56 protein-coding genes, 3 pseudogenes and 1 riboswitch (2 of these 60 only partly in view) are annotated in these 57671 nt (G+C 41.5%); of the genes and pseudogenes, 25 read left to right on the plus strand and 34 right to left on the minus strand.

Annotation, left to right across the window (positions count from 1 at the left end; genetic code table 11):
• The 5 genes from V7K49_RS31695 to V7K49_RS31715 all read right to left on the minus strand — a co-directional run.
• Positions 1-7: the 5' portion of a DUF72 domain-containing protein gene (locus V7K49_RS31695; protein WP_335209169.1), read on the minus strand. It extends 845 nt beyond the left edge of the window; the window shows 7 of its 852 coding nt (coding positions 1-7); it begins with the start codon at positions 5-7; its stop codon lies beyond the left edge, outside the window.
• Between the two features lie 92 nt (positions 8-99).
• Positions 100-282, minus strand: coding sequence for a hypothetical protein (locus V7K49_RS31700; RefSeq protein ID WP_335209171.1), 183 nt, complete (start codon positions 280-282; stop codon positions 100-102).
• 131 nt (positions 283-413) lie between these two features.
• Positions 414-1046 carry a TetR/AcrR family transcriptional regulator gene (locus tag V7K49_RS31705; RefSeq protein WP_334865866.1) on the minus strand — a complete coding sequence of 211 codons (633 nt, stop codon included), beginning with the start codon at positions 1044-1046 and terminating at the stop codon, positions 414-416.
• Between the two features lie 255 nt (positions 1047-1301).
• A complete protein-coding gene (locus V7K49_RS31710) occupies positions 1302-1799 on the minus strand; it encodes a GNAT family N-acetyltransferase (RefSeq protein ID WP_334865864.1) in 498 nt (165 codons plus the stop codon).
• Positions 1800-1918: 119 nt separating this feature from the next.
• The gene (locus V7K49_RS31715; protein WP_335209173.1) at positions 1919-2632 is read right to left on the minus strand and encodes a DJ-1/PfpI family protein; all 714 of its coding nucleotides are present in this window, start codon (positions 2630-2632) and stop codon (positions 1919-1921) included.
• Positions 2633-3054: 422 nt separating this feature from the next.
• Between V7K49_RS31715 and V7K49_RS31720 the strand changes: the two genes are divergently transcribed.
• The 5 genes and pseudogenes from V7K49_RS31720 (at position 3055) to V7K49_RS31735 (ending at position 8891) form a co-directional block, all read left to right on the plus strand.
• Complete coding sequence (locus V7K49_RS31720; protein ID WP_335209174.1) at positions 3055-3534, plus strand: beta-lactamase hydrolase domain-containing protein; 480 nt, start codon at positions 3055-3057, stop codon at positions 3532-3534.
• 634 nt (positions 3535-4168) lie between these two features.
• Positions 4169-5752 carry a beta strand repeat-containing protein gene (locus V7K49_RS31725; RefSeq protein WP_335209175.1) on the plus strand — a complete coding sequence of 528 codons (1584 nt, stop codon included), beginning with the start codon at positions 4169-4171 and terminating at the stop codon, positions 5750-5752.
• Between the two features lie 447 nt (positions 5753-6199).
• Positions 6200-6352, plus strand: a pseudogene (locus tag V7K49_RS34840) (DUF6887 family protein); the annotation flags it as partial.
• A 119-nt stretch (positions 6353-6471) separates the two neighbouring features.
• Positions 6472-6564, plus strand: a riboswitch (TPP riboswitch).
• A gap of 8 nt (positions 6565-6572) precedes the next feature.
• Complete coding sequence (gene thiC / locus V7K49_RS31730; RefSeq protein ID WP_335209176.1) at positions 6573-7946, plus strand: phosphomethylpyrimidine synthase; 1374 nt, start codon at positions 6573-6575, stop codon at positions 7944-7946.
• Positions 7947-8222: 276 nt separating this feature from the next.
• Entirely contained in the window at positions 8223-8891 is a 669-nt protein-coding gene (locus tag V7K49_RS31735; RefSeq protein ID WP_335209177.1) for a CHAT domain-containing protein, read from the plus strand.
• 911 nt (positions 8892-9802) lie between these two features.
• Here the strand turns inward: V7K49_RS31735 and V7K49_RS31740 are convergent.
• Positions 9803-11791: a S8 family serine peptidase gene (locus V7K49_RS31740; RefSeq protein WP_335209178.1), complete on the minus strand. Its 1989-nt coding sequence runs from the start codon at positions 11789-11791 to the stop codon at positions 9803-9805.
• A 928-nt stretch (positions 11792-12719) separates the two neighbouring features.
• On the opposite strand from V7K49_RS31740, the gene V7K49_RS31745 reads away from it, so the two are divergent.
• On the plus strand, positions 12720-13283 hold the full coding sequence (locus V7K49_RS31745; RefSeq protein WP_335209179.1) for a hypothetical protein: 564 nt from the start codon (positions 12720-12722) through the stop codon (positions 13281-13283).
• A gap of 126 nt (positions 13284-13409) precedes the next feature.
• Here the strand turns inward: V7K49_RS31745 and V7K49_RS31750 are convergent, their stop codons facing one another.
• The 5 genes from V7K49_RS31750 to V7K49_RS31770 form a co-directional block, all read right to left on the minus strand.
• Positions 13410-14717 (minus strand): CO2 hydration protein, encoded by a 1308-nt coding sequence (locus V7K49_RS31750; RefSeq protein WP_335209180.1) that lies wholly within the window; start codon positions 14715-14717, stop codon positions 13410-13412.
• Between the two features lie 98 nt (positions 14718-14815).
• Positions 14816-16312, minus strand: a complete 1497-nt coding sequence (locus V7K49_RS31755) for an NADH-quinone oxidoreductase subunit M (protein ID WP_335209181.1) — start codon at positions 16310-16312, stop codon at positions 14816-14818.
• Positions 16313-16533: 221 nt separating this feature from the next.
• Positions 16534-17247: a carbonic anhydrase gene (locus V7K49_RS31760; RefSeq protein WP_334865841.1), complete on the minus strand. Its 714-nt coding sequence runs from the start codon at positions 17245-17247 to the stop codon at positions 16534-16536.
• Positions 17248-17298: 51 nt separating this feature from the next.
• Positions 17299-19176 (minus strand): NAD(P)H-quinone oxidoreductase subunit F, encoded by a 1878-nt coding sequence (locus V7K49_RS31765; RefSeq protein ID WP_335209183.1) that lies wholly within the window; start codon positions 19174-19176, stop codon positions 17299-17301.
• A gap of 348 nt (positions 19177-19524) precedes the next feature.
• Complete coding sequence (locus V7K49_RS31770; protein ID WP_335067903.1) at positions 19525-19710, minus strand: hypothetical protein; 186 nt, start codon at positions 19708-19710, stop codon at positions 19525-19527.
• A gap of 613 nt (positions 19711-20323) precedes the next feature.
• Here V7K49_RS31770 and V7K49_RS31775 point away from each other — a divergent pair.
• Both V7K49_RS31775 and V7K49_RS31780 read left to right on the plus strand, forming a co-directional pair.
• A complete protein-coding gene (locus tag V7K49_RS31775; protein WP_335209184.1) occupies positions 20324-21841 on the plus strand; it encodes a hypothetical protein in 1518 nt (505 codons plus the stop codon).
• 365 nt (positions 21842-22206) lie between these two features.
• Positions 22207-22467: a MoaD/ThiS family protein gene (locus tag V7K49_RS31780; RefSeq protein WP_229483813.1), complete on the plus strand. Its 261-nt coding sequence runs from the start codon at positions 22207-22209 to the stop codon at positions 22465-22467.
• Between the two features lie 533 nt (positions 22468-23000).
• Here V7K49_RS31780 and V7K49_RS31785 read toward each other — a convergent pair.
• The 3 genes from V7K49_RS31785 to V7K49_RS31795 form a co-directional block, all read right to left on the minus strand.
• Positions 23001-24437 carry a hypothetical protein gene (locus V7K49_RS31785; protein WP_335209185.1) on the minus strand — a complete coding sequence of 479 codons (1437 nt, stop codon included), beginning with the start codon at positions 24435-24437 and terminating at the stop codon, positions 23001-23003.
• 600 nt (positions 24438-25037) lie between these two features.
• Positions 25038-25889 (minus strand): lysophospholipid acyltransferase family protein, encoded by an 852-nt coding sequence (locus V7K49_RS31790; protein ID WP_335209186.1) that lies wholly within the window; start codon positions 25887-25889, stop codon positions 25038-25040.
• 58 nt (positions 25890-25947) lie between these two features.
• Complete coding sequence (locus V7K49_RS31795; RefSeq protein ID WP_335209187.1) at positions 25948-27138, minus strand: MFS transporter; 1191 nt, start codon at positions 27136-27138, stop codon at positions 25948-25950.
• Positions 27139-27422: 284 nt separating this feature from the next.
• On the opposite strand from V7K49_RS31795, the gene V7K49_RS31800 reads away from it, so the two are divergent.
• The 4 genes from V7K49_RS31800 to V7K49_RS31815 all read left to right on the plus strand — a co-directional run bounded on the left by V7K49_RS31800 (position 27423) and on the right by V7K49_RS31815 (position 29768).
• Positions 27423-27653 carry a hypothetical protein gene (locus V7K49_RS31800; protein WP_335209188.1) on the plus strand — a complete coding sequence of 77 codons (231 nt, stop codon included), beginning with the start codon at positions 27423-27425 and terminating at the stop codon, positions 27651-27653.
• A 24-nt stretch (positions 27654-27677) separates the two neighbouring features.
• The gene (locus V7K49_RS31805) at positions 27678-27959 is read left to right on the plus strand and encodes a hypothetical protein (protein ID WP_335209189.1); all 282 of its coding nucleotides are present in this window, start codon (positions 27678-27680) and stop codon (positions 27957-27959) included.
• A 75-nt stretch (positions 27960-28034) separates the two neighbouring features.
• Positions 28035-28319 (plus strand): helix-turn-helix transcriptional regulator, encoded by a 285-nt coding sequence (locus tag V7K49_RS31810; protein ID WP_335209234.1) that lies wholly within the window; start codon positions 28035-28037, stop codon positions 28317-28319.
• A 108-nt stretch (positions 28320-28427) separates the two neighbouring features.
• Positions 28428-29768, plus strand: coding sequence for a cytochrome P450 (locus tag V7K49_RS31815; RefSeq protein ID WP_335209190.1), 1341 nt, complete (start codon positions 28428-28430; stop codon positions 29766-29768).
• A 495-nt stretch (positions 29769-30263) separates the two neighbouring features.
• Here V7K49_RS31815 and V7K49_RS31820 read toward each other — a convergent pair whose 3' ends face one another.
• The 10 genes from V7K49_RS31820 to trxA form a co-directional block, all read right to left on the minus strand.
• Complete coding sequence (locus V7K49_RS31820) at positions 30264-30812, minus strand: GNAT family N-acetyltransferase (RefSeq protein ID WP_335209191.1); 549 nt, start codon at positions 30810-30812, stop codon at positions 30264-30266.
• A gap of 70 nt (positions 30813-30882) precedes the next feature.
• Positions 30883-31581, minus strand: coding sequence for a glutathione binding-like protein (locus V7K49_RS31825; protein WP_335209192.1), 699 nt, complete (start codon positions 31579-31581; stop codon positions 30883-30885).
• An 82-nt stretch (positions 31582-31663) separates the two neighbouring features.
• Entirely contained in the window at positions 31664-32434 is a 771-nt protein-coding gene (locus V7K49_RS31830; protein WP_335209193.1) for a class I SAM-dependent methyltransferase, read from the minus strand.
• 34 nt (positions 32435-32468) lie between these two features.
• Positions 32469-33158, minus strand: a complete 690-nt coding sequence (locus V7K49_RS31835; protein ID WP_335209195.1) for an SDR family NAD(P)-dependent oxidoreductase — start codon at positions 33156-33158, stop codon at positions 32469-32471.
• Positions 33159-33175: 17 nt separating this feature from the next.
• On the minus strand, positions 33176-33757 hold the full coding sequence (locus V7K49_RS31840; protein ID WP_334865814.1) for an NAD(P)H-dependent oxidoreductase: 582 nt from the start codon (positions 33755-33757) through the stop codon (positions 33176-33178).
• An 8-nt stretch (positions 33758-33765) separates the two neighbouring features.
• On the minus strand, positions 33766-35064 hold the full coding sequence (locus V7K49_RS31845; protein ID WP_334865812.1) for an MFS transporter: 1299 nt from the start codon (positions 35062-35064) through the stop codon (positions 33766-33768).
• A 603-nt stretch (positions 35065-35667) separates the two neighbouring features.
• Positions 35668-36333 carry a nitroreductase family protein gene (locus tag V7K49_RS31850; protein ID WP_334865808.1) on the minus strand — a complete coding sequence of 222 codons (666 nt, stop codon included), beginning with the start codon at positions 36331-36333 and terminating at the stop codon, positions 35668-35670.
• A 260-nt stretch (positions 36334-36593) separates the two neighbouring features.
• Entirely contained in the window at positions 36594-37706 is a 1113-nt protein-coding gene (locus V7K49_RS31855; protein ID WP_334865804.1) for an alkene reductase, read from the minus strand.
• 170 nt (positions 37707-37876) lie between these two features.
• Positions 37877-38671 carry an SDR family NAD(P)-dependent oxidoreductase gene (locus V7K49_RS31860; RefSeq protein WP_334865802.1) on the minus strand — a complete coding sequence of 265 codons (795 nt, stop codon included), beginning with the start codon at positions 38669-38671 and terminating at the stop codon, positions 37877-37879.
• Between the two features lie 143 nt (positions 38672-38814).
• Entirely contained in the window at positions 38815-39138 is a 324-nt protein-coding gene (trxA, locus tag V7K49_RS31865; protein WP_273767795.1) for a thioredoxin, read from the minus strand.
• 80 nt (positions 39139-39218) lie between these two features.
• Here trxA and V7K49_RS31870 point away from each other — a divergent pair, with 80 nt between their 5' ends.
• Entirely contained in the window at positions 39219-39569 is a 351-nt protein-coding gene (locus V7K49_RS31870; RefSeq protein ID WP_334865799.1) for an ArsR/SmtB family transcription factor, read from the plus strand.
• Between the two features lie 24 nt (positions 39570-39593).
• Here the strand turns inward: V7K49_RS31870 and V7K49_RS31875 are convergent, their stop codons facing one another.
• The 5 genes from V7K49_RS31875 to V7K49_RS31895 all read right to left on the minus strand — a co-directional run bounded on the left by V7K49_RS31875 (position 39594) and on the right by V7K49_RS31895 (position 43581).
• Positions 39594-40445 (minus strand): nucleotidyl transferase AbiEii/AbiGii toxin family protein, encoded by an 852-nt coding sequence (locus V7K49_RS31875; protein WP_335209196.1) that lies wholly within the window; start codon positions 40443-40445, stop codon positions 39594-39596.
• A complete protein-coding gene (locus V7K49_RS31880) occupies positions 40442-40678 on the minus strand; it encodes a hypothetical protein (protein ID WP_334865795.1) in 237 nt (78 codons plus the stop codon). The genes V7K49_RS31875 and V7K49_RS31880 overlap by 4 nt, the downstream gene beginning before the upstream one ends.
• A 382-nt stretch (positions 40679-41060) precedes the next feature.
• Complete coding sequence (locus V7K49_RS31885) at positions 41061-41771, minus strand: TonB family protein (RefSeq protein ID WP_334865793.1); 711 nt, start codon at positions 41769-41771, stop codon at positions 41061-41063.
• Between the two features lie 227 nt (positions 41772-41998).
• Complete coding sequence (locus tag V7K49_RS31890) at positions 41999-42196, minus strand: hypothetical protein (protein ID WP_334865791.1); 198 nt, start codon at positions 42194-42196, stop codon at positions 41999-42001.
• 176 nt (positions 42197-42372) lie between these two features.
• On the minus strand, positions 42373-43581 hold the full coding sequence (locus tag V7K49_RS31895; protein WP_334865789.1) for a glycosyltransferase: 1209 nt from the start codon (positions 43579-43581) through the stop codon (positions 42373-42375).
• A gap of 124 nt (positions 43582-43705) precedes the next feature.
• On the opposite strand from V7K49_RS31895, the gene shc reads away from it, so the two are divergent.
• The 4 genes from shc (at position 43706) to V7K49_RS31915 (ending at position 47685) form a co-directional block, all read left to right on the plus strand.
• Complete coding sequence (shc, locus tag V7K49_RS31900) at positions 43706-45622, plus strand: squalene--hopene cyclase (RefSeq protein WP_335209197.1); 1917 nt, start codon at positions 43706-43708, stop codon at positions 45620-45622.
• 83 nt (positions 45623-45705) lie between these two features.
• Positions 45706-45882, plus strand: a complete 177-nt coding sequence (locus tag V7K49_RS31905; protein ID WP_335209198.1) for a hypothetical protein — start codon at positions 45706-45708, stop codon at positions 45880-45882.
• Positions 45883-46164: 282 nt separating this feature from the next.
• Positions 46165-47211: a phthiocerol/phthiodiolone dimycocerosyl transferase family protein gene (locus V7K49_RS31910; protein WP_335209200.1), complete on the plus strand. Its 1047-nt coding sequence runs from the start codon at positions 46165-46167 to the stop codon at positions 47209-47211.
• Positions 47212-47430: 219 nt separating this feature from the next.
• Entirely contained in the window at positions 47431-47685 is a 255-nt protein-coding gene (locus tag V7K49_RS31915) for a hypothetical protein (protein WP_335209201.1), read from the plus strand.
• Positions 47686-47699: 14 nt separating this feature from the next.
• Here the strand turns inward: V7K49_RS31915 and V7K49_RS31920 are convergent.
• The 4 genes and pseudogenes from V7K49_RS31920 to V7K49_RS34845 all read right to left on the minus strand — a co-directional run.
• Positions 47700-48060: pseudogene (locus V7K49_RS31920) on the minus strand (transposase); the annotation flags it as partial.
• Positions 48061-48226: 166 nt separating this feature from the next.
• Positions 48227-48718, minus strand: coding sequence for an orange carotenoid protein N-terminal domain-containing protein (locus V7K49_RS31925; protein ID WP_335209202.1), 492 nt, complete (start codon positions 48716-48718; stop codon positions 48227-48229).
• Positions 48719-49242: 524 nt separating this feature from the next.
• The gene (locus V7K49_RS31930; RefSeq protein ID WP_334977195.1) at positions 49243-49641 is read right to left on the minus strand and encodes a DUF6335 family protein; all 399 of its coding nucleotides are present in this window, start codon (positions 49639-49641) and stop codon (positions 49243-49245) included.
• A 356-nt stretch (positions 49642-49997) separates the two neighbouring features.
• Entirely contained in the window at positions 49998-50246 is a 249-nt protein-coding gene (locus tag V7K49_RS34845) for a hypothetical protein (protein ID WP_442948711.1), read from the minus strand.
• Positions 50247-50248: 2 nt separating this feature from the next.
• On the opposite strand from V7K49_RS34845, the gene V7K49_RS31940 reads away from it, so the two are divergent.
• The 8 genes and pseudogenes from V7K49_RS31940 (at position 50249) to V7K49_RS31980 (ending at position 57201) form a co-directional block, all read left to right on the plus strand.
• On the plus strand, positions 50249-51346 hold the full coding sequence (locus tag V7K49_RS31940) for a DJ-1/PfpI/YhbO family deglycase/protease (RefSeq protein ID WP_335209204.1): 1098 nt from the start codon (positions 50249-50251) through the stop codon (positions 51344-51346).
• A 180-nt stretch (positions 51347-51526) separates the two neighbouring features.
• Positions 51527-52222, plus strand: a complete 696-nt coding sequence (locus V7K49_RS31945; RefSeq protein ID WP_335209205.1) for an SRPBCC family protein — start codon at positions 51527-51529, stop codon at positions 52220-52222.
• Between the two features lie 21 nt (positions 52223-52243).
• Positions 52244-52790, plus strand: a pseudogene (locus V7K49_RS31950) (zinc-binding dehydrogenase); the annotation flags it as partial.
• Between the two features lie 134 nt (positions 52791-52924).
• The gene (locus V7K49_RS31955; protein ID WP_335209206.1) at positions 52925-53242 is read left to right on the plus strand and encodes a hypothetical protein; all 318 of its coding nucleotides are present in this window, start codon (positions 52925-52927) and stop codon (positions 53240-53242) included.
• A gap of 361 nt (positions 53243-53603) precedes the next feature.
• Positions 53604-53846: a hypothetical protein gene (locus tag V7K49_RS31965; protein WP_335209207.1), complete on the plus strand. Its 243-nt coding sequence runs from the start codon at positions 53604-53606 to the stop codon at positions 53844-53846.
• Between the two features lie 53 nt (positions 53847-53899).
• Positions 53900-54250, plus strand: a complete 351-nt coding sequence (locus V7K49_RS31970) for a cupin domain-containing protein (RefSeq protein WP_334865769.1) — start codon at positions 53900-53902, stop codon at positions 54248-54250.
• A gap of 845 nt (positions 54251-55095) precedes the next feature.
• Positions 55096-55884, plus strand: a complete 789-nt coding sequence (locus V7K49_RS31975) for a toll/interleukin-1 receptor domain-containing protein (RefSeq protein ID WP_335209208.1) — start codon at positions 55096-55098, stop codon at positions 55882-55884.
• 48 nt (positions 55885-55932) lie between these two features.
• Complete coding sequence (locus V7K49_RS31980) at positions 55933-57201, plus strand: tetratricopeptide repeat protein (RefSeq protein ID WP_335209209.1); 1269 nt, start codon at positions 55933-55935, stop codon at positions 57199-57201.
• Between the two features lie 128 nt (positions 57202-57329).
• Here the strand turns inward: V7K49_RS31980 and V7K49_RS31985 are convergent, their stop codons facing one another.
• Positions 57330-57671: the 3' end of a methionine gamma-lyase family protein gene (locus V7K49_RS31985; RefSeq protein WP_335209210.1), read on the minus strand. The gene runs 900 nt beyond the window's last position; 342 of the gene's 1242 nt are visible here — the last part of the coding sequence; its start codon lies beyond the right edge, outside the window; the stop codon is at positions 57330-57332.

Below are 57671 nucleotides of genomic sequence, written 5' to 3' on the forward strand. Positions count from 1 at the left end.
AGTTCACAGTGTCTAAAAGTCTTGATGTATTATATTCAATTTTACAAGCAGGTTGTAAGGATGGATGAAGTTAAGTCAGATTCCCGACTTCAAAATGCTTCATTGCTTTCTCAAAATGCTTGATTGCTTTCTCATTTCGGTAGATTCAGCAAGCAAAAAGGCATATTGCTTACTCAAAATGCTTGATTGCTTTCTCATTTCAGTAGATTCAGCAAGCAAAAAGGCAGATTGCTTTCTCATTTGAGTATATTGCGTATTCATTTTGGTGTTTTGGGCAAGCATATAGCGGTTCTCAATTGCCTGGAATACAGGCCACTTGTAGGAGTACAGCAATGCTTATTGGTGTCAACTTAAGCCAAAACACTTTTAAAACCTCGTTTCCAGGTTCTACCCACCCCTGAAAATAACTCACGTTAGCTTACAGCCGGATTGAAAACTGAGGGAGGAGTGGCAATGATACCGCGCACAAAAATATCTACACAGGTTTCGATATAGTCTTCACAGCTATAGCTGCGTTGATTGAATTTTGCACTGCGGCATAGCATTCCAGCTAACAGCATTCCTGTAAACATATCGACTGCTGGAAATGGATCGAGGTCTGCTCTGACGATGCCTCGTTTCTGACTCGATTGCAGGTAAGCTATCAGTTTTTCACCTAAAGGCTTGGCAGCTTCTTGAATCACTTGTTTGGCTGCCTCTGGATGACGTTTAGCTTCTCCAATGAAGGTACGAATTAAGTCCTCGTGTGCCTCTAGCATACTATTGTAAAGACGGGCATACTGTGTTATGTCAATTTTTAGATCCTGCGTCCACGCTTCGGAGTGTGCAAGGGCTTCTGTCTGGAGTACAAAGGCATTTTCGATTACTGCTCCCAGAAGTTGTTCTTTGCTAGCAAAGTGGCGAAATAAAGTCACCTCATTCACACCAGCAACACGAGCTATTTCACGGGTAGTCGCTCCTTGAACACCTAAACTGGCAAATACCTGCGAGGCGGCTTCAATCAAACGTCTACGGGTGAGAGTTGATGAACGGATGGTTTTATTCATTTATGCTGGCAAGTACTTACTTACATCGTAGGTTATGTAAAAAAAGTGGTCGCAATTTGGGATAAAAGAGTAATAATAAAAGTTGTCCTATTCAATATTAAAGTCTTATTAAGATTAACTATGAGTTTTTAAAATATATAATCATATAACTATTTTACAATCCCAAATTTCAGAAATACGAGATGTTTTTCTGAAAATAATGGAACTTTATCAAAAAAACAAGCTCACAATCGGCTCTAACTTCAATCAATTTCATCATATTGTGGTAGTAGCTAATGCTTTACTCATTTTAGTAGCTGGGACAACTACCCCACTTCTTAAATAATGAGGTGCTCTTTGGATGGCAGTAAATCCCAGTCGTAAATAAAACCCTTCAGCATAAAGACTAGCAGTTGTAATTACCTTATCTATACCTTGGTCAGTTGCTTGATCGCAAAAATGTTGAACTAAAGCACGCCCGATGCTTTTACCTTGATATTTAGGATGGACATACAGCCTGATGAGTTCATCAACAATAAAACTAGCGAAACCTATAACAACATCTCCCTCGATCGCAACCCAAAAAGTTTCCACTTTCATCCTCTTCAAGATATTTGAACCATCGGGCTTGTCGCAGTTATTACGCCAAGCTAAAAGTTCTTTTTTTGTGTAGAAAGTTGCAGGCAGAGCTTTGATAGCGGCAATATGAATTGCACTCAGCACCCACGCATCTGTTTCCTGGGCAGGTCTAAAAGATATTTCGTTAACGCTCATAGGTTCAGGGCTGACATTCAGATTACATGTCTGTTTGACTTTCTGATCCAAAGTTATCAACTTTGGTTATAAGAAATTTTAGTTGTCGCAGCTTTGCCCGTCCTAGACATCGCAAGACATCAACTAGCCAAATTCTCAAATGCTTTACTGATATTAGCAGTTTGCAATTGAGTTACAACTCGCTGGACAATCTGCCGTCTGATTTCCTGAACATTTTGACTTGCAGCTGTATGAGCAAGTACAGCCGCAGGGGCAGTTTGCGGAGAACCACTGTTAAAAGGGGGTTGGGGATTGTATTCAATCCCTAGTTGAATTGCTTGAGCGTAAGCGTAGCCCGTCGTAGACATCGCTTCCCCAAATAACTCAGCTGCTAAAGCCAGCCCAAAATCAATGCCAGCTGTCACACCGCCGCCTGTAATTCGATCACGATCAATGACAACTCTTTCTGAAACTGTCTCAACTCCCAACATCTCAAGCAAATCCAGCGATCGCCAGTGAGTAGTGGCGCGATAGCCCTGAAGCAAACCGGCTGCCGCCAGCAGCAGAGAACCAGTGCAGACAGATGTAATGTAGCGGGCTTGTTTGGCTTGGGTTTTGAGAAAGTCGAGAAACTTTGGATCTTCCATCTTGGCATTGATACCTGGGCCTCCTGGCACAAATAACACATCTAAGGCTGGGGCTTGAGCAAAGGTTGTGTCCGGTAAAAAGGTAAGGCCGCGATCGCTTTGAATTGGTTCGAGTGTTTGGGCTAGCAGATATAATTGCGCGTTTGGCAATTTGGCAAAGACTTCGTAGGGCCCCGTGAAATCTAACTGCGTCACATTTGGGAACAATACTATTCCAATAGATAGAGAAGAAACTTGTTCATTTACAGTCCAAATTTATATCCTCGTTAAAAATACTCAAGATGCTGATGCTTAGGCAAAATTATAATGTATCGAGTTATACTAATTACCGAAAATCTTCAGCCAATTGCTCACCCAAGCTCAATAGTATAACTCCTGAAATATAAACACCCATAATCCTATCGACAACACGTATAATTAGATTTAAAGTACGGTAAGTCTATCGACAATGCGTTTATTATGGATAAAGCAATAAAATAACCAACTTCAAAAGACAAATTTTGAAGTAATCAAGCAATATCGTTTGATATTTGGCTAGTTTTGCTGTGTTTACTTGAATATATTCTCAAAGCTTGCTTATCACAGTATTTACCAAGCTGGAAGACATTAGAAAGTCAAAAGGAGTGAATGTGATCAACGCCATACAGATTAACGAAAATTTGACAACCACAGGACAAGTCATACCAAAACAGCTTGAGCAAGCTATCCAAGAAGGTTTTAAGTCCGTTCTAAATCTGCGATCGCCTGATGAACTAGGATTTTCCAAAGATGAGCAAAAAGTAGCGGAAGCATTGGGGCTGCATTATACGAATGTTCCACTCAAGGTGGATTTAAAAAATTTGAATGAAGAGGCGATTACCAAAATCCTTATGATCCTAGAACAAATCCCTAAACCAGCAGTTGTGCATTGTGCAGCCGGGATGCGATCAACTGGAATCGCGCTATTGAGTATCGCTATCCACGAGGGATTAACACCAGAGGAAACCTTATTAAGAGCTAAGAATCTGGGTTTTGGATTCTTTGAACACGCTGGTGTTAGTCCCAGGCTGAAGCAATTATTTGTGGACTACGTTAATAAACACGCAAAAGTAGCTGTGCCTACTTACTGAAATATCTGTACTTAGCTAACAGGAAGGCATGTATATCAATACTTTGTAAAACTTGGGGCTTAAGCCCCTTGTTCGGGTATTGTGCGGCATTATTTAATGCGATCGCCCCAAGAGAATCGCGCAAAGATATAGGATTTTATGAATTTCAACGCAAGTATCACACAGCTACAGCTAAAAAACAATTTCTATTAAAAATACCTTCGCAAAAAAAGAAAACGTAAAATATCAAGGTCTGAATCTGCGTTTTGATTAACTATCGCTAGTTGATCGTATCCCACAAGTTCCCGATTTTTAAGCTAGCTTCACTGTAAATAATACGTAAAGAGCTATGCTAAAAACTACAAAGATAGATAAGTAAGGTGAAGTAGGAAAAAATACTAATCTAAGTAGTGACCCTTAAAAAAATAAAGGTTATAGTAATTAAATTAACTAACTCTTTATGTAAAAGGTTAGCTGGATAATGCTTATAAGCCAGTCAAAAAGCTGAAATGCACTGAAAAATTAGTGTTTTTCAATTTGACATAAACTATACCGAAAGCATCAACTTTCGGCTAAGTTTTTGTGCCTTAAAACAGCAATACTCGCAGGTTAATATCTCAAGTTCCTGAAAAATTGATTTAGGTAGGTAGAAGTTATGGCAATTATCAATGGTACTACCGCTAATGACATCCTTAATGGCTTGGGGAGCAATGATAGCCTCTATGGTTTCCAGGGCGATGATGTCCTCCATATTAGCAATTCTTCTGGAAAAAACCTCTTAGACGGCGGCTCTGACAATGATAAACTTTATGCTACAGCTACCACTGGCAATAATACCCTCAAAGGAGGAAGTGGGGATGATTATTTAGATGTTTCTAATTCTTCTGGAAAAAATCTCTTAGACGGCGGTTCTGAGAGTGATCAAATTTATGCTACAGCTACCACTGGCAACAATATCCTCAAGGGTGGAAGTGAGAATGATTATCTAGATGTTTCTTCTTCTTTTGGGAATAACACCCTCTGTGGGGATACAGGAAATGACGAATTTTCGATTCAGGATAGTTTTGGCAAAAATATTGTTTCAGGCGGAACTGGCTCTGATAAATTTTACGCCTATGGAGTCAGTGGTGCTAACACCCTGAATGGGGGTGATGGCGATGACTCCTTCTATTTCAGGGCCCCATCTACCTCTCCTTCTTTTTTAGTGACTCAAAAAGTAGATGGGGGTACGGGTTCGGATTATTTGGAAGTCAATTACAGTAGTGATACTACCGAGGGAATCACCTCGACTTTCAATGCAACCACTAACCAAGGCTCGATTACATCTGGCACGAATCGAGTTAGCTACAAGAATATTGAACGATTAAATATTACTGGTACAGCCTACACTGACAATATTGTCGGGGGCAATGGCGAAGATGTACTCAACGGAGGCACTTCTGGGAATGACACTATTAGTGGGGGTGGAGGTAACGATTACCTCGATGTTTCCTACTCGTCTGGCAATAACATTGTGAATGGAGGCGATGGTAACGATGCCTTTTACACCTATGGAGTCAAGGGTGCTAACACCTTGAATGGAGGGAATGGCGATGACTCTTTCTATTTTACCGCCCCATCTACCGCCCCCTCTTTTTTAGTGACTCAAACGGTAGATGGGGGTACGGGTTCGGATTATTTGGAAGTTAATTACAGTAGCTATGCTACCAAAGGAATCACCTCGACTTTCAATGCAACCACTAACCAAGGCTCGATTACGGCTGGCACAAATCGAGTTAGGTACAAGAATGTTGAACAATTAAATATCAGTGGTACAACTTACGCTGACAAGATTGTGGGGGGTAATAACGGCGATGTCCTCTATGGGTATAATGGCAACGATCTCCTGACTGGAGGGAGAGGCAATGATGCTCTGTACGGGGGAGATGGGACTGATACTTTTGCGTTCAATAATTATAGTGAAGGCATTGATAGTCTTAATGACTTCAACACAACTGGTGAAGTTATTCAGGTATCGGCTGCTGGTTTCGGCGGCTCTTTAACAGTAGGTACACTCTCGGCTAGTCAGTTTACCATCGGTTCAGCTGCGACAGCGATCGCTCAACGATTTATTTACGACAATATTACAGGCGCACTGTCCTTTGACCAAGATGGTAGCGGTGGTGCTTTTACTCAGGTACAATTCGCGCAACTCAGCAGTGGGCTGTCACTAAGCGCAACCAATTTCGTTGTAGTCTAACTGGATGAGTCAAGCGTACAAAATCAAGGCGATCGCATAATACCTCGTAGTTAAAAGCTTTTAGTTCAAGGGTGTGAGGGATGCGATCGCCTTTAGTATAGCCATCAAGCTATGGAGAGAATTAGCACTTGCCCGAAAATCTCAAAATCTTATCAAGATATAGAAATTCTGATTAGTCGTGATGGCAACTGGGAATATCCATCAGTAAACCAAACTTTGATGCTATGAGCAAGGCAGAATTCATACGTGTCAACTTAAGGCAAAAGCCAGTAAGCGAACAAGCTTTTAGAGGTGCCTCGTTCCCAGTCTCCGACTGGGAATGCCTAATAAGAGGCTCTGCCTCAAGACTAGCGGCAGAGCCGCAATTGAAGAGCATTTCCAGCCAGAGGCTGGAAACGAGGTTTTCAAAAGAGTTTTAGCTTAAGTTGACACCAATGGGCAGAATTACGCGCCTACGTCATTGCATACCAAGATGATCAAGAGGCTTTTTACGCACTTGCGGATCGTTTGACAGCAAAACCTCGCTCTGCAACTTATCCTGCATCAATGACAAGAGAGGAAATCCACAAGGCAGTATTAGACATTATTCAACAGAAATAGCGATGTCTACGACGGGCTGCGCCTACGCCAGACTCCGAAAAAACGGCTTAACACTAACTACCCTCACCTCATAAATTGTTAACACCCTTGTTCCCAGATATAACGAAGGTGATACACTACATCCATGCTAGGGGTGCCTAACCAGGCTGAGATCACACCCTTAACACCTGAGTCTGGGTAATACCAGCGGAGGGAAGCTGTTTATTGAGGAATTAACAATATGCGGACAGAATGGGTTGCTAAACGACGTGGGCAAAGTAATGTATCTCAAATGCACTACGCTCGCCAAGGTGTTATCACCGAAGAAATGCACTACGTCGCCCAGCGGGAAAACCTCCCCGCTGATCTCATTCGTGAGGAAGTGGCGCGGGGGCGAATGATTATCCCTGCTAATATTAATCACACTAATTTAGAGCCGATGGCTATTGGCATCGCCTCCAAATGTAAGGTAAATGCTAATATCGGCGCTTCCCCCAACTCTTCTAATCTTCAGGAAGAAGTGGATAAGCTGAACCTGTCTGTGAAGTACGGTGCTGATACCGTGATGGATTTATCCACAGGCGGCGGTAATTTGGATGAAATTCGTACCGCCATCATCAAGGCTTCACCTGTTCCTATTGGTACAGTGCCGGTTTACCAAGCTTTAGAAAGTGTCCACGGCACAATCGAAAATCTGACTGCTGATGATTTTCTCCATATCATCGAAAAGCACGCCCAGCAGGGAGTAGACTATCAAACTATCCACGCAGGGATTTTGATTGAGCATTTGCCCTTAGTGAGAAACCGCATCACTGGTATTGTCTCTCGTGGTGGTGGTATTTTGGCGCGGTGGATGCTGCATCACCACAAACAAAACCCGCTTTACACCCACTTCCAAGATATTATTGAGATTTTCAAAAAGTACGATGTCTCCTTCAGTTTAGGAGATTCCCTGCGTCCTGGCTGTACCCATGATGCCTCAGATGAAGCACAATTAGCTGAATTGAAAACCCTTGGACAGCTAACTCGTAAAGCCTGGGAAGATGATGTCCAGGTGATGGTAGAAGGGCCCGGACACGTGCCAATGGATCAAATTGAGTTCAACGTCCGTAAGCAGATGGAAGAGTGTTCTGAAGCACCTTTCTATGTTTTGGGGCCATTGGTGACAGACATTGCTCCTGGTTATGACCACATCACTTCAGCTATTGGAGCAGCAATGGCTGGATGGTACGGTACTGCGATGCTGTGCTATGTAACACCCAAAGAACATTTGGGTCTACCAAATGCCGAAGATGTTAGGAATGGGTTGATTGCCTATAAAATAGCAGCTCATGCGGCTGATATTGCCAGACATCGCCCTGGTGCAAGGGATAGAGACGATGAACTTTCTAAAGCGCGTTACAACTTCGATTGGAACCGTCAGTTTGAATTATCACTCGACCCAGAAAGAGCTAAGGAATATCACGATGAAACTCTGCCAGCAGATATCTATAAAACTGCTGAGTTTTGTTCGATGTGTGGGCCTAAGTTCTGTCCAATGCAAACTAAGGTTGATGCTGATGCGCTGACAGAATTAGAGAAGTTCTTGGCGAAAGAGGTTGTGACTCAAAGCTAACAGATTGGCATATCGAGTCCGGTTGAATACTTGTAGCGGTTTTCAGATGGATGAGATATGGGATAGAACACGCTATAGCGATTTGTGGTTTAAATAGTTTTGTAAGGTGCGTTAGGACATTTATCCTAACGCACCTAAAATTCAAGATGATTTACTGGTGATTTGATTTTTTGGAAGCCCTACTATAATTAGTAATTAGCTGTATATTCAATCCGAATAATGATGCACACCTCGGAGATTTGAGAAAGTAAATATAACTGTTCAAGCAATAAAAAAATGCACTTAACACGACCGACTCATGGTTTCACAAGAATATTAGTTCTAGCGGTAAGCCCTATCAACCAACCAAAGCTACGCTTAGATGAGGAAGTACGTGAAATTGATGAAGGATTACGACGCTCCAAACGTCGAGATTGCTTCAAACTAGAGCAGAGATGGGCGGTTGGTAGGGATGATGTACGTCGAGCTTTGTTAGATTTGGAACCACATATTGTTCATTTTTGCGGTCATGGAGCTGATGAAGAAGGACTTATCCTAGAGGATGATGCAGGTCAAGCAAAGTTTGTGAGTACCGAGGCTTTAGAAAATTTATTTGAGCTGTGTAAAGATCATGTGGAGTGTGTTGTACTCAATGCTTGCTATTCTGAGAAACAAGCAAATGCAATTGCCCACCACATCGGTTATGTCATTGGTATGACTGAAGCTATTGGAGATAGAGCAGCAATTAAGTTTGCTGTGGGATTTTACGATGCTCTAGGAGCAGGAAGATCTGTTGATGATGCTCATAAATTCGGGTGTAGTGCAATTCAAATGGAAAATCTTCCACAGTATTTAATACCTATTATTAAAATAAACTCTGATGCAGGATCTGCCTATACAAAAAAAATTGTAAGAAAGCAAAATCCACTAATTAATAGAATTATTTATTCTCTTAAATATGACTAGTCTAAAGAGTTGTTGTTCATTTGTGTAATTGTGCTTATTGCAGCATTTCTTCCATGGGGTAATCAGCCTCTATGTATGTCTGATTTACGGACTTGTTTTGCTCCCATCGATATATCTTTTTATAACACTCAAGTGAATGCTTGGACGAGTTCTTTAAACATTTTCGATAATCGGTTGATGCTAATGCTAGGTTTACATCAATCTAAGGATTTTAGTGATAATAACATGATTCCTATGATGAATTCTATAAGGCAAATGAATAATCTTATATCTATCCCCAATTGGGTAATTCCAATTAGTATACTCTTTATTCCAGCATTCAAATGGATAAATGATTCTAGTACATTAAAAGTAAAATCATATATATATACTCCTCTGATTTTATATGGAATATTTCACCTTTGTGCATGGTTGGTTTTCTTGAATATTTTTAACGGTGGTAGTATTTATGCTGGTTCTATCATCACACTTTTTGCGCTTTGTTTTTTACTGTACCGACGAAAAAGAATTATCTAGCTATTGGTGAAATCAACACCTATACTATTAGAGATATTTGTCAAGATATATGCATTAGTCACATCTTTCTTAACAAAAGATTGAAAGTGTAGAAAGTAGATATAGCAATAGTTAGAGTGATTTAAGTCAAGAATTAAGAACTTTGTGCTTACATTGGGATGCTCCCCTAAGTACAGCATTTCATTAATTCGCAGCGAATTAAATATTGCAATATCCTGCATTGTTAATGCGTCGGCTTGCATTAAAAACGCTATAATTTTACGCAAAGCTGTACTAAGTAAGAAACAAAAGTAAGCAAGGGAATTCTAAAAGTTTTGCTTCTCTCAAAATATAAGGTTGGGTAGAGCGTAAGCGTTACCCAGCCTACAATTATCCTTAACTACAAGCGTATTGGCTTAAAATCCAATTTCAATGGTCAAGCTGCGAATTTTTCCTGTATCTGTCTCAGCTTTATCTGCAACTTGAAGAGTCCAGGTTCCTTGGGGACTTTTACCTTTGAAGGCAGCAAGTTTAAGGGTGTTTACCTCGTCATAGGTTGTTTTGATATTATCTGTAGCTCCGCCCTGGCGATCGTGCAGAATGATCGGAAGTATGCCTATTTGGACTGGGGGAAGGAGAGTAACTACAAGATCCCCAATATAAGTATGCTCGATGTCTACATTAACTTTGATAGATTTCATCAGGCTGGTATTAGCGATCGCCAACGACAATGTTGATGTTTGCAAGTCGTTAATTGGGATATCTTGCACTGCTTTGAATACGCTAATGGGCGATTTTTGAGCCGGCTTGGCCAATTCTACAGCTTTGAGAGCATTGATTCGACCGTAACCGTACAAGGGGCTGCGACCATTAGCATCATATTTACCTCTAGATGGATCAATGCGATCGCTGGAGCGTTTAATAATATCTCGCACTTCGTCCCACCGCAGATTTGGATTTCTGGCAATAATCAGGGCTACTACACCAGCTGCACCTGGACAAGAACTGGAAGTTCCGCCGAATTCGTTCGTGTAGTTGCCTCCGGCGTCACCCAGATTCCGATTAACCGAATTATAGCCAACGACACCAGAGCGATCGGTTGTCCAAATGCCAGGGGTTTGCGAACTGTCACCATTGTTGCTGGGGAAGGCACACCAGACCGCCTGACCAAAGTCGCTGTAAGCGCTTCTCGTGCCAAAGTCGTTACAAGCTGCCACAGCAATCACCTTTTGGTAGCTGGCGTAGCCGTCATTATCCACGCTTTCGTTACCATTGCCAGCCGCAAATAAAATTACACATCCCTTGCCGTTGCGTCCTTTATTGATTGCAAAATCCATAGCAAGTCGTGTGGAGTCAGGTAGAGGTACTTTTTGGTTGTGTACAGGATCGTTTGGCTCATACCAAGTCCCATCTGCTGGCCCCCAGCTACAAGAAATGACATCAGCACCATTTTGAGCCGCCCAAACAAAAGCATCTGCTTCGTCTTGTGACCCTAGCGCCGAAGCTAAACGAATCGGCATGAGCTTTGCACCTGGTGCCACACCAGATGCACCAAAGTTGCCGTTTGCACAAGCTACTCCAGCACAGGCTGTGCCGTGGTTATTGTCGTTTCCCGGTCTGGGATTGTTAGTTTTACGTGTGACATCACGCGGGGCAACAATCTTTCCAGAGGAACGGAACTCTTCATGATCGAGATCCACACCGTCGTCGATAATTGCAATAATCGTCCCTGTGCCATCGCTTAACTTCCAAGCTGCCTCAACGTTGGCATGGGCGTTAATTATTTTACCATTAATTGTTGTTTGTTTTAAGTGCCACTGCTGCGAGAAAACCTGACGTTGGCGTGATTCACGCGCTAGTTCAGGATGGCACAGTTCTACTGATTTCTCATTCAGAAGTCTCTCGGCGATGTCAAAGATGGCTATACCAGTATTTGCAGGTGCACTGATAAAGTAAGCATTTCGTGCATATTCAAGTTGGCGTTTAATTATTAAGCCGTACCGTCCCAATACCTCTTGGCAGACCCTTGACTCTTCTTCGTTATCGAATTTAACGAAGAGGTTTTCAGTGTAAACTACAGGTTGTTTGGATACTGGATCGAGAAGGACACGTCCGGCAAATTGGACTTCAGACTCTTTATTGAGAATATCACGCGCGTGATCGCGCAAACCGACACCCTGAGTCGGAACTTTCGATCGCAGAATTTCTACACCCGCTTGCCGAAACCGCGTTACTAACTCGAATTGATTGAGGATATTGCGAGCTGTGGGTGATACAGGTGCGACTTCAAACGGTCTTGCACCGACAAGAGTAGTGCGGCTTTCGGTACGCACTACAACGTGTTCGTTACTAATAGCAAGTTCATACTGTTGACCGTTCTGTCCACCATAGCGAACCTGAACCATAGTTTAATCTCCTGGGATATTGAATATCTATTGGGCATTGGGCACTTGTACTGAGCATCTCGGCTTCTCTACGAGACGCTACGCGAACGCTCGATGCAGCCAGTGTCGTAAAGCCTGCGGCATAGCTACGCTTAGGGCGCAGCCTCTCGTAGAGAAGTATTGGGCATTGGCAAACCCTATTATGCCCAACTTTTAAAGCTTGTTACACGCAGTGTGCGCGGGTAGCGTTTTTAATGCAGTCCGATGCATTAACAATGTAAGCTGACGCGTTGGCATTGTAAGCCGATGCATTGGCATTCTAAGCTGACGCGTTGGTATTGTAAGCTGACGCGTTGACATTGTAAGCGGATGCATTGGTATTGTAAGCCGACGCATTGGCATTGTAAGCTGACGCATTGGCATTGTAGGGTATTGCCAAATTTAATTCGCTACGAATTAATGAAATGCTGTGCTAAGTTCATCTAAGCTTTCGATTCTTCTTTCCAGACAAGAGGGATTAAAAGTCAAGTTGTTTTAAAAATCTTCACTATCAATAGGGGCGTATAGCTTGCATCCCGATGAAAGATTTGTATTCCATAAGTTAGATGCATCTAAATAAATATATAGCAATCCTATTTGAGTCGCAAACACCGAGAGGCTCAGATCCCCGACTTCTTCAAGAAGTCGGGGATCTTTTGTTCATAACTCATTTAGGATTGCTATAAGATAGTTCGTTATCGCGTTGGTGTAGCCTTTACAAAGTGTTTGCGGTAGCGTCTCCAAGATTCTCAGTCTTTGCGATCGCAACTCTACAAGACGCTACGCGGACACTCCACTGCGTTACTTACCCCACAGTCAGGCTTACGCCAAGGCAATGACATTTTATATTTAATTTTGCCCAACTACTTACCACTGAAAAACGTTATAACATCATTAGAACTTGAGAAAGATGTTTTACTTTCCGGCTGAGTATTTTCTACAGGTGTACTCTTTACCCCTGATTGCTGAAGTGAGATTTCAAAAAGACTACTTTTCTGAGTATCCTGAACAAATTCGCGTTGGCAGCGGTCGCACTGCTGTATCCTACACTTGTAAGCCTGGGTACTATGCAATACATTACAATCAACCCAAGACCGTGGCATCAGGAGCAATTTTACAACTTAACGATGGTGCGATCGCAGTTTTTTCAGGCGAACCCAATCAATTAGAACAGGGGACACTAAGCCCAATTTACACACTACAACCCAATGGTTCTTTGGCTGTACCAACTGGACTGATTTTCATCCGCTTTGCTGAAGGTGTTGATGTGGAGTCCCAGCACGAAGTAATTAATCAAGCGGGCTATGAAGTAGCGCAAAGTCTTGATTATGCACCTCACGCCGCTTGGTTGCGTGCCCAATCAGGTAATATTGCTGATGCGATCGCCGGGATTCCTCAGCTTGAAGCGATACCTAAAGTTGAGAATATCGAACCTCAGATGCTTATGGAAAAAGGTTTGAGACTAGGGCATTGATTATCACCAGCGATCGCTCTAGAGCGTCAAGTTTGTGATCCTACTGACTTTATCCTTCCCCACTCCCCAGTATTGAAAGGCGATCGCACTCAGCATCAAATCAGTTCCGATTACCCAGACTTGATATTATCTATAATTTTGCTTTTGAATACTTCCTAAACGAGCAGCATCACGAATATTGTAGTCGGATCGAGTAAAGCGATTTAGCTGCATCTCAAAAAAATCTCGATTGGCTTGTAAATGCTTGGGATCTGGGTCATCTAAAGGATATAAAAGTGCAGTTCGCAAGGCTTGGATTACCGCAGAAGTCACACAGTACATTGACCGTTGAAAACTAACTCCCAACTGAATTAACATATCTTCTTCACCCCGGCAATGTTGGCTGTAATAATCAACAAGATATGGTGGCAAAAAATGCAACATATCTTGCATTAGCAATGTGGGGGGAATGCCAGCAGTACCCACTGGAAATAGATCAGCGTAAAGAATGCCATAGTGAAAGTCTTTCTGGTCTTCTGGTACTTGACGCGCTTGAGCATTATAAGATTTTGTCCCTCGGAAGGGTGCGGTGCGGTAGAAAACAGCTTCTACATAAGGTAATGCTGCTTCATATAGCCACATGAAGCCCTTGGATTTGGGGACAATTTCGTAGCATTCGCCACGAATATAAACATGATGGTAAATGGGACGACCTGCGATCGCAAATATACCATTAACTAAGAAACTCATCGCCTCTGGGACGCTGTTAATGCTACCTTCATCATAGCGATCGGACATTTCAAAGAATACTGGGGCCATGACTTCCCAGAATAAGCCCAGATTTGCGTAGTATGACATCTGGCGGCACTGCTCCAAAAACATCTCTGGAAATAGCTTGTAAAGCCCCAGCATTACGGGGTTCCTTTGGAAGTAAGCTTTAATTGCCCTATCGGCGTTGGCTTTGTATTCTTCAGAATCTAGGTAAGGGTCAAATTGTCCACCCATCCCTCTGTGCCACAACATCGCCCGCATACAAGCTTCAGCAAATTCCATGTTAATGCGATCGTGAAACAAGTGATGCAACAACTTCGGCATTTTGAAGGTTTCACCTTTCTCAATAAATGCCAAAAGCTCTGGATGTGCAGTAGCTTCGCCGCGCCAGATTCGTAAATCAGCATCATCACCAGCGTAATGATTATGCCGTTCTAAATACTCTTTGGGTAAGAAGTATTTAAACAAGGGAAACGGGTTTAAAAATTCTTGTTCGGCAATATAAAGTAGGTCACGCCAGTAAAAATCCATCGGCACAGCATAAGCTTTGTATAAACCGATGATTTGCATCAAATTTTCTGGAGTATCGGGTAACATTGCACCGCCTGCTTCTAGACGATGAATTACTTCAGCAAATTCATGCTTGGAAGGAGGTAATTTAGTGGGTGTTTTAATTGCTGTCATGGTAATCACAAATGGGTAGAGACGCGATAAATCGCGTCTGGGGGATAGATTTTGAGACGCGATAAATCGCCGTCTTTACAAGTGTTTTGATCTATTTACTATTTCAGCGCTACTTCAGAGATTACGGTTTTTTCCAAGGGGGGAATTGCAGCCACCATTACTGTAGTTGTGGATTCACTCCAACGCACTAACCAAGTGGGTTGTACTCCCAAAAAGATGATAAAAGCTGCCAAAATTAAAGCTGGCATTTTTTCAGACCAAAGGGCTTTAGGATAGTAGGCTAAGTTATCGAGTCTGCCAAAACAAGTGCGGTTGAGGAGGATGACAAAATAAACTGCGGTTAATCCACTAGCTATTACACACAAAATTGTCGGGATGGGAAAGGCAGAGAAACTACCTTGAAAGACGATAAATTCCGCAACGAATCCTGTTAAACCGGGAATACCAGCACTAGCCATCCCACTTAAAACCAGTAACGCACTAATTAGAGGTAAACCACGGATAGGACTCATCAAACCATTGAGTTTATCTAATTCGCGGGTGCCAACTTTGGCTTCTACGACTCCCACCAAGTGGAAGAGGATTGCAAGGATGATACCGTGGCTAAACATTTGGGCGACTGCACCCACAAGTGCTAAGGAAGTACTGGCGGCACCAGCTAGCAAGATATAGCCCATGTGACCGACGGAACTGTATGCTACCATGCGCTTGATATCATTTTGAGCGATCGCAATTACTGCTCCATACATAGCGCTGACTGCTCCCCAAATTGCCAAAGTCGGTGCAATAATACTCCAAGCATGGGGAAACATACCCAATCCAAATCGCAGCAGTCCATAGGTTCCCAGCTTTGCCAACACGCCACCAAGAAGAATGGCAATTGGTGCTGAAGCCTCAACGTAAGCATCGGGTAGCCAAGTATGGAAGGGAACTAAGGGAATTTTAATGCCAAAACCCAATACTATTCCTGCTAGTAAAAGGATTTGCTTTGCTGTTGATAGATTTTCTGTAGAGAATGCATCAAAAGCAAAATTTGTAGAACCACTCAGCCACACCATACCCAAGAATGTCGCCAGAATTAAGGCTCCCGAAACAGCAGTATAAATCAGGAATTTAATCCCAGCATAACCCCGTTTTGCCCCTCCCCAAATGGAAATTAGTAAGTAGAATGGAATTAATTCTAGTTCGTAGAAGAGGAAGAATAGCAACAAGTTTTCTGCTAGAAAAGCACCTGCAACTCCTCCACTTACTAATAAAATCATGGAGTAGAACAGCCGGGGGCGTTCAGTTTCTTGACTACTGCTGTAAATAGCAATCCAGGTGAGCAGGCTATTTAACACCAACATCAAGATAGAAAGCCCATCAACACCTAGTTGATAGCTCAAACCAAGGGTTTCATTCCAAGGTAAATACTCTTGAAATTGCATTCCAGGATTGCTGATATCAAATTTCAGCAGGATAAAAAGGTTCCAGAAGAGAACTATCCCTGAAAAAATTAATGCTATTAAACGAATGCGATGTTTAGGGATACTTACAGGTAATATTGCTATGAGAATAGCAGTAAAGATTGGCAGCCAAATCAAAACACTTAACATGAGAGTTTTGTCCTTTGTCCTTTGTCCTTTGTCTTTTATGACTCAATACGCTTGGGTTAAGAGAATAGTAGGTTAGGTTGAGCGATAGCGTAACCCAATAAAGTCTCGATAATGTTGGGTTTTGTTCCTCAACTAAACTTACGTCTTTGTCCTTTGTCTTTTGTCCTTTATGACTTAACTCTTAGCCAATGACTAATGACTAATGACAAAGGGCAAAGAAGCTAACTTACTATACTAATTTCTCCAGTATCTAAATCGTAATAACCACCGACTATTTTCAGCTTTTCTGCTTTGATTAACTCAGATAAAACTGACGATGATTTCAATTTTTTAATTTGCGCTAAAATATTTGCTTTACAAGCATTTTCTAACTTATCTCCTGATTGATCTTTTGAGCTTTCTACACTTGGTTTAATTGCTTCAAGCAAACTTCCAATTTGTCCAGGTACTGGATCACCTTTCATCGCCGCTTGTACAGCCCCACATCTTTCATGCCCTACTACCATGATGACTTTGGAGCCTAATACTAAGCTGCCAAATTCTAAGCTACCAATTTGCTGTGTTGTGGCAATATTACCAGCTATCCGGCAGACAAATAAATCTCCAAGTCCTTGGTCAAAAACAATTTCTGAAGGGACTCGTGAATCTGCACAACCGAGAATAGAAGCAAAAGGCTTTTGACCTTTGGCAACTTCAACTAAACGTGAATAGCTTTGATCAGGATTACGACGTTTTCTTTTAGCAAATCTTTCATTTCCATCTAATAACTCTTGCAGTGCTTTATCGGGCGTAATATCTTCTTCTACTGGTTTTTTTTCGGCTGCAAGTAGGTTTGAACCAAGTCCGGCTGTCAATACACCTGTACCGATCGCACCTGCACCAAACTTGAATAAACTTCTTCTGGAAAGATTTATCTGCGGATGTCGTATGCTCATGGAATTATCCTCACAATATTAAACTGTTAACTTTTATTCAGATAGCTACTGCTACCTAATTGTCGAGATTTGAAAAACAAAATTTAAAAACTCTACTCCCCAAAATGGCCAACTTACCCAGATTCCTAAAATACTCACTCCTAGAAAAACAGTGAATGCATAAAACTGGGTTTGTCCAGAGGTACTGTATTTGAGACTTTCGCCACCTAATAGCGAAAATAAACCAACGAAATTAACGATACCATCAACTACAAAGCGGTCAATCATATCGGCAAGTTGGGAAATTTTTGCAACTCCAAAAATAATCGTCATCCGATAGAGTTTTGGAGTGTAAAAGTCGTAAGCCAGTAAGTCCTGCAAGCCTTGCCAAGGAAGGCGAATCGGTTTAGGAATATTGCCTAAATAAATCACGCCAGTGATGCTGCAACCGAAAATACTCGAGCAAATTAAAAGTAGTGCGACATCTTTATTTAGAGTTACCCAATCTGGTAAAAGTGATAAGCTTTGCAACACCAAAGGAAGATGTAGACTGAACCCAAGTAAAATCATCATTGGCAAAATCATCGGCCAGTGAGCTTCAGGCGATCGCTCACTCATTTGTGTAGCTTTACCGCCAAAAATTAAACCGAATTCTCTGGTTAAACTCACGGCTGTCAAAGCATTTACCGTTATCACTACTCCCACTAACCAAGGTTGCGTTTCCCATAACCCATCTGCTAATTCCATCAGCGCCCAAAAGCTACCCAAGGGTGGAAAACCAATTAACCCCAAAGTCCCGACGATAAAGGCTATTCCCGAAATCGGGCGGCGTGTCCACAATCCGCCTAATTGGGTTACGTCTTGGGTGATGCTATTCCAGATAATTCCCCCAGTACTCATCACCAACAGGGCTGCGGAGATGGCATGGGTGAGTACTAACAACAGCGCCGCTTCATATTGTTGCACTCCCACGGCGATGAATACTAAACCCATGTATGCACTGACAGAATAGGATTGGCAGCGTTTAAGATCAATTTGAGCGATCGCAATTAAAGAAGCACCCAGTGCTGTCACTACCCCAATCCCCACCATAGCCGAGGAAACTATGGGCGACAGGCTTAACACAGGTTGCAGTTTAATTAGCACCCATGCACCACTAGCGACTACTACGGAGTTCCGCAAAATGGTACTGGGAACAGGGCCTTCCATTGCTTCATCCAACCATAAGTGCAAGGGAAACTGGGCACATTTGCCCATCGGACCGGCAATTAAGGCTAAACCTACCAGTGCAATCGTTGTTGGGTTAACATTTGCAGTAGTCGCCCATTCAGCTAGTTCTGTATAATTCCAAGTTCCAGCTAGGGGCCATAATGCCAACACGCCCATCAGCAAGAATAAGTCTCCCACCCGCTTGGTTAAGAAAGCATCTCTGGCACCTGAGACTACCAACGGTTGGCTAAACCATAAGCCGACTAGCAGGTAGGTTCCCAGCGTCAGGATTTCCAAAATTACATAGCTAAAGAACAAGTTATTACACAAAACAAGGGCGCATAGTCCCGCTTCAAATAATCCTAATAAGGAATAGAAGCGTCCCCAACCCCAATCCATTTCCATGTAGCCGATCGCATAAATCTGCGCCAGCAAATTCAAGCCAGTAATCACAACCAAAGCGCCGACACTCACCGAGGATATTTCCAAAGCAATGGTGAGGTCTAAACCAGCCGTAGATAACCAAGGAATAAATACTTCTTGGGGTGGCTGATTCCAAGTTGCTTGTAAGGCGATCGCACAATGCACAAACGCTAAAAATGTCATCACCAAGTTTAGATAACCCGCCGGTCTTGGCCCCGTTTTCCGAATGATTCCCGGTGACCAAGGCACGGCTAACAAGCCACCTATTAAGGCATAGCAAGGAACTAGCCAAACAGTCTCAAGTAGAAACTGAGCCATCAACTTACCTCTATATTGTCATTAAAAATTTGGGGTTTTGAATCAACTTGTGTTGATCCCAGTTAACCCAGCGATTGCAGATAATGCAAATTTATCTTTGCTTTATTTTGTTAGAAATAGCTTACCGTTATATTTGTCAAAATGGAATTAATTAACTAGATAAATTTTCGATAATAACTCTAATTACTTCTTATCCAATCAACTATTTGACTAATGAATAATAACTATTATTTTTTATCTATGAATTGACTGTGGTATTAATCAATAGTCATCATTAGTTTTTATTCATTGACATAAATGACAAGAGACGCAAGTCCCTTACGTCTCTAAAAGTCAGCTAAATGTAACCTACACTTCGGCAATTTTGTCAATCTGCCAACAATTAGAAATAATTGCAGGCGCTTGGTCAAATTGGCTGATGGGAGCGGGTTTCATGTCCCGGTAGTCCAGCAGTTGGACTAAGATCAGGTAGGCGATCGCTAAAATGATCGAAATCACACCTGTAATAATGGCAACTAATTTTGAACGATCCATCAGTATTTCCTAAAATGCAAGTTATTGTGCAGTGTCTATATCCACATTAATACTTGAGACACACACCACATACTTACCAATATACTCGCGGTTAATCAAAGCAACGGTTTAGACGTTCCGTTAGTGATGCATCTACTTGCGGATAAAATTTTTATGTGCTAATTAATACTAACATCTACGTTTAGCCTGATTATTGCTGCTTAGTCTTTAACTTCCTGTGTCTACTGTTTTAAAGTAAAACACAAAGTTCGGTCTTGCTCACAAGTCAGGAATATACCTAAATGAGCGGTTGTATTTAAGTCATCTCGATAAATGCATTCGACTTATTTATATTTACATAGTTTAGTTTTTTCGTGCCTACCTATTTATTAAAGCAATATATGAATATGGAGTTTTGCTTACACTGTAAACATTTGCAAATCCTAAAAGGTGTGACAGAACATAATAAAGTTAAGATTACAGTTAAGTACCAAGAGGCTCATAGCCATTTACCATTATAGTTTCTTTACAGTATCTAAACATTGTCAGTAACAAAAAAGCTACATAGTTACTGTTATCTTGTTAGGATATTAACTACTGCGGTATAGTCACTTATATTTAAATTAAAAATTTTATGATTAGGATTGCTAAATTAACTAAAATTGACTTTTTAGTTGTGATTTTTATTGTCATAATTGGTCTTATACATTTACCTTTTCCATTTGACGGAGATCAAGCATTCTTTAGGCTAGGTGCTTTGGAGATGCAACAAGGAAAGGTACTCTATCGTGATTTTTGGGATATTAAGCAACCGGGGATTTTCTACTTTTATTTTTTGGCAGGAACTTTGTTTGGTTTTAATGAGATTGGCATCCATGCCTTTGAACTTATTTACATGGTGTTTTTTTCGATAATATTGCTGCTGACTCTAAAAAGCTATTTTCAGCATCAGATAATCGCAAGTCTAGTACCTTTATTAACGGTTGGCGTTTACTATGTTGTTTCAGGTGCTTGGCACCTTACTCAAGTAGAAGCACTGGTTGGTTTTCCTTTATTCCTTTGTCTTTGGCTGACTTTTAACTCTTTTAAACATGAAGGAAAGCCAAGATTTTTCCTACTTTTACTCTCAGGCTTCATTGGTGGAATTGTCCTCCTATATAAATTCATATTTCTGCTGATTTTACTTTCGTTTTGGCTAACTATATTGATGTATTTTATATTAATAAAGCGACAGGGCATTCAACAAATCATTATTGAGGTTTGTCTGCCAATTTTTATAGGAATTATATTTCCTCTTTTAGTTTTTGCCAGTTACTTTGTCTGGCTTAATAGTTTTTCAATAGTGTATCAGACGTTTTTTATAGATCCACCTCGGATTATTGCTAATACTAATTCTGCATTGAATAAAATTGATTTAATTTCAGGAATAAAATGGTTATTACAGAATTTTTACCCTTTACTGTTACTGGCTATTGTTGCAGTATATGTATCACTGTATAAGTTTAAGAATATATTGACTTTGCTACTTGTTATTTGGTGTATTTTTGGTTTAGGTATTATTGGTATTCAATATACAGCATTGTGGCAATACCATTATTTACTGTTGTTTGTACCCATAGGAATTTTAGCAACTAAAGGTTTAGATATATTATGGGATTCTTTAAAACAATTAACTTCCTCACTCCCAACAATTATACTCATATTTTTATTGTTCTTCCCTTTATCATCTACTCTGACAAAAAAGAGTATTACTCTAGTTAATAATAAGTTTGCTTTAACTGAAGAGACACGATTTAAATATCAGACTGTCTTTAGAAAAAAATATCCATCCCTTCGTTCAGAGGCTAACTTGATCTCTCAACCAGGAAGTCTTCCTGGTGAGATTTATGTAGCTGGTGATCCATCTATTTACTACTTTTCTGGTCGGACTCAAGCAACAATACTACGTGGTTGGGCACTTGAATATTTTCTACCTGAACAATGGCCAACACTTCTAGAGCAGTTAGATTCATCAAAGCCTCCTTATATTTTTATTGATTATAAACCCCAGGCTATAATCAAAGAAAATTTTCCAAAAATGCTGGAATTTATTGAGGAAAGGTACTGGATTTTACGTCAAAATAATAACGGTATTTGGTATATCATCAAATGATCTGTTTATAGTGAAACGATGGTAAATCATTGACAGCCATTTTCAAACTTGGGTTGAATACAAGGCATTGCAATGCCCTGTATTCAACTGATGGGGGTGGGTTTCATGTCGTGGAAGTCTAGCATTTGAACTAAGATGAGGTAGGCGATCGCTAAAATAACCGAAATCGCACCTGTAAGAATGGCAATTATTTTTCAGCATTCCATCAGTAGTTCCAGTAATGCAAGTTATTGTGCTGTGCCTATATCCACATTTTTTGCTATGAACTTGTAAAATCATCTACTTAGTAATGTATAATAAAGCCCAATAGTTCAGGGTCCTTGTCAAGGATTAAACTACTTGCTGGTACTGCCAAAGCATATTGTATGTCTAAATCTGCAATCACCGTTACCGTCAAATTGTTTGCTGCTTATCAAGAAGCCTTTAGGGTTTCGGAACTTGTACTAGAATTTCCCAATAGTATGCCAGTCAAAGCAGTATGCGATCGCCTCATAGCTGAACATCCCGAACTCTCCCAATGGCGTGACATCACCCGCTTTGGGATTAATTTAATATTTGTCGAACCAGATACCCTACTACAAGATGGGGATGAAGTTGTGCTGATTCCACCAGTCAGTGGTGGCTAGCAAAGCAGTTATGAGTTAGGAGTTATGAGTGATGAGTTAAAGCATTCAAAACTTCTAACTAAACAAAGCTTGCGATGGCGTACCCGCTCTTTCCGGTAGCGATCGCACCCTTTGTTTGGCTGCAATTTTTCCTCCCGCCTAAACTTGAATAAATGCAATTTTGCTTAATAACCCAAGATAACCCGCAACTTTGGTTAATATATTTTTGCCAAAGTGGGATGCTCCCGTATTAACCTCAGTACCAGCACCATAGCCCTCTTCTGTCACTTTCCGGGAGGGCGATCGCTAGAAGTATTATGAGGCAATCAATACAAGCTATACTATTATAAAAAAATGGGTATTGTATTTGTTATTAGAAAAGAATCGCGCGATGGCTTGCTATACAAAAGCTCTAGAATTCAGAAATGGCAAATGTTTTCGGAGAGTGATAGAAGAGGGATAGGCGATATAGTCAATAATTAATCAACCAGCATCTCATGTAAATGATTGATTTGTTCAATATTATATTAATTTGCAATTAAATAATTTTTGATTCAGTTTGCCACCATTCTTTTTTGAGCTTGGATATCACGCCTAAACCAAAATAGAATTAATGCTAAAGTTGGGATAACCGTTACAACATTGAAAGGTGGGAAACCTTGTAGTAGATAGTAAGCAACACTACTTGTAGTAGAGAATACTATGCTAGTAATCACAAATCTTTTTGAATGTCTGTTTAAAGCTACGACTGCCAGCAGCACAGAGGAATACCAAGAGCAATACCAAGGAGCAGCAAACATAAATAATATTAGGGTAATCCATCCTATATTTATACTAAGATTAGTTTCAGAATAATTTTTCTTCAAATATGGTTTTACCAGAACAACAAAATAAGCAACTAGAAATGGAAAAAATATTATAGGTTTAAATATCGAGAATATAGTCTGTTGAAAAATTAGAGAAAAATTTAGAAATTTAAAATGTAGTACTTGCGTAAGCAAAGCATATAAGGAACCAGTTACTTTGTTTGAAACCCCAGGATTTAAAAGGCTTTTCCAAGCCTCAACTGTATGTAAAGCTATAATATCAACTGCAAAAATTATAACTACAGAGATACAAATAGCACTGAATAAGCTTTTCCACCGTTGTTGCTTAATCAAATAAACAAAAATTAGAGGCAACCAAATAATTGGTAATGTTTTAATTAAAAAACCAATCCAAACTGTAATAGTTGCAGCTAGATAATTATGGTTTTTAAGGCATATTATTAAAATAATTAAAATTGTAGAAATTAAGACATCAATATGTGCATTTGTAACCTGCTCAAACAGTAAAATTGGGCTAACTAGATATGCAATTGTTACATTAATTTTATGAGGAGAGTTTTTTAATTGCCGCCAGATTAAGTAACTATTTAATATATGGAATAAAAGACATATTAATTTAAATACATAAATTCCCAAACTAGGAGTAATTGCAACGAAAGCAGCGGAAATAATAAAAAATATTTGAGATACAGGCCCATAAGTTGAAGTTTGTTTCCAGACAAGAAATGAAGACAACTTTGAGGTAAATGTGCTTGCAGGATTAATGAAAGGGTCAATTCCATTTAAGCCCATCAAACCATAATGCACATATAAATTAATATCAGTAGTTATTGGATAACTTATGAAGGCTATTAACAAAAAGAATGAACTATTTCTGAGTATTTTTATAAAAGTTATATCTCTTTTTTTGTTTTTATTTCTATTTATGATTAACCACGCAATATATATAATATTTAAACCAAGGTATTCTATACCTATTCTTACTTTGTCAACCCGGTTAGAAAAATCAGATAAATATTTACCTGTGTGATTAGTTAAAGCTTCAATATCAAAAGAATAAGCTCTTCTTGCTAATTCTATACATAATATTAACGACAAAATTATGGCAAACCCTAACAATATTTGGTTCTTTTTCGTGGAATTATAATTATTCACATTTAGCATAATTATATAAAAATTAAATTAACCAATAAACCTTTAACTTATATTATAGCAATTTGAATTGAATCGTAAGAAAATATGGAGATGAAAATTACGTATTTCTCGACTTTTCAGTCTTTTACTTTCTCACAAATGATTTAGGATTACTATATCAAGAATGAACGTTTATTTTTCATTGGATTTTATACAATTAAATGCGTTCAAGTCAATAGTACTATAAGAGGATGTTTGAAAAGTGTACGAAAGGTATAATTTTTAATTCTGAGCGTAACGAAGTGGAGCGAAAAATCGCAATTTCCCGTAAGTTTATGAGATGTTTCACTACGCTATCGTTTCATTCAGGATGATATTTTTAACTTTTCAGACATCCTCTAAAGTTACATAATAAAACTGAACATTTTCAATGACTTCAGCCTCGATTTTTGGCGAAGGTATTGTTTATGGATCACTTTTAGGATGGGGAGTGGTGTAGTTCAATTAATTGAAAAACGCAGTAAATAATTTTTGCGCTGGTCAGCACTGGCAGGATAATTCTCGTGCAGTCCTTACTCGTCTGAAATCAAGTTAGTTAGAAGTTGTCCATGCCAATTCTACTCAATACCTTTAGGACTTAGCAGTTAGCTTCACTAAGTTATCTAACTCTTGCTGCATCTGACTAACAACTAATTCATAACATTCATTCACATAGTGGCGATCGCTGGCTGCTTCAGGGCCGTAGCGTTCAAATACAATTGGCGGACAAACCCGCGTGTACATGGGCACAGGTAATGGAATGTTGGGCAACGGGCCAATTGCTAATCCCCAAGGCAGTCCGAGATAGATCGGAAAAACTTCGGGATCAATCCCAAACAGCCAAGGCATCCCCCATTCGTGGAGTTGCTGCACAATTTTGTAGCAGTCAGCCAGTATAATCAGCGTATCGTGAGCACCCCAGGAAATCACAGGCACAATTGGCACATTTTCCCGCAACGCTAACTTGATAAATCCTTGCCGCCCCGCAAAGCAGATTTTATTACGTAAATAATGCGGTCGGAAGACATCTTGCGCTCCACCAGGATAAACTAGCACACTAGCTCCAGAGTGCAAAGCAGCGTAAGCCATTTTTGGATGAGCAATGATTGCTCCAGCCTTGGCAACCAGTTGCGCTAGTGGCGGACTAACCTGCCAAGCCTTGGGATGCATCAAACCATAAACGGGTTGCTCCACACCAAATCGTCGAAACCAGTCGTACATCACCATTGTCATATCGGGTGCAGCGAGTCCCCCATTATGCGAACCGACAAATAGGACTTTTTCTTGAGGTAGAATATTATCCCAGCCACTAGTTTGAACTCGGAAATAGTAGTGATAGAAAAAGCCCATCAGAGGCATCACAAATTCTATGAACTTTGGATCTCGCTCATCCAAAGACCAACCGGGTTTTTTGTTCAAGAGATGTTGCTTTTTTGATGACATCGATACATTCTAATCCCCTGATCTCCTCTAGAGGCTGTGTGTGTGTATACCTTAGCTTTCATCCGCTGTTTTGCTTCTGCTTGACTAACCAAACAGAGAGCAGAGCGAGCGCAACACCAGCCACAAGAAAACAATAAATATAGCCGAAGTTATCCACAATCCTACCAAATACCGCTGCACCGATTCCCTGGCCGACAAACAGGTTGAAGGCGAACAGCGAAACAGCAGTGCCTCGTGCTTCAGGTGTTAGCTCAGTGGCTTGGGTCTGGAGCGTGTTGTGCATCATATAATAGCCCAATCCCATTAAAATATTCAAAGGGATAAAAAGCATCCAGTTCTGGAACAATGCGATCGCTAAGAAGCTGATACACATCAAGCCTCCTCCCATTCCCATTAAACCAATTTCACCCAGTCGCCTGACTAACCATTTAACTGAGCGACTGTAAATCAGTCCACCCAATCCAAAACCACTGAGCATAAACCCGATCGCTACATAACTTAGACTATAGCGATCGCGCAGAAATGAGCCGACGTAAGCAAATGCCCCAAACACGCAAAAGCCTTCCACAAACACTCCTATAATTACAGTCCGAGCGATCGGTTGGGTCAATAGTTGGTAATAAGGTCGAAATGTGATCCTACCTACCCGACTTTGGGGACGATGACCATCGCTAAGATGGCGCGTTCCCCGCCACAAAAGTCCAGCAATGCCAAGGGAGACGATCCCAAATAAGAGAAATATATCACGCCAGCCGATATATTCCCCAAAGATGCCGCCCAAACTACCACTGAGAATTTGACCCAACACTAGCGCACTTAAATACTTGCCGATCGCAGCTTGGCGTTCTTCATAAGGAAAGTTGTCACCAATATAAGCTAGGGTGATCGGAATGACCCCAGCAGCAGCCATCCCTGTGAGAAACCGCAGCAAGGTAAGTAAGACGATATTTGACACAAAGGCACAAACAGCTGTACCCACAGCAAATGCCACCAGTGCTATTGTAATTACCTTAAGTTTGCCGATGCGATCGCCTAGTGGCCCATAGACTAACTGAAATAGTCCGTAGGGAATCGTGTATGCCGAGATAATCACCGCAGCACTGCCAACACCGACTTTAAACTCGTCAGCAATAATGTGCAGCAGGGGGTCAATCACCCGTGCATCAGCAATCACCATGAAGGCAGCAGCGCCCAACAGTCCTAATGAGACAGGTGTTTTGCCTGCTATATTCTTTGCTAACCTGCCCACTGCTATGTTCTCCTGTAGTTTGAGTTTTCGCACTTCTAGAATAGACTTTTTGCAAAAGGGGAAGGGCTAGTACCGCAAGGCGAAAGTTAAAAGTTAAAAGTCAAAAGTCAAAAGTTAAAAGAATTATATTCCTTGCTCTTGCGCCATTTTGAATGGTTGGTTTATTTACGCGCCCGCTGTACTAGGGTAGTAAGAGAGTTAGTCTTCACTAACTCTTCTTTCCTTTCTTCTGTGCTTCCCGTTCTTTGGTAATTTATATTTAGAAAAAAAGCGTGCGAGTCGTCATGCAAATAGAGCAGCCTTTTAGAATTAATGCCGCCCAACCAGACAATCTAAAACAATTCCTTCCCAAACCTTTAATTATCGTCAGCCCAGTCGCCGGTTGGAATGGTTTTTATTTTGCCTTTCATCGCCAGTCAAACTATCAACTCCCTGAGACATCGCCTTTTCAGCACATTATTACCATTTACACTAGAGAGTTTCAGACCAAATTAAAAATTAACCGACGCTGGTAAAGTAAATTCTATGCAACAACTGATGTGGGTATCTTTCCTGCTCACCAAATTTCTCCAGCAGTACAATTTGAACAGGAATTAGGCTTTATTCACATTGGTCTTGAACCAGCGATGATTACTCGTGTTGCCTACGAGTCAGTAAATGCTGATGCAGTTGAAATTGTCCAACAACTGCAAACCCACGATCCACTGAGTCAACAAATTGGACTGACACTCAAGCAAGAAATAGAAACGAGTGGATTTGATAGTTATCTGTATATAGAGTCAGCAGTAAATCTGCTGCCGGTGTATTTATTGAAACGTTAATCAACGCAAAAATTCATTATTCGAGAATACACAGGTGGATTACCAAAACATCAATTAAAAGAAGCGATCGCCTATATCAACGATAACTTAGACCAAAACTTGTCCCTAGCAGAAATTGCTGCGATCGCACAGATAAGTCCGCATTATTTTGCTAGCTTGTTTAAGCAATCAATGGGAATAGCACCTCACCAATATGTCACTAAATGCCGAGTTGAAAGAGCAAAGTTTTTACTTGCAAAGCGAGAATTATCAGTTATACAAGTATCCCAATTAGTAGGATTTCAAAGTCAAAGTCATTTCGCCAAAGTTTTTCGCAAATATATCGGCATCACTCCTCAAGCATTTAAGAAGCTACATTGAATTTTTCGGAAGATAACGCTAGTTTTCGGAAGATTGTGTGAGACAGCATGATCTTTTTGAAGCTAGACTCAATAGTTATCACCATACTTTCAGTTCATAGTCCAAAAAATGACACAACTAAAACCAGCCGAGGAAATGCCCGGTAGCTTTGGGCTACCCATTTTAGGTGAAACTCTCCGATTATTTGCTACCCAAGGATGGGGGCTGACGAAGAACTACCAACGCTACGGGCCGGTTTTTAAAACCAGCATTTTAGGAAAGAAATATGCAGTTTTAGTAGGGACAGAAGCAAATCGACTAATTTTGCAAGAAAAAGCCGATCATGTTTCTTCCTACTTAGGATGGAAACTGGCTATGGAGCATATTTTCGGGCAACCAATGATGCTTCAGGATGGCGAAGAACATCGCCGCACTCGTCGCTTAATGGCTCCAGTATTTCATGGGAAAGCCATTGCTAACTATTTTGACATCATGCAAACTGAAGTTAACAAATCCCTAAAAAACTGGGTGGAAGGCAGTCCAATTTCTATCAAGAATGAATTTAATCAGTTAGCATTGCAAATTGGGATTCGGCTATTATTAGGTGTTCAACTACAAAGCGAAGTTGAGCAAGTCGAACAGTTGTATAACACTTTGACGCAGGGAGCATTAGCACTATTGCGGTTAGATATACCGTTCACAAAATATGGCCGTTCCCAAAATGCTCGTCGTCAGCTTAAAGTTTTCTTACAAAAGATTATCAGCGATCGCACACTTCAAGGCAACTTACAGGAGTCTTGTGAGGTATTAGGATTGTTTTTGGCAGCAGTAGATGAAGAGGGAAATGCTTTAGCTCAGTCGCAGATCATAGACGAACTGATACACTTATTAAATGCAGCGCATTTCACTACTGCTACATCCTTAACGTGGGCAATGGTTGAATTGGCAGCGCGTCCGCAATGGTGTGAAAAACTCCGCCAAGAACTGGCAGAAGTTGTAGGAGATGAACCTTTGAACTTGGGACACCTCAAGCAACTTAATCAAATGACTTTTTTTTTAAAAGAAATAGAACGACTTTACAACCCCGCAGGTGTAGTACTGTTTCGGGGAGTTGTCAAGGAAATTGAATACGCAGGTTACCGCATTCCTCCTGGTTGGGTGGTGATTGTTGCTCAAGGATTAACGCATCGCATGAGTGATATTTATACTAACCCAGAAAGTTTTGATCCAGAACGCTTTGCCCCTCCCCGTGAAGAAGATAAAAAAGACTCCTTTGCTTTAATTGGTTTTGGTGGTGGTGAACATATATGTATTGGAATGGAGTTTGCCAGGATGGAAATAAAGATTTTTTTGGTAACCTTGCTGCAACGATATGATTGGAAGGTTACACCAGAATATGAACCTAATAACTATCATCAAGCACCGTTTAAAATAGAAGGAAAATTACAAGCACAAGTTCAAATTAGATAATGCCAGTAATGTAGTCTGCTTCATGTTTAAATAAACTTTTCCTTGGCTCAATTCTTTTTACGATAATGCCCTTGAACATAAGTTCCGTCTTGACGATGGTAGCCCTGTACATATGTTTTTTCCCTGAAGTATAGGAATTATATTTGATTTTTTAAATACATATAGGTGTGTTACGCTTCGTTAACACACCCTATATATAGCAGTCCTAAATCATTTGTGAAAAGTTAGATCCCCGATTTATTTAAGAAGTCGGGGATCTAACTTTTCACGAATTTTCACAAATCAGATAGGATTGCTATATACTTATATTTTTTCACAAATCAAATCGGATTGCTATTTCAGGAAATACCTTTGGTTGTTTTAACTTGATTCGCTTGTATTTTTCTGGGTACTTTTAACAATTCCCCATAGCAAGCTGCCACACTTACTCTAGCCATAAGCTAATTGGGTAAAAAGATTTAATAATATCCGTTGCTAACCGACTCACTGAGTTTTTTATTTGTGAAGCACAAATTGCTCCAGATCGTGAAACTGCCCTTTGAAGAAGCCATACTGTTTCAGTACACCCTGACTGTGAAAACCTAACTTTTCTAGCAACTTTTTAGAAGCTATGTTGTCCACCATGACTTGGCCAACAACGAAACGCAAACCCATTTTCTCAAACCCAAATTGCAAGATACTACCCACCGCCTCAGTCATGATACCTTGTTTCCAAAAGGTACTGGCAAGCTCATAACCGACCTCAGCAGCATCATGTTCTTGTGGGTTCCACGTAAACCCACAAGAACCAATCAAAACGTTGTCTTGCTTACGAGCAATTCCCCAGCGAATTCCATCTCCTCGCTCAAGCCGCTTGGCTCTACGTTCAATGAGTGCGCTCGCTTCTTTAATAGAAGTGAAGCTATCAAGATCATGAAACTTAGTCACGCCTGGATCACAGAGGATAGCAAAGACCGCTTCAGCATCCTGCAACGTTGTCTCACGCAGAAAGAGCCTTTCTGTTTCTAATTGAGGAAAGGAAGATAGTGAGAAATCTTTGCTCATAGTTGCAATCGATGATCTGGGGTTAGAGATGACTTAGTACACGCCACACTCACAAGACAATTCAAAAGGCTCAAGGCTGAATAGTCTTCGCCGACTGGTTAAATAACATATCTCGTGATTTATCTGGATCAAGCGCTTGAGTTTGCAATGCTTCGGCTTTCTCGTAGGCGCGAATTGTTGCCGGACGGGCCTTAATTGTCTCAAACCAGCGCTTGATGTGAGGAAAATCCTCTAGGTTTTGGCTTTGGCGTTCATAAGGGACAATCCAGGGATAAGCAGCAATATCAGCGATAGAATAATCGCTAGCCACAAATTCTCTATCTGCTAGTTGCTTATTCAGCACTGCATATAAGCGTCCCGTCTCATTCACGTAGCGGTTAATGGCATATTCAATCTTTTCGGGAGCATAGGCGCTAAAGTGATGATTTTGTCCCGCCATTGGCCCCAGCCCTGCCATTTGCCAGAACAACCATTCTAAAACTTTAGTACGAGCGCGTAAATCTTGGGGGATTAATTTCCCGGTTTTTTCTGCCAAATATAGCAAGATTGCACCAGACTCAAATACCGAAATTGGCGCACTTCCATCGGCTGGTTCGTGGTCAACGATCGCAGGCATCCGATTGTTAGGAGAAATCTTCAAAAATTCCGGCTTAAATTGCTCCCCAGCCCCAATATTTACAGGATTTATGGTATATGGTAAGCCGACTTCTTCCAAGAAAATGGTGATTTTATGACCGTTTGGAGTTGGCCAATAATAAAGATCAATCATGGTTAGTTTTCCTTATATTGAGGGTTGAAATTTAAACGCAAAAGGGCGCAGAGAATTCGCAACGAATTAATGAAATGTTGTACTAATATTGCGGTGATTTTGCGATCGCTGCCCAAACTCTGTGGTGAATCTGAAGAATTGGTGTGGGATATTTTGCTTCAAGTAATGTTGCCAATTCTTGGTCAAATACTTCTACCTTTTCTGGTGTCAAGCTGCCTCCCACACCAGCACTAGCCCGAATTCGCTCTCGCCAATCTTCGTGTGTATAACACACAAATACATCGTAAGAAAATGTGCGGATTTCTCGGAATCCTCCTTCGCCAATGTCTTGTAACCACAGGGGATACAATCCATTCCCGCCGTCCAGATTCCACGCGGGATTATGAGCCTTAATCAGTTGTTCTGTTGCTTCAACTACATTACCTTTTAAAGGTATCCAATCAAAATGAGCGATCGCAATCGAGCCATTTCTTCTCAATATCCGAATAATTTCCTGGACGACACGCAAACGGTCAAAGCAATGCCAACACTGTCCAGCAGTTACAACATCCGCACTTGCGTCTGCTAACTCGGTATTTTCGGCAGTTGCGACTCGATAATCTACTTTGAGTTGGGCAGATTCGCTTAACTGGCTCGCTTGTTCTAAAAGTGAGACTGATCGGTCTATGCCAATCACATAAGCACCTCTATCCGCAAAGCCCCGCGCTAGTGTTCCTCTTCCTGTGCCAAGGTCAACAATGTTCTGCCCTGGTAAACCTATACCATATTCAGACAGTTTGTTAAATAATGAACTGGGAAAGTCAGCGCGGTGTTTTGCATGAACAGTAGCAGTTGCACCAAAATCAATTCTCATACCTGCAAAACTATCTTTTTAACAATTGTCTAGGCTAGAAGTTCTCTACCCACGGACGTAGTTCTATTTCCCATGTCCAAGCACTGCGGGGTTGGCGGAGAATACTGAGATAAGTTTGAGCGATCGCATCCGGGTCAAGGGTACTATCAGGATTATCTGCTGGATCTTGGCGGCCTGTTGAGCGGATTCCACCATCAATCACGAAATGCGCCACATGGATGTTTTTCGGTGCTAATTCTCTAGCAATACTCTGAGCCAAACCGCGCAATGCAAATTTACCCATTGCAAAGGGAGCAGACAGAGGATAACCCTTGATACTCGCTGAGGCTCCAGTAAAAAATATAGCACCGCCGCCAAGCTGCAAAAACCTTTTGGTAGCAGCTTGGGCCACAAGAAAGCCACCATAGGCAGTTACATCTAAGGTTTTTGCCACCTCACCAGGGTCTAGATCAACAAGAGGCCCCCGCACCCGGAAACTGGGATTGTAAACGACAATATTTGCAGAACCGACTTTATTTTCAACATCAATAAATAACTGTTCTACTTCATCTGGCTTTGAGACATCAGCTGCAAAACTAACTGCGCCAATTTCACTGCTCAATTGAGCGAGTTTTTCAATTTGGCGAGCCGCTAAAGCGACGGTAAATCCTTCTTTTGCAAATAAGCGGGCTAAAGAAGCGCTCAGTCCACTACCTGCACCGACAATTAAAGCTGTTGTTGCCATAAATTTAATTCTCCTTGTTAGAAATTTTTACCCAGTTCATAAGTTTCCGACAGCATTTGTTCTCGCTCTGCTTGCGAAATATGTGGCACACCATAAAAAGGCTTATAGATAATGTTTTGAATGCCACAGAACTGTAAAGTACCTTCCATCATGGTGTGTCGGAATACATCCTTATCAGTGCCGATGTGTGTAAACATTGCTTCTGTACCGCCAGTGGTCTGAAAGATGATGGCTTTTTTGTGCATGAGTAAGCCTTTGATACCATCGGCATCTGTATCAAAGGCAAAGCCTTGTAAAAATACCCGATCAATCCAGCCTTTGAGAATAGCTGGACGGTCATACCACCAAATTGGGTAAATGAAAATAAGTCCCTCAGCCCAGAGAATATCTTGTTGTTCTTTTAAGATATCATCTGGCGTTTTTCCGTTGGCAATTTGCTCGAAATCTTCGGCATCAAGGGTAATTTTTAAAGATAAAGTATAAAGATCCTTAATTTTGGGGGTATGACCGGTTTCTTTAAGTCCAGTTACCACAGAGTCAAGGATGGCGTGATTAAAACTATTGGGATTTGGATGGGCATAAACGATTAAGACATTCATCTTACATACTAAGGATTGAGCGTGACTGAAGATAAGTGTGAATTGCCCTTAGTCGGACTTTGACCAATTTGCAGTACACAAACTGCGGCAATCAAACAGAGAACGCCTGATAAAATAAACGCTTGTAAATAACTACCTGTCCAAGTTCTCAACACTCCGGCTCCGAATGCTGCTGTGGCTGCACCGAGCTGATGTCCTGCGACAATCCAGCCGAACATGACGCCGACATTTTCTTTACCGAAGACATTTGCAACAAGACGCACCGTTGGTGGTACAGTGGCAATCCAATCAAGTCCATAGAAGACAGCGAAAATGGAAAGTCCATAGAAGGAAAAGTCGAAACTGAAGGGCAAGAAAATCAAAGACAAACCCCGCAGTCCGTAGTACCAGCACAATAAGTAGCGATTGTTCCAGCGGTCAGATAGCCAACCGGACATAGTAGTTCCAAAAAAATCGAATAGTCCCATGACTGCCAAAAGACCCGCAGCCTTGACTTCAGGGATACCGTGGTCAATACAAGCGGGAATTAGATGAGTCCCAATCAACCCATTTGTGCTAGCACCGCAGATAAAAAAGCTACCAAATAACAGCCAGAAGTCGCGCTTACGCATTCCCAGCCAGAGGGCATTGAGGGTGGAGGTGATGGAATTCACTCTCGGCTGTGAGACTTCCACTGTTTCGCTGTTGTCGCCAAAGGCCCGCAAACCGACATCTGCCGGACGATCGCGCATAAAGACCGCGATCGCTGGAATAATTAGAAGTGCTGCACCAGTCAAACCGAGAGCGGCAATTCGCCACCCAAAGCGATCGGTTATTGAGGCCAGCATGGGCAGAAACACCAGTTGCCCGGTAGCTGTACTGGCGGTTAGGATGCCGAGAACCAAACCCCGCTTTTCAAAAAACCAGCGATTGACGACAATAGCACCCAAAACCAGGGCGATAACTCCGCTACCAGAACCGACAACTACACCCCACAGCAAGACTAGCTGCCAAGACGCTGACATCAAAGGGGTTAAACCGACACCGAAAGCAATGATAGCAAGTGAGAACACCATCATCCGGCGAATGCCGATTCGCTCCATGAGTGTGGCAGCAAAAGGGCCAATTAGTCCGTAAAGTACTAAGTTAATGGAGATTGCCAAAGATATAGTAGCTCTACTCCAGCCGAACTCCTGTTCGAGAGGCACTATAAAGACTCCGGGAGCAGAGCGAATTCCGGCCGCAACCAACAAGGCTAGGAATGTTAAACCCGCGACGAGCCAGCCATAGTGGAACGAACGACGCGCTAGGAAGGAGGCTAAGGACATAGTGGGGAATGGGTAGATGCGGGAGTGGGGGGCAGGGGGCAGGGCGCAGGGGAGTGGAGTTAAAAGAACTCATTCATAAGTATCAAAGACTCGTTAACGGAGTTCAAGGGACTTCCAAATAAAAAAATGTCCCAAAACTGACGCAAAAACCCTCTCATTTCTCCTCTCTCTGTGTCGCGCCAGTTGCTTCTCCTAAGGGAGACGCTGCGCGTAGCTTGCTTCCCCGCAAGGGTACAAGTCGGGGAACCGCAAGGGCGCACTGGCTTCTCTGTGTCTCTGTGGTAGCCTGCGGCAAGCCGCTGCGCGTCTACGTTTATTTGGATAATTTATTTCTTGTAAGTCCCCAAAGACTCGTTCATGAGTATCAAAGACACGTTGACGGAGTTCAAAGACTCGTTCACGAGTATCAAAGACTCATTGACGGAGTTAAAAGACTTGTTCACGAGTATTAAAGACTCGTTCACGAGTATCAAAGACTCATCAGTGAGTATTAAAGACTCATCAGCGAGTATCAAAGACTCATCAGCGAGTATCAAAGACTCATTCACGAGTATTAAAGACTCATCCCCAATGCCCAATGCCCCATTTTTAATTTAGGAAAAGCTACCCTGCATAAGGGTTACCAATTCTGTCTACAGAGATGTTGGAGGAGAATGGCAAACGACCTGGATTTAAGCGTGGTTCGGCTGCATAGCCAACAGGAATTAAAACAGCGATCGCTAAATCTGGATTATCCCCAGCCCCAATCACTTCCTTTACCTGATCCTCAATCCAACCGTTCATAAAACAAGTGGATAATCCCAGACTTTCTGCTGCTAATACCAAATGGGTAGCGGCAATGATGGCATCTTTGATGGCATATTCGCGTCGCTTGTTACCTAACCCAGCTTGAAATTGCGGGACGGCGGTTTTAAAGTAGTTTACCGTACCTTCATTCCATGCCCCAGTTTCGAGTCCCCGCTCTAGAATTGGAGCCAAGTTTTGTTCGCCTGCGTTCGGATCGGCGGCAAAGACAAAGGTAACAGGTGCTTGGACAATTTGCTGTTGATTCCACGATGCTGCTGACAGTGCTGCCTTTTGCGCTTCATCTTGCACAAGAATAATTTGCCAGTCCTGGATATTATAGCTACTGGGTGCAGCCACGGTTAACTCTACCAGTTGCTTAAGCAATTCTGGGGTGATCGGGTCTGTTTTAAAAGTTTTGATTGAACGGCGTTGAGCGATCGCACTGGGTACATCTAAAGCTTGGGTTTGAGTAATGGAATTCATGAGATTCTCCTGATAACTGAGTTATGAAAGGGTTTCGGATTTTACTCTGCTGAGAGTGATTCAAGAGTGTTAAAGAGCAGGGCAATGTAATGTGTTCCTCTCTAATTGGCAATGTTAACCGGGTTAGAGATGTGCTCGTGGATAATGGTTGATAACCAATTTACACAACCATTTTGTTGTATCTGGGAAAAATCTCAAACTCCTCAGTTTGATTTGATACCTTAGAGTGCGGTGGGTTTTAATTATTCAGATGAGAAGAATTAGGCATTGACCACCTGCTCATTAGCAGCTGACCAAAATGGATAATCTGTATATCCGTGTTCATCGCCACCATAAAAGCTTGCTTGATCTGCTTGATTTAGTGGTGCATTCAAAGCGAAGCGTCGAGGTAAATCCGGGTTTGATATAAATAATGTGCCAAAAGCAACTAAATCTGCTGCTTTGTTTGCCAGTACAGCATCGCCTTTTTCACGGGTATAACCACCATTGACGATCAGTGTACCTGTAAAGCGATCGCGTATATGACTAGTGGGTACAATTATCCCGCCATGTCTGATATCTGCCTCTATTGCTTCAAAAATATGCAGATATGCCAAATTAAACTGGTTTAACGCTTGAGCCGCATAACCGAATGTCTCCAGGGGATTCGAGTCATGCATGTCGTTATAAGCCCCACTAGGAGATAAACGTACCCCGACTCGGTTAGAATCCCACACACTAGTTACCGCCTCTGTCACCTCCAACAGGAATCGAGTCCGATTTTCAATGGAACCCCCATATTTATCTGTACGTTGATTGGTGCGATCGCGGAGAAATTGATCTATTAAATAACCATTGGCTGCGTGAATTTCCACCCCATCAAACCCAGCCGCTAGGGCATTTGCTGCTCCTTGACGGTACTGTTCTACTATCTGCGGTATTTGCGAAGTTTCTAAAGCACGGGGAGTAACAAAGGGTTTTGGCCCCTCATAAGTTGCCGCTTCACCTTTAGGAGCAATGGCAGAAGGTGCCACAGGTAAAGCTCCATTCGGTTGTAAGTCTGGGTGAGAAATCCTGCCTACGTGCCATAGTTGCAGAAAAATTCTTCCTCCATGCTGATGCACAGCATCGGTTACTAACTTCCATCCCTCCACCTGTTCTGGTGAATGAATTCCTGGTGTAGCGGGATAGCCCTGTCCTTCAGGAGTCACCTGTGTTGCTTCAGCAATAATCAGTCCGGCGGAAGCACGTTGGACGTAGTAGGTAGCATTCAGTTGGTATGGTACGTTTCCCTCACCTGCCCTGTTTCGGGTTAAGGGTGCCATTACTATCCGGTTAGGTAGTTCCAGATTTCCTAATTGGTAAGGAGAGAATAAGTTGATATCACTAGTCATGTTGCTTTACTCCAATTCAAAGTTTTTTAACCCACGGAGGTGGGTTTTGTTTGTGTAGACAAGCCAGTGCGTTGGGCGGCTTTGCTGACTTTAAGCAACTGGCGTGCGGTTTCTAACCGCCCTTTTAACGTTAAGTTGACTGTACCCTTACGACAGATGTGGTTCAAATACTAAACAATCGACCGAATAACGCCACCATCTACCCGCAAAGCTGCACCATTAGTTGCTGAAGCTACAGGACTAGAAAGGTAAACTACGATCGCTGCTACTTCTTCATTACTTGCAAAGCGTTTGATTAGAGAAGTTGGGCGCACATTTTGGAAAAACTCAGCCTCAACTTCAGCTAGACTAATACCCCGTTCTTGCGCCAGCTTGGTGAGAAATTCCTCAACTCCTTCTGAGCGGGTTGGCCCTGGTAGGACAGAGTTTACTGTGACTCCAGTCCCGACAGTGATTTCTGCTAGACCTCGGGCAATGGCTAGCTGCGCTGTCTTAGTTGTACCGTAGTGAATCATTTCTACTGGAATCTGAATAGCAGATTCGCTGGAGATAAAAATTATCCGCCCCCAGTTTTGCTCTAGCTGCTTTTGCAGATATTGCCGACTCAAACGGACTCCGCTGAGGACGTTAACTTCAAGTATCTTTAACCAGTCTTCATCAGTAATATTAAAGAAGGTTTTTGGCTCATAAATACCCACATTGTTAATGAGGATATCAACGTGAGGAACTTTTTGAAAGAGTTGCTCTACCCCTGATGCAGTGCCTGCGTCAGCAACAACACCAGAAACTTTCGCATCAGGTGTACTTTGCTTAATTTTGTCGATCGCCTGGGCTACTCGTTCTTCAGACCGACCATTGACAATCACTGATGCACCCTCTTGAGCTAACCCAAGGGCGATCGCAAAACCAATACCTGCGGTTGAGCCACTCACCAGTGCGGATTTACCATGCAATTTCAAGTCCATTTCGCTCTTTCCCCATTAGTTGAAACACAATTCAGGAATTGGGAGTGGGGAGTGATTGGTGATTGGGCACAAGAAGCTCCAGGGGAAAGCTTAGTGCAACTTCCCCTCTGTTCCCCTACCCCCTACTCCCCAGTCCCCTTAACTTAAAGATGCTGTGCTAAGGTCTTATTCAAGGTGGTTTTTGGAACTGCCCCTACGACAGTATCAACCTGCCGACCTCCTTTAAAAACCATCAGCGTCGGAATGCTGCGAATTCCATAGTGGCTGGCGACAGTAGGATTTTGATCTGTGTTCAGCTTCACAAATTTCACCTGTCCTTCATATTCAGCAGCAACTTGATCGACGACTGGACCCACCATCCGGCAAGGACCGCACCACGGTGCCCAAAAGTCCACTAAGACCGGAATTTCACTTTCCAAGACTTCTTGCTTGAATGTGGCTTCTGTGACATTGGTAATGGATGACATAAATTGCCTTCCTAATTAATTCTATAATTCGATAATATCGAATAATAAAAATATATGCCACCTGATGAGATAATGCAACTATGAGATTTCTTTATCATCCAGATAGAAAAAATATTTCTTTACCGGGAGTGCTGTATGCATTGGGCGATCCAGTGCGGCTAGAGATTGTGCGGCTGCTGGCGACTGAGGGGGAGCAATGCTGTGCCAAGTTTGATTTTGCGATCGCTAAGTCTACTATGTCCAATCACTTCAAGATTTTGCGGGAGTCGGGGATAGTCTTTACACGCAAAGAAGGGACACACCATATTAACATCCTACGGCGTGAAGATTTAGAGATGCTGTTTCCAGGGTTGCTGGATGCAGTGTTGAAAGCTGCTCAACCATTGTCTGTTGAACCCACCAGTAGTAAACAAACAGCCTCAAGGATTTAGGGGTATGGGGCGATCGCTACCTGTTTAAGAATCTTCTGGTTTTTCAATTTGTGTTTCTAAATCAGCAAAGATATCATGTTGTTCTCGAAAAGCCCTTGGAGTGTGAGATAAACCTAAATCCATAGAGAGTAAATCAACACCGTCGATAATTTTGGGTATCTGAGCTTGATCAACTTGTAGACCGAGAAAGCATTTCTCCCTGTAATCCGGTCTTTCCTGAAAGCGTTCGATCGCTCTTTTCAAAGGGCGTATAACCTCATAGGCTTTTTCAGCCTTCTCAATTGATGCTTGTGGGATTGGAGATTGCAGCCTGAGAATTGCTAAATCAATTAAATCTCTTGCCTCAACGCTGTCATCTGCGTAACGGTCAGAATTTGACAGCAGCTTAGAGGTAAAACAGTCATTGAAGCTTAAGCAGGGAACAGGTGACCAGTTTAGATATCTTGGTGGGTCTAGTTGAAAACGAGTTTCGGCAATAATTTCCGTTTTAATCGCCACATCATCTACAAAAACTATCATCCGAATTCCATATTGGTCAGTTGTGCTACGTCCAACTTGGATTTTACTTAAATCCCGAAATAATGCTTCATGCCCACCCTCAAATATCACTGTACGCAGGTATTTGTAGCCTTGTGTACCAACGGAAGCGATAAAATCAACGTCCTTACTCCAGCGATATTCATCAAATTCAAATGCAAGAAGGGTTCCGCCACCGAAGTACTTGTACTGAGCGACTTGTGCCGAGCATCTCGGCTCCGCTCGATGGAACCGGAGCCGAGGTAAGCCGAAGTAAGCAGAACCCTTTCTAAGTATGTCCGAATCTAAGGATTCAAGAACTGTGAGAATTTGATGATGGTGTTCTAACCTGAAGGTCATAAACAAACTTGCAACCAGGATTTATAGCGTCTGGCAAGTTCCTTAAGAAAATTGAGTTCTTCACCCTCAAGATTATTAAATAAATTGCGATATTGCCAACCACGCTCGTAGCGACTCAGCATTTCCTCTAAAGTAAACCGATACACATCGGCGGTCTGCCAACAAATTGACTCCAGAAAAGGCAGCTTTTTGGGGACAATAACAGAATTATTTGTTGGTGTTGCGGTTGTCATAACTCTTTTAATCAACCACTTTCGGCTTACTTTAATTTTAGATTAGCACTACCGATTTTGAAATTTGATTTTATCTCACAATACCTTAGCCAATTTAAGAGTGATATGCTCTCAAAGCTAGCTTTTATAAGCTACAAGAGTAGTTTTAGGTATCGTTGAATCAGTGTATAGCCGTCATATTTACCAATACTCTGTGTCACTTTATTAGGGCGAACGCTCCCATAAATCCCTTGGTTAAAAGCTTTCTTTTATGCATCTATGAAGCGATCGCCACAACCTATTTACTCATTTCGGACTATTCTGTAGTAATTATCACATCCGACGCTTTAATCACAGCGATCGCTCCTTGAAGCACCTTGGTTGAAAGATTTATTATCTGCATCTATTCTCCTTCTTTTCTCAACCGTTGCCGAAGAGATTCTTGTCGTCCTCTCATTCTATATTCTTCAATTGCTCGTTGATGAAGTAGTGACCCTCGTATTATAAAATTAGCTCTGAGTAAAATATTTTTTTGCCCACAGGCATTATCTATAAACTTCATTTTTTTTACTTGCGTCAACACAGCATTATCAATTTCAGTATTACCGCTTGAACGACCTAAGCTCACTTGAGTGACATTACCTTGTTCATCAATATCTAAAACCACCTCGGCTATCCCTTCAATACTTTTTTCTCTTAATTCTTCTGTATATTGAAAACTGCATTTGATGCAATCAATTTTTGCTGGACTTATAGATACTATAACTTTTGGTAAGCTCTTTTCACCCTGCACCACAATACTGACTTGGTTAGTATTCTCAGAAGTTACACTAATAGATTGAACTCCTTGGACTGGGTTTTCTCGACGAAAAAATTTGCCACAAGGTAAAGACAATTGAGCTTTGGGAATATTAAATATACGTGTCTTAGCTTGTATTGTGGGAAAACTCAGTAGATTTTTGGGAGCAGAAGTAACTAAAATAATTTCCAAACCTTTCTCAGTTAATCTATATTTAATTCCAGTAATTTGGGTGACTTGTGCAAATGTAGGTTGAGCAAATAATAGTGGTAAGCTAGAGCCAAAAAAAAGCAAATATAATAGACGATATTTCATGTCTAATTACCTAATGCAGCAAATAAACAGTACTGATAGATATTGACGCTTATTTGCTTGATTGTAGAATAAATACAGTAAATAATTTATCAAACCTTTAGAAAAAGACACAGTTGGTAATAGACATCTTTCAAAAAGAATCTCAAACCCTTATCCTGTCTAAGTGAAAACCTAATTTTTGGAGATGTCTAATAGATGTTTTTTTATTATGTCCTCTGTGACTTTTACTAAACACAAATCTTTAATAACAATTCTGTACATTTTCCATCACTACTTAATACCTCAGTTATTTTAGTGAAGTCAGATAACTCTTGGCGCTGTGTTACTCCAGTCACATCAGATTCACGGCGTTGCTGAATCATGGGATGATTTCGCCCAATTTTGAACGAATTATCAATGGTTTTATCCGCCAATTCATCCCGCATTTATGCAACGCCAGATTCACCTCAATCTCGACTAATCTTAAAGATTGCCTTTCTAAAACCAGAGGAGTATCTCGCTCAATTAGCCCAGCTATACCTCCCAGGAATATCAGATGTTGGTTAAAGATCAGAACTGTTTCAGATAATCCTAAGTAATGAAAAAAGCCCCCACATCCCAACTATAAATTATCTGGGTTGGGGTAAACTCTTCCTTTCCAAGCGCCGCCGCGCCCTTGCCAGTGACGGAGTGCTGAATCTAGAGTCATCAGGGTATACAGAAAAGCGATCGCAGGTAAGCTGAAGGCTAACCAGGGAGAACATTTATAAAAGCGGATTGTCGGATAATAAGCCAAGGTCATTAAAAGCCATCCTAATAAACCTGTAAGTGCGATCGCCCAATTGCCCCAAACTGCACCCAGAATTACACACATAGGTGGAACTAGATAAATCAGAGGCATTCCTACTAAAGTTCCCAATAGTAGTAATGGAGAATAATTCAGTTGGGTATAGGCACTACGGGCAACCATATCCCAAATCGTCGCCAGCGAGTTATAAGGACGCAGACTCTGAGTTAATGTACTCAATCCTAGCCAGATCCGGCCGGGGGAGGCAGGGGAGAAAGAAGAATTACTTTGTCTTCCAATCTGCTTAACGGCGTTAGCAAGGGCGCAATCGTCAATTAAAGCTTGACGAATGACTTGAATACCCCCGATTCGCTCTAAAGCTTCACGGGCGATCAGAATAGATCCGCCAGCAGCTGCGGCTGTGGGATTGTTTGGATTATTAACCCAGCGGAAAGGATAGAGTTTTTGGAAGAAAAAGACGAAAGCTGGAATCAAAAGTTTTTCCCAAAAGCTCTCACACCTGAGTCGCACCATTACCGAAACCAGGTCTAAATCTTCTTGGACAGCTTTGGCAACCAGTCGGCGGAGATTACCAGGATCATGTTCAATATCTGCGTCGGTCAGCAAAAAATACTCAGGTGCAAATAAACTCGCGCTGTTTATACCTTGCTCAACTGCCCAAAGTTTGCCTGACCAACCAGGAGGCAGTGAAACGCCAGAGATAATATGCAATTGCTCAGGTTTACCTACAGCTTGTGCAACCCCTTCGGCAAAATTTGCTGTCCCATCTGTGCTGCGATCGTCTACCAAAAACACCTTTAAAGAACCAGGATAATCTTGGAGTAGGAGCGATCGCAATGTGGTTGGTAGTAATTCAGCTTCGTTACGGGCTGGAACCACCGCACAAACCATAGGTAACGACTGTAACTCAGTTTCTGTAACCTCTAATTGCTGGTCTGTCCGCCAAAATTGTCCCCAAAAACACAGTAATCCCAACCAAATTGTCAAGGATAACAGCATCAATCCTAATACAATTACACCCATTAGCTATTGCAAATTCTCAGTAACTCAGACAGAATACTATGTCTACTGAAATAGAAGGAAAAAATTTTTCATCGGATTGCCGTGTTCATAACTAGTGTTGGGTGTTGAGGTTAAATAGTATTTGATGCGAACACAAGACAGGGTAAAAGTCAATCAAGTTGCAGAAGCGATCGCAGCCAGTCAACAATATTTGCTTTCGATTCAAAATCCGGCAGGTTATTGGTGGGCAGAGTTAGAATCTAATGTCACCATCACTGCTGAAGTCGTCCTCCTGCATAAAATTTGGGGAACAGACCAAGCAAGACCGTTGCACAAAGTTGAAGCCTACCTACGTCAAGAGCAACGGCAGCATGGCGGCTGGGAACTTTACTACGGTGATGGTGGAGAACTTAGCACCTCGGTTGAAGCCTACATGGCACTAAGACTGCTAGGTGTACCAGCAACCGATCCGGCGATGATTCGGGCGCAAGCCTTTATTCTCCAACGGGGTGGGATCAGCAAAACTCGGATTTTTACCAAGTTGCACCTAGCCTTGATTGGCTGCTACAACTGGCGCGGTATTCCCTCGCTACCAGCTTGGGTGATGCTGTTGCCAAAAGCTTTCCCCGTCAATATCTACGAGATGTCTAGCTGGGCACGTTCCAGTACAGTACCATTACTGCTTGTATGCGATCGCAAACCTGTTTTTATTACCAACCCAACTATCAACCTAGATCAGCTATACGTAGAAGGTATTGATCAAGTGCGGTGGGAATTACCCCAGAGTTGCGATTGGACAGATTTATTCCTCACCCTTGATCATGGGTTCAAGTTGGCAGAACGCCTGAATTTAGTACCCTTACGCCAAGAAGGAATTAAAGCTGCTGAAAAGTGGATTTTAGAGCGGCAAGAAGCTACAGGCGACTGGGGCGGCATTATTCCGGCGATGCTGAATTCAATGCTAGCTTTGCGGTGTCTGGATTATCACCCAAACGACCCGATTGTGGAACGAGGTTTGCAAGCAATTGATAACTTTGCGATTGAAACAGAGAACAGCTACCGAGTTCAGCCCTGTATTTCACCCGTCTGGGATACTGCTTGGGCGATGCGTGCCTTAGTAGAATCCGGCTTTGCACCAGATCATCCGGCTGTGGTAAAGGCTGGAGAATGGTTATTGCAAAAACAAATTTTGGATTACGGAGATTGGGCTGTCAAAAATCGCCAGGGAAAACCAGGGGCTTGGGCTTTTGAATTTGACAATCGCTTTTATCCTGATGTAGACGACTCGGCTGTGGTGGTGATGGCACTACATGTAGCGAAACTCCCTAATGAAAAAATTAAGCAGGCTGCGATCGCTCGGGCGTTAAATTGGATTGCATCTATGCAATGTAAACCAGGTGGTTGGGCTGCTTTTGATTTGGACAATGACCAAGATTGGCTCAATTCCATTCCCTATGGCGACTTGAAAGCCATGATTGATCCAAACACCGCAGATGTTACGGCTAGAGTCGTAGAAATGCTTGGTGCTTGTAACCTGTCAATTGATAGTTATAATTTAGAGCGATCGCTTAGTTATCTTCTGCACGAACAAGAAACCGAAGGCTGTTGGTTTGGTCGTTGGGGTGTAAATTATATCTACGGCACTAGTGGCGTTTTATCAGCCTTGGCGTTGATTGACCCTCAAAGGCATAAACTCAGTATAGAACGAGGAGCAGCTTGGTTAGTTGGATGTCAAAACCCAGATGGTGGTTGGGGTGAGACTTGCCGTAGCTATGATGATCCCAGTCTCAAGGGAAAAGGAAATAGTACTGCATCTCAAACTGCTTGGGCTTTAATTGGTCTGTTGGCAGCAGGTGAAGCAACTGGTAAATTAGCTCTTGAGGCGATTGAGCGGGGAATTGGCTACCTAGTGGCAACTCAACAGCCCGATGGTACTTGGTTTGAGGCAGATTTTACAGGTACTGGTTTCCCCTGCCATTTTTATCTAAAATATCATATGTATCAACAATACTTTCCTTTGATAGCTTTGGGTCGTTATCAAACAGTGATTAAAAAAGGTTAATTGTTGTTACTGTGGCAGGCGCACAAACAATGTGTTGTGCTCCTAAGGCGTAAAGCGTTGGAACCCCCTAGAAAGTAGAAAAGATGAAGGTTAGCGGCAACGGACAAGGCAAAATATTAAGCCAAGAGGAATTAAGGCGATTATTCATCGAGGAATTACTAACCACCCGCGATCGCGCTCTGTTTGGGATTTCCCTTTTCACTGGTTGTCGCGTATCAGAAGCACTAGTACGCCACGGCGTAAATAGAGCAACCATTTAAAATCCCTAAAAAGCCCATTCCATAATACTTTTGACTTTTGACTTTTGACTTTTGACTTCCGCCTTGCGGTACTAGCACTCCAGACGACTGATATTAAATCTGGTGCTATTACTTTTCGCAAGTCTACCACCAAACGAAGCGATCGCTTTTGCTAAGTTTGCGATATTCAGTGGTTCATCAAAAGCACCAGTAATATCAGTTCAGAAAAATCTGTGCTTTAAAATTATAATCCAATACGCTTGGGTTAGGGAAAATTGTAGCAACTGTTTTAAAAGTCAAGCGATGCCTACGGTGGTCACTGAGCGCAGCCGAAGTGCGGGCTACGCCTACGCACCTGTGTACTTGATCGCGGTGCGACAAAGTTTGAGGTACTCCAACACGACTTCGGACTACCTCAATACGATTTTCAAGTACTTCAACACGACTTTCAAGTACCTCAACACGACTTTCAAGTACTTCAACACGACTTTCAAGTACTTCAACACGACTTTCAAGTACCTCAACACGACTTTCAAGTACCTCAACACGACTTTCAAGTACTTCAACACGACTTTCAAGTACCTCAACACGATTTTGGAGTACCTCAACACGACTTTCAAGTACTTCAACATGACTTTGAGGTATCTGTTGCTTAATAATCCAAGATTAAATACTTCAGAAATGCTTCCAATTCGCCTATTTCGTTGGACGCTATCTTCTATGGAAACTACCAAGCTTGTAGCTCGCTGTCGAGAAGAAAAAACTTCTGTTCACGGTGCTTTATGCGCTGCATTTCTTTTAGCGATCGCTGCTGAAGTAAAATCTCCTAATGAGATTATTCTCAAGTGCCGTACACCAGTAAATATCCGCAAATATTTGACAATTGATGTTGGTATAAATCTGGGAGAATACATCGCTCGACCAAGCACCGCTCATCGATTAAGCCAGAGAACCGATTTTTGGGATTTAGCGCGTGAAGTTAAAGACAAGCTCAATCAAGTGATAGCAAACGGAAAGTTATTTGACGATGTCCTAGAAGCCAGCGCCTTATTATCCAGTAACTCTAACAAAGATGGGAAAACTTCACATCCTAGAGATGTAAAAGGAACTGATCTTGTAATTACTAATCTAGGGAATTTAGCTATTAAACAGGAGTTTGGAAAATTACAGCTACAGGAACTTTATCTAATTGCTACGGCACCAAAAACTCTACCACTTTCTATCGGTGTAGCAACACTTCATGAGAAGATGTACCTTATCTGTCGTTACCAAGAGTCTCTTTTACCTAGTGCAAACGCCTACAACATAAAAAACACAGCTATGCAACAATTACTGACAGCTCTTGCATGAGGTTGAAATGACTTTTGCATTTTCCTTTGCGTCTCTGCGACGGCAGTCGCTTCTTAGGGAATGAAACAGCCCTGCTTTATAAGGGGGGATTAAAGGGGGTAATTCGACTTGTGTATACACGGTAGCCTTGGTAAGGGTAGACGGCTCAGACATTGAGATCAAAAGTGCGATGCCTGCTCTGGGCTACGCCATCGCCTGATATTGTAGCGACTGTCTTGAATGTCAAGTGCGATCGCAAAAGAAAAAGCTAAAAAGAAGTTGACGCAACTGGGGAACCGCTTCGCTGATTCGGTGATGCCTGGTACGGGTATGTTGATTCTACATTTGCAGGAGAGACAGTTGCAGCCTGCACCAGGCACTCCTTCGATTCACCGAATCTTCCCCAGTTGCTGGATTTCCAGTGTGGGCAAAAAAAGAGCCTTGAATTATTTATCCCAGTTGCGATCGTCAGGGCTTTGCTACTCCAAACTATAAAATCGTAGGTGTTGCTAAAGGCCAGAAATAGGTTGTAAATTGTCAGTTACACGCCAAGGCAAATTATCCCGAACCATTGCATTTAAAATAACTAACATTTTATAAACGCAAGCTTTTTATTGCAAGTTTTTTGGATTTACCACGTTCGACAAGACGCTCGTAAAAAGCTTTAATGACAGGATTATGACACATAGCAACAACAGCACCCATATAAAGAGTGGCACGAACATGGGCACGACCACCATTAATCATACGCTTACCTTTGTGTTGACCACTGTCATGATTAATTGGTGCAACACCAACTAAACGAGAGATTTGTTTGGCAGTAAATTGACCCAGTTCGGGTAAATCTGAAACGAGAGTTGTAGAAATAACTACCTCACAAAAGATTTATTTTTTGGAGGATGCAAATTAAAAGATTTTTAGCTATTAACTTAAAAATGCAAGTCTTCCTAGCTTATAAATAAAGGTGAGGTATAGCCCCACCTCCGATTACTGACTCAAAGCTGTTACAGCACCCATTTGAAAAAAGTCACTAAATCTAAATTCCAGCCCCTGCTTTTGCTTCGGCACCCATTGGCGAAACATAATCACGGAAAAGAGTCATCTGTTGCTCAAACTCTAATCCTTGAATTTTGCCAAACAACGGTTTAGATTGTGAGGGAAGTTCATAATCAGAAGGTACAGGAATGATAGTACCATCATCCATACCTTGAGATAAACGATACCAAAACAGTAGCTTGGTGGTATCACCCAAAGAGCCATATTCACGAGAAATTTGGGTATCCACTTTATTAATCAAGTCACGCTGAATTTGTAATTGTTGTTCGTGAGATAATTCCTTAACTTGATTAAACAAACCTTCAGCAATTTCTGGGGAAGCAGTGCTGGCACCAGGCGCAGCTGGCGTAATTGACTTACCCATTTCTTTGTAAATAAACCAAAATAAAGCCAGCTGTTGATCCACATCCAACTGTTGCCAAGCTTGAACATGTTCACGAATAGTTGGATCACCAGTTTGTGTAGATGTCATTATTAACTCCAATTCCAATTAAATCAGTTTCATGAGCAACATTATCAAATGTACATCTGCACTTTTAACCTACTGAAGACAGATGTATTGAAATCATAAAGAATAACAATTATAAACAGAATATAAATCGGGCTGTAGTCCTGCCTTAAAAGCATTATAGTTAGGCAATTTCCGTTAATAAATTTACCGCCGCCGTTGGTTTCGACTTCGCTCAACCAACTAGGAAATCGAGAGTTGAGCGAAGCGATGCACTGAGTCGGTCGTTGTGTCGAAACTCGTCAACCTGGGTATATTCTTTGTCAGAAATCACCTTAAATAAACACCCTAGAAAAGCCAAAATAATGCTTGGCAAAGGCAAGGTGAAGAGTTGACAATTGGAATACTACAAAATTGGAGATTTTCACCAGGTATGTCGGTAGATAGATGTTAATTTTATTGTGACAGTGCTTAAAAAAGCACTGCCAATTCAGCGACATCCAATTTTTGAATATCCAGTAGGAATACGGCTTCTGCTTTTATAGAGCTTATTCTCGCCGATCTTGATAATCTTCAGAAGACTTTGGATCTAACTCCCAGCGATCGCCGTCACGTTCCTCTAAAATATCGTTGGTATGCAGAAACTCAGAGTCATCCATTTCTAGCCCCACTGCTGCTTCTAGCTCCTCAGTTACATTTTGATCGGGAGTGGAAGTACTACCACCAACAGCTTCATCCCCAACTGCATCTGCATCTTGCCAATAAGCATCAACATCCCCACCAGTCAGTTCAGGACTAGTTTCTGTGTACTCCTGTCTTTCTGCTTGCATTGAGCGCCCGCCAATATTGTATCCCGGCAACTCTTTCACGCCAGTGCCGTAGGATTCGGTAATCTCCTGCGGCAAATCATTGGTTTTAATTTCGTCATTATGATTTTTTTCTGCCATGATGCTAGCCATTTTCTGCATTATTCTCACAATAACGCTTTCTTGTCAATAATTTGTCTTACTAGAGATGTATAGCTTTAGAAATAAAATAATCTATCCCCTTGGAACGAAGCTAAACGAGCGATCGCACCATACGATTGGAAATATGAATTCATGGTTAAGCAACTTGTAGTTGAAGTTTTTAGTTATGAGTTAGGGGTTATCAAACCGAAATTATTCATTAGCCAACTTCTCACTCATAACTATTTTTTTTATTGATTAGAGGAAAAATAAAAATTTAAGTTTAGCCATTTTAATTTAGTTTTCATAGTTTTAACTACCTGAATCCTAAACGACAAGACATTCAATAATTTTGATCAGTGGAGGTAGACAGTGAAATACGACGAGTTCATTACAGATGTATAAAGCCTTGCCCAATCAGATGAGCGTGAAAAGGCAAAATCTGCTACTCGTGCCACACTAGAAACTCTTAAAGAACAGATAGCAGGTGAAAAAGCACAGGAACTAGCGGCAAATTTTTCCAGGGAAAAATCTTGGATGTTTAACTGTCCTAATCGATGAACATTGTAGTTAGTTAAATACGAGAAATAAGCAAGGAACACCATCTATGACTGACCATAACAATTATTCCGCTAATAAAAAAGTTGCCATCCTCATTGAACAAGCAGTAGAGGATGCAGAATTTACAGTTCCTTATAATGGATTAAAACAAGCAGGAATAGAGGTAGTAGTCCTCGGTTCCCGAATGAATGAAAAATATAAGGGTAAACAGGGCAAACTTAGCATCCAAGCTGATGGTACTACCACAGAAGCGATCGCAGCCGAATACGATGCAGTGGTGATTCCTGGTGGGATGGCTCCCGATAAAATGCGGCGCAACCCTAATACAGTCCGCTTTGTACAAGAGGCTATACAACAAGGAAAATTGGTAGCTGCGGTTTGCCACGGCCCACAAGTTTTGATTGAAGGCGACTTGCTCGAAGGTAAGCAAGTTACTGGCTTTAGCGCTATTGCCAAGGACATCATTAACGCTGGCGCAAATTATCTAGATGAACCAGTGGTAGTTGACGGGAATTTGATTACATCTCGTGAACCCGGAGACTTGCCAATTTTCACTACAGCTATTTTAAGCCGTTTGGGTTATGGTGGCAAAGATGCTGCATTACCTAATGAGAAAGACACAAGTGCTGAATGGTGGAAGCTGGCTGATGCTTGGGGTGGCTCAACTAAAGGTGATATCAGCAAAGGTTTAAATACTGCCCTTACTGGTGAACGTTATTCGCTAGAAACATTTGAGAACTACTTGGAAAAGGAATCAGATAGCCAAGTAAAATCAGTCTTTCAAGAAATTATTGCTAATAAACAGCGCCACATTCAAAAGCTGGAAACCTATCTTCAACGATTAGGCGAAAAACCCTCTTTAGGAGCAAATATTGCCAATCAGTATGCCAAGGTGAAAACTGCCTTGACAGGAAGTGATGACATATATCAGTTACGTTCTGCTTTGGGAGATGTGCAAACTGGTATTGGCGATATTGGCAATTTGTGTGCAATGTATACTGACCCAGTAGCAACTGCTATTTTCAAAGAAATTTACCAAGATTTATCGAAATACGAACAGCAATTGGTAGAACTGTATCGGGCGCGGATAAGTGATCAGATTCAACCTCCTAAGCCAACTACAGGAGCTGCTGTGTCAATGTAAGGTTTTTTAAACGTAGACACAAAGCGGTGAGCCAGTCCGGTGGACGGGTTCCCCAGCCTAAAGCAACTGAGGAATCCGTAGGGCTTGCCGATTATAGCGTCTCGTAGAGAAGAACACAGAGGTAGAAAGAAGAGAGTATTTGCACCTCTGTAATTAATTTACTGTAATGGAGATAAAAAAGTGACTTCGACCTCAGGGGATAAACAAAGTACAAACCAGCCTGAAGCTAGTGAAGTAGAGCGTTGGGGATCTCTTCTCGGTGGCGGTGCTATGGTGCTGATGGGTTTAAAGCAAGGTTCATTGCGGGGAGTGCTGACGGCTTTAGCCGGTGGCGGTTTAATCTATCAAGGTGCAACTAAACAAAGCACAATCCAGCAAGCACAGGAAGCAATAGGTATAAACCAACCCATCAAAATTGAAAAGACGGTAACGATCAATAAACCAGCAGATGAACTGTATCGCTATTGGCACAACTTTGAGAATTTGCCTACATTTATGAAGCATCTCAAATCTGTCAAGGTGGATGACAAAAAACGTTCTCATTGGGTTGCGAATGCGCCCTTGGGTAACACTGTGGAATGGGATGCGGAAATTCTCGAAGACCGGGAAAATGAATTTATTTCTTGGGCTTCTGTAGAAGGTGCAGATATTGATAATTCTGGTTTTGTCCGCTTCAAAAAAGTAGCAAATCGCGGCACGGAAGTTAAGGTTGTTTTGGAGTATAACCCACCAGGTGGAGCATTGGGAGCTACCGTAGCTAAACTTTTTGGTGAGGAACCAAAACAGCAAATTGGTGATGAATTGGGTCGCTTCAAGATGCTAATGGAAGCAGGCGAAATTGCCACCACCGAAGGTCAAACAAGTGGACGCAAGTAGTTATTTGCCCAATGACGCCACATGATTAGCGCCTACATCATGGCAGCCAAAAAAGTGATCGCTATTGATCGCTTTCCCCAACGCCTGGAAATGGCGAAAAAGTTTGCCAAAGCAGAAGTGATTAACTACAAAAAAGTTAATGCTGGCGAAGTGTTGAAAGAGACGACTGGTGGCCGTGACCCCGATGCTTGCATCGATGCCGTTGGTTTAGAAGACTTCTACGACCAGACAAAACAAAAGCTCAGATTGGAAACCGACCGTCCCTACGTTCTGCAGGAAATGATTGTGGTCTGTCGTAAAGGCGGGAGTTTTTCAATTATGGGTGTTTATGGTACTTTTGTTGATAAAATACCATTTGGTGCAGCCTTCAATAAGGAACTAACCTTTAGGATGGGACAAAATGCATAGACAAAAATATATATATTTTTGATTGCAGATGATTTAGGATGGAAAACTTGATCTATCCTTGGTTGTTACCCATCAATTGCCTTTAGAGGAAGCACCCCACGGCTACCATATTTTTCAACAAAAAAAGGATAACTGGATCAAAGTTGTTCTTAAACCCTGAATGGTAAATAGTCATTCAGCGTTTTAAATTGTCCACCTAACATAATGTAATTGAGGCTTTTTATGAATCGAGTAATTTCATGGCTGCGGAATATTCAGATATCCCAAATACTTGTAGTTTTTCTAGTAGGATTTATGTTTTTATTGGGTCAGGCTTTTAGCTACCCTAACATAGCCCAAGCTGATGTTAAAACTCCAGAGGGTACTTATTATAAAGTAATCCCAAATGAGCAAGGTGAAATTAGAAACGATAACCAAACAACAAATTCTCAAAATCCATTAAAAAACGCTGCCGATACTATCCGTGAAAAGCTAAACTTGGATGAAAAAACTCCTAGAGCTACAAAAGAGTTTCTTAAGTCTACAGAAAAAAAAGTCGAAAAAACAGTTGAGCCATTGACCGGAGAGAAAGAAGGTTATTACCAAAATCCTTCTAGCAAAAAACTGAGATAGAGAATCTAGACTTGTAGCAAATTTTGAGTCTAAATTTTTGACTCGTAAATTGTTGGATAAGATTTGAGTAGTTACTAAGATGCGATAATTATCGCATCTCAGTATTAGGATAAATCGAGTATTCCTCTTGATATTAACCAGCCAAAAATCATAATTAATGACTAAATAATTATGAAATTTTGCTGCCATGGAGCAGACGATGTGCAGGTAGAAACAGTTACCTAGCCAAAAATTATTAACTCGTGTGATGGCATTTTTAAAATTACTTCCACGGGAATTTGTGGTTGTGATTTGCATCTTTTCAACGCCTACATCGCTACAAGTCAGTGGTGTAGAAGTGTTTGCGTAGCGTCTGGTAGAGTTGCGGCTTGTCGCCAGATATCGCGCCAAAGCTGAAAGCAAGCATAGCCTAGCTAACGATTACTGCCAACATCGCCTGACGAGCAAACCCAAAAATAGCAATAGAAGAACAGAATATTCAGGAAAAGAAGCAATTGCCCTAGAGATGAATCATTTGTCCGAGTCCATCATGGCGAATAAACAGCCTAAAACTCCTGGTAAAGAAGGTTTGCAAGATGTCAGGCTGATGCAGCTAATTTACTAAGCAGTTCACACTGGCAAAACCATCAAAGTTTAAAACTAAAAGAGGTAAAAAATATGTCTGATACATCTGATACAAGCGTTATCAAAGTAGACTCTACTCATTCCCCTAAAGGTCAACTTGGTCAGAAATATCTTGCATCTGGCAAAACCATTTCCATGCGCCTGTGGGAGAATGAGCAACCGAATGAAGCTAAAGAGCCAGCAGCGCGAGAATATGAAACTGTTGGTTATGTAATCACTGGTCGTGCAGAATTGCATATTGAAGGGCAAACAATTTTGCTGGAGCCTGGGAGTTCTTGGGTAGTGCCAAAAGGAGCCAGTCACACCTATAAAATTTTAGAACCATTCACTGCTGTTGAGGCAACCAGTCCACCCGCTCAAGTTCACGGGCGAGACGAAAACTAATTTATTTGCAGTTATCTGAAATTTTGCGATCGCTAAAAACTCATAGCCGCTTTCAATTGCATAGAATATAAAGCCTTCGTAGGGGAACAACATTTTTGTTCCCCTTTTTAGTGTGCTTTGCAGCTGAGAAACAATTGCACAAAATGTCAGGCGATCGCCAGGCTTAATTTGACTCGCTATCTAGCCTAGTAAGGTACAAACTCGTAATAAAATACCCATAGTCGAATGGCACTAAGAAAAGATGAAACTGATAGAGCTAATTATCAATGTACGCCACATTCAAAAACACTGAAGGAAAGACAAGATGATTAATCAAACGAACCTCGGCGGCTGTTTTACACTCCCAGGCACTTCAATGTCTCTTGAAGGGCTGATTATAAACGGCAAAATTGCGTACAAAAGTACTACCTTGGAGTCTCAAACTCTTTATACTACAGGTAATACGCTAAAAAAACCTTGCGCGAAACCTTGAAGGAATTTTTAGGACTTATTGTTTTTGCCAAGCCTTGGGGAAAAAAGAGTTAATACACCAACCAACTCAGCCTCGTAAATTGGTGTTCGCGTAGCGTGTCCTTTAGGACAAGGTATTGTTAATAATACTTGATTCCCTCAATTCTCCTTTACAAGGAGAATTGGGGGGATTTTTGCCAGATGAACATGTATCAGCTAGCTAGCAGTCACTTGGTAGTTTGATAGGATGCGATCACTCCTTTAAGCCCTATGCCAAAGTCCTATTCTCTCGTCGCTTATTGACAAGTAATTTTATATAATTATTTAAGACAGTATTTCTACTAGTGTGAAATGTCATGTCTGATTAATACAAAAACTAAAATCTAACATCCAAAATGGGTAAAAGCTTGAGTACTGAACAGCAGCAGCGGTTACAGCAACGGTGGAAGACGCTTGATGCTGAGTGGAAACTGCGAAGTGAAAAATTAAAGTGCTTACGAGCGAATTGGGCTATTGAGGTAGGGACGGCAATAAAGTTTCAACTAGAAAAGCAGATTCAATATGAAGAGGCTAAGTTAGACGATATTGATCAGCAGTTAAATGATATTGAAGCGGAATTGCAATTGCCTTCTCATACAAAAATAATCCCAGATAGTATATCCCAGGAAAAAGTACATCAAACTTGTGAAGTACTATCAAGCGGTGAAGCCATCGAAGTTTTTTTATATTACTCTGAACAAGATGAAAAACTCCGAAATGATCTAGTAGAAAAATGTCTCCATAATATGGAGATACAAGGCGATATTAATATTTGGGATAAAAGCAAAATAAGACCAGGAAAAACTATAAATATTGAAATTAATAAAAAACTGAATTCAGCCCATATAATTCTCCTACTTATTAGTCCGACTTTTCTGGGGTATTACCACCGCTCTGAGGTTAAAGAAGTAATAGAAAGATGCCATGCAGAAGGAACTAATGTTATTCCCATTCTACTTATTCCTGTTGCCAGTTGGAAGAGTATAAAATTGGTAAATTTTCAGCTTGGCAACCTCCAGTATTTACCCAAGAATGGTAAATTTATAACCGACAGTAGATTTTGGAAAAATAAGAATGAAGCATTTGTAAAAATGGCTGAAGAATTTGCAGAAGCAGTCAAGCAAATATCAGCCGAATCACATTAAATACGGATATTGAAAGTCTTCGCATAAAAGCTACGTAAATCTGATTTTATGTCTTTATTGTTGACATCTACTAGAACTATAAAACTTTTTTTTGCCCACTCTAACTCTCGTGATGATAAAAAACTGCGGGAAAAATTAGAACCGCACCTTAGTAGTTTGGAACCACTAAGAGTCATTATAAACTGGTATAAAAGTCAAACGCTGACTGGAAGAGACTGGAAACAGGAAAGTTACCAACACCTGAATACATCTCAATTGATTGTACTGCTGGTTAGTCCAGACTTTTTGGCAGCAGATGATTGTAAGAACATTACCAGGTGGGCGATGAAACGGCACAACGCTGGACAAGCCTATGTAATCCCTGTTAAACTCCGCCCAATTGATAACTGGCAAGCTACACCATTCGGGCATCTACAGTGTTTACCTTATAATGGTGAACCTATAACTAGTAGGTTTTGGCCAAGACAGGATGATGCATTTGTAAATATTGTTGAAAAAATTAGGGAAGAAGTCGAGAAAATACAAGAAGATCAGCGACAACTACAACTGATTCAAGAACAACAAAAATCTGAAATTTTTGCATCTATCGACCGTTTCATTTCCAAGCACTCTTTAAACCGAATTATTCGAGGTACAAATGTACCGACTTTCTCAGTTGGGATTGCTGCTAGTATTATTGTAATTGCAGTGTTATTGGGATTTTGTAATTTCTCACTAGAGAGGCAGGTCAATAACTTATTAACCCAGGGACAAAATAAGCTTGGTAAACGAGATTACCAAGGAGCATCAGAAAACTATACTGAAGTTCTTAAAATTGCTCCCAAAAATATTAATGCGTACATAAAACGTGGTGAAGCCCGTTATTCACCCAAAGATTATAAAGCAGCAATTAAAGACTACACCCAAGCTATTCAAATTGCTCCTAAAAATGTTAACGCTTATATAAAACGTGGTCAGAACCGCCATTTTCTCAAAGATTATCAGGCAGCAATTAAAGATTATAACCAAGCTATTCAAATTGCACCTAAAAATGTTAATGCGTACAGGAAACGTGGTGATGCTCAATATTATCTAAAAAAATACCAGGCAGCAATTGACGATTATACCAAAGCTATTCGCCTCTCTCCTGACTCAGCTGATATCTACAAAAGTCGTGGTTTGGTTTATGAGAATAACTTACAAAATAAACAAGAAGCAATTAAAAGTTATCAGAAAGCAGCAACTCTTTACAAAAAACAAGGAGCAACAGATAAGTACAAAAAAATTATTTATAAAATCCAGAAGCTTCAGCAGAGAAAGCCCCAACCTTCTAATTAAATTTATCCTAACCTCTACCAGATAGGATAATGAGAAGAAATAAAAATCACCTTGAACTTGTCACGAGATAAGTAATGCGATCGCTTTCACTAATTTCTCAAGAAACCTCATGCAGTGCGGAATATCTGCTATGATAAGTCGCCACACTTTCCTACTGCATTGATCGCAGCCTCCAATGCGATCGCCACATGAGTCCAATGAGTCCCCCCTTGGCAATAAACCACATACGGCTCACGCAAAGGCCCATCTGCTGATAATTCCAAAGTACTCCCTTCAATAAATGTCCCCCCAGCCATGACTACCTGGCTCTCATACCCCGGCATTTCATCTGGAACAGGGTCTAAGTAGGAACCTATAGGAGAATGCTGTTGTATGGCTTTACAGAAGGCAATTAGCTTTTCGGCAGAACCGAGTTTAATTGCCTGAATTACATCCCCACGGGGAGCCAGGGGGACGGGATTTACGGGATA

The sequence above is a fragment of the Nostoc sp. genome, from assembly GCF_036919675.1.
Classification (GTDB): domain Bacteria; phylum Cyanobacteriota; class Cyanobacteriia; order Cyanobacteriales; family Nostocaceae; genus Nostoc.

Bases quoted from the DNA above. Each gene is read 5' to 3' on its own strand.
- V7K49_RS31700 (WP_335209171.1), bottom strand. From the start codon at position 282: ATGCTTGCCCAAAACACCAAAATGAATACGCAATATACTCAAATGAGA.
- V7K49_RS31705 (WP_334865866.1), bottom strand. From the start codon at position 1,046: ATGAATAAAACCATCCGTTCATCAACTCTCACCCGTAGACGTTTGATT.
- V7K49_RS31710 (WP_334865864.1), bottom strand. From the start codon at position 1,799: ATGAGCGTTAACGAAATATCTTTTAGACCTGCCCAGGAAACAGATGCG.
- V7K49_RS31725 (WP_335209175.1), top strand. From the start codon at position 4,169: ATGGCAATTATCAATGGTACTACCGCTAATGACATCCTTAATGGCTTG.
- thiC (WP_335209176.1), top strand. From the start codon at position 6,573: ATGCGGACAGAATGGGTTGCTAAACGACGTGGGCAAAGTAATGTATCT.
- V7K49_RS31735 (WP_335209177.1), top strand. From the start codon at position 8,223: ATGCACTTAACACGACCGACTCATGGTTTCACAAGAATATTAGTTCTA.
- V7K49_RS31740 (WP_335209178.1), bottom strand. From the start codon at position 11,791: ATGGTTCAGGTTCGCTATGGTGGACAGAACGGTCAACAGTATGAACTT.
- V7K49_RS31745 (WP_335209179.1), top strand. From the start codon at position 12,720: ATGTTTTACTTTCCGGCTGAGTATTTTCTACAGGTGTACTCTTTACCC.
- V7K49_RS31750 (WP_335209180.1), bottom strand. From the start codon at position 14,717: ATGACAGCAATTAAAACACCCACTAAATTACCTCCTTCCAAGCATGAA.
- V7K49_RS31755 (WP_335209181.1), bottom strand. From the start codon at position 16,312: ATGTTAAGTGTTTTGATTTGGCTGCCAATCTTTACTGCTATTCTCATA.
- V7K49_RS31760 (WP_334865841.1), bottom strand. From the start codon at position 17,247: ATGAGCATACGACATCCGCAGATAAATCTTTCCAGAAGAAGTTTATTC.
- V7K49_RS31765 (WP_335209183.1), bottom strand. From the start codon at position 19,176: ATGGCTCAGTTTCTACTTGAGACTGTTTGGCTAGTTCCTTGCTATGCC.
- V7K49_RS31770 (WP_335067903.1), bottom strand. From the start codon at position 19,710: ATGGATCGTTCAAAATTAGTTGCCATTATTACAGGTGTGATTTCGATC.
- V7K49_RS31775 (WP_335209184.1), top strand. From the start codon at position 20,324: ATGATTAGGATTGCTAAATTAACTAAAATTGACTTTTTAGTTGTGATT.
- V7K49_RS31780 (WP_229483813.1), top strand. From the start codon at position 22,207: ATGTCTAAATCTGCAATCACCGTTACCGTCAAATTGTTTGCTGCTTAT.
- V7K49_RS31785 (WP_335209185.1), bottom strand. From the start codon at position 24,437: ATGCTAAATGTGAATAATTATAATTCCACGAAAAAGAACCAAATATTG.
- V7K49_RS31790 (WP_335209186.1), bottom strand. From the start codon at position 25,889: ATGTCATCAAAAAAGCAACATCTCTTGAACAAAAAACCCGGTTGGTCT.
- V7K49_RS31800 (WP_335209188.1), top strand. From the start codon at position 27,423: ATGCAAATAGAGCAGCCTTTTAGAATTAATGCCGCCCAACCAGACAAT.
- V7K49_RS31815 (WP_335209190.1), top strand. From the start codon at position 28,428: ATGACACAACTAAAACCAGCCGAGGAAATGCCCGGTAGCTTTGGGCTA.
- V7K49_RS31820 (WP_335209191.1), bottom strand. From the start codon at position 30,812: ATGAGCAAAGATTTCTCACTATCTTCCTTTCCTCAATTAGAAACAGAA.
- V7K49_RS31825 (WP_335209192.1), bottom strand. From the start codon at position 31,581: ATGATTGATCTTTATTATTGGCCAACTCCAAACGGTCATAAAATCACC.
- V7K49_RS31830 (WP_335209193.1), bottom strand. From the start codon at position 32,434: ATGAGAATTGATTTTGGTGCAACTGCTACTGTTCATGCAAAACACCGC.
- V7K49_RS31835 (WP_335209195.1), bottom strand. From the start codon at position 33,158: ATGGCAACAACAGCTTTAATTGTCGGTGCAGGTAGTGGACTGAGCGCT.
- V7K49_RS31840 (WP_334865814.1), bottom strand. From the start codon at position 33,757: ATGAATGTCTTAATCGTTTATGCCCATCCAAATCCCAATAGTTTTAAT.
- V7K49_RS31845 (WP_334865812.1), bottom strand. From the start codon at position 35,064: ATGTCCTTAGCCTCCTTCCTAGCGCGTCGTTCGTTCCACTATGGCTGG.
- V7K49_RS31850 (WP_334865808.1), bottom strand. From the start codon at position 36,333: ATGAATTCCATTACTCAAACCCAAGCTTTAGATGTACCCAGTGCGATC.
- V7K49_RS31855 (WP_334865804.1), bottom strand. From the start codon at position 37,706: ATGACTAGTGATATCAACTTATTCTCTCCTTACCAATTAGGAAATCTG.
- V7K49_RS31860 (WP_334865802.1), bottom strand. From the start codon at position 38,671: ATGGACTTGAAATTGCATGGTAAATCCGCACTGGTGAGTGGCTCAACC.
- trxA (WP_273767795.1), bottom strand. From the start codon at position 39,138: ATGTCATCCATTACCAATGTCACAGAAGCCACATTCAAGCAAGAAGTC.
- V7K49_RS31870 (WP_334865799.1), top strand. From the start codon at position 39,219: ATGAGATTTCTTTATCATCCAGATAGAAAAAATATTTCTTTACCGGGA.
- V7K49_RS31875 (WP_335209196.1), bottom strand. From the start codon at position 40,445: ATGACCTTCAGGTTAGAACACCATCATCAAATTCTCACAGTTCTTGAA.
- V7K49_RS31880 (WP_334865795.1), bottom strand. From the start codon at position 40,678: ATGACAACCGCAACACCAACAAATAATTCTGTTATTGTCCCCAAAAAG.
- V7K49_RS31885 (WP_334865793.1), bottom strand. From the start codon at position 41,771: ATGAAATATCGTCTATTATATTTGCTTTTTTTTGGCTCTAGCTTACCA.
- V7K49_RS31890 (WP_334865791.1), bottom strand. From the start codon at position 42,196: ATGCGGGATGAATTGGCGGATAAAACCATTGATAATTCGTTCAAAATT.
- V7K49_RS31895 (WP_334865789.1), bottom strand. From the start codon at position 43,581: ATGGGTGTAATTGTATTAGGATTGATGCTGTTATCCTTGACAATTTGG.
- shc (WP_335209197.1), top strand. From the start codon at position 43,706: ATGCGAACACAAGACAGGGTAAAAGTCAATCAAGTTGCAGAAGCGATC.
- V7K49_RS31905 (WP_335209198.1), top strand. From the start codon at position 45,706: ATGAAGGTTAGCGGCAACGGACAAGGCAAAATATTAAGCCAAGAGGAA.
- V7K49_RS31910 (WP_335209200.1), top strand. From the start codon at position 46,165: ATGCCTACGGTGGTCACTGAGCGCAGCCGAAGTGCGGGCTACGCCTAC.
- V7K49_RS31915 (WP_335209201.1), top strand. From the start codon at position 47,431: ATGTCAAGTGCGATCGCAAAAGAAAAAGCTAAAAAGAAGTTGACGCAA.
- V7K49_RS31925 (WP_335209202.1), bottom strand. From the start codon at position 48,718: ATGACATCTACACAAACTGGTGATCCAACTATTCGTGAACATGTTCAA.
- V7K49_RS31930 (WP_334977195.1), bottom strand. From the start codon at position 49,641: ATGGCAGAAAAAAATCATAATGACGAAATTAAAACCAATGATTTGCCG.
- V7K49_RS34845 (WP_442948711.1), bottom strand. From the start codon at position 50,246: ATGGTGTTCCTTGCTTATTTCTCGTATTTAACTAACTACAATGTTCAT.
- V7K49_RS31940 (WP_335209204.1), top strand. From the start codon at position 50,249: ATGACTGACCATAACAATTATTCCGCTAATAAAAAAGTTGCCATCCTC.
- V7K49_RS31955 (WP_335209206.1), top strand. From the start codon at position 52,925: ATGTTTTTATTGGGTCAGGCTTTTAGCTACCCTAACATAGCCCAAGCT.
- V7K49_RS31970 (WP_334865769.1), top strand. From the start codon at position 53,900: ATGTCTGATACATCTGATACAAGCGTTATCAAAGTAGACTCTACTCAT.
- V7K49_RS31975 (WP_335209208.1), top strand. From the start codon at position 55,096: ATGGGTAAAAGCTTGAGTACTGAACAGCAGCAGCGGTTACAGCAACGG.
- V7K49_RS31980 (WP_335209209.1), top strand. From the start codon at position 55,933: ATGTCTTTATTGTTGACATCTACTAGAACTATAAAACTTTTTTTTGCC.